Annotated in this window: 63 protein-coding genes and 2 riboswitches (2 of these 65 running past the window's edge); of the genes, 57 read left to right on the forward strand and 6 right to left on the reverse strand. The window is 68.7% G+C overall.

Annotated features, from left to right (window positions below):
* From L3i22_RS03135 to truA, 41 genes are all read left to right on the forward strand, one after another.
* Positions 1-3,291: the 3' portion of a DNA-directed RNA polymerase subunit beta gene (locus tag L3i22_RS03135; RefSeq protein ID WP_221325507.1), read on the forward strand. The gene continues 150 nt to the left of window position 1, outside the view; 3,291 of the gene's 3,441 nt are visible here — the last part of the coding sequence; the start codon falls outside the window, past its left edge; its stop codon occupies positions 3,289-3,291.
* 102 nt (positions 3,292-3,393) lie between these two features.
* Positions 3,394-7,284 carry a DNA-directed RNA polymerase subunit beta' gene (locus L3i22_RS03140; RefSeq protein WP_221325508.1) on the forward strand — a complete coding sequence of 1,297 codons (3,891 nt, stop codon included), beginning with the start codon at positions 3,394-3,396 and terminating at the stop codon, positions 7,282-7,284.
* 86 nt (positions 7,285-7,370) lie between these two features.
* Positions 7,371-7,718 (forward strand): hypothetical protein, encoded by a 348-nt coding sequence (locus L3i22_RS03145; protein WP_221325509.1) that lies wholly within the window; start codon positions 7,371-7,373, stop codon positions 7,716-7,718.
* A 165-nt stretch (positions 7,719-7,883) separates the two neighbouring features.
* Positions 7,884-8,255: a hypothetical protein gene (locus L3i22_RS03150; RefSeq protein WP_221329760.1), complete on the forward strand. Its 372-nt coding sequence runs from the start codon at positions 7,884-7,886 to the stop codon at positions 8,253-8,255.
* Positions 8,256-8,664: 409 nt separating this feature from the next.
* Positions 8,665-9,039, forward strand: a complete 375-nt coding sequence (gene rpsL, locus L3i22_RS03155) for a 30S ribosomal protein S12 (RefSeq protein WP_007465318.1) — start codon at positions 8,665-8,667, stop codon at positions 9,037-9,039.
* Between the two features lies 1 nt (position 9,040).
* Positions 9,041-9,511, forward strand: coding sequence for a 30S ribosomal protein S7 (gene rpsG / locus L3i22_RS03160; protein ID WP_221325510.1), 471 nt, complete (start codon positions 9,041-9,043; stop codon positions 9,509-9,511).
* An 85-nt stretch (positions 9,512-9,596) separates the two neighbouring features.
* The gene (gene fusA / locus L3i22_RS03165; protein ID WP_370644354.1) at positions 9,597-11,693 is read left to right on the forward strand and encodes an elongation factor G; all 2,097 of its coding nucleotides are present in this window, start codon (positions 9,597-9,599) and stop codon (positions 11,691-11,693) included.
* A 118-nt stretch (positions 11,694-11,811) separates the two neighbouring features.
* Positions 11,812-13,005, forward strand: coding sequence for an elongation factor Tu (tuf, locus tag L3i22_RS03170; RefSeq protein WP_221325512.1), 1,194 nt, complete (start codon positions 11,812-11,814; stop codon positions 13,003-13,005).
* A gap of 371 nt (positions 13,006-13,376) precedes the next feature.
* The gene (rpsJ, locus tag L3i22_RS03175; RefSeq protein ID WP_007073037.1) at positions 13,377-13,685 is read left to right on the forward strand and encodes a 30S ribosomal protein S10; all 309 of its coding nucleotides are present in this window, start codon (positions 13,377-13,379) and stop codon (positions 13,683-13,685) included.
* Between the two features lie 10 nt (positions 13,686-13,695).
* Entirely contained in the window at positions 13,696-14,346 is a 651-nt protein-coding gene (gene rplC, locus L3i22_RS03180) for a 50S ribosomal protein L3 (RefSeq protein WP_221325513.1), read from the forward strand.
* Entirely contained in the window at positions 14,343-14,990 is a 648-nt protein-coding gene (gene rplD, locus L3i22_RS03185) for a 50S ribosomal protein L4 (RefSeq protein WP_221325514.1), read from the forward strand. The genes rplC and rplD overlap by 4 nt, the downstream gene beginning before the upstream one ends.
* Positions 14,987-15,289: a 50S ribosomal protein L23 gene (gene rplW, locus L3i22_RS03190; protein WP_203739455.1), complete on the forward strand. Its 303-nt coding sequence runs from the start codon at positions 14,987-14,989 to the stop codon at positions 15,287-15,289. The genes rplD and rplW overlap by 4 nt, the downstream gene beginning before the upstream one ends.
* Before the next feature lie 14 nt (positions 15,290-15,303).
* Positions 15,304-16,143 carry a 50S ribosomal protein L2 gene (gene rplB, locus L3i22_RS03195; RefSeq protein ID WP_221325515.1) on the forward strand — a complete coding sequence of 280 codons (840 nt, stop codon included), beginning with the start codon at positions 15,304-15,306 and terminating at the stop codon, positions 16,141-16,143.
* 13 nt (positions 16,144-16,156) lie between these two features.
* Entirely contained in the window at positions 16,157-16,438 is a 282-nt protein-coding gene (gene rpsS, locus L3i22_RS03200; protein ID WP_014687760.1) for a 30S ribosomal protein S19, read from the forward strand.
* 31 nt (positions 16,439-16,469) lie between these two features.
* On the forward strand, positions 16,470-16,928 hold the full coding sequence (gene rplV, locus L3i22_RS03205; RefSeq protein WP_221325516.1) for a 50S ribosomal protein L22: 459 nt from the start codon (positions 16,470-16,472) through the stop codon (positions 16,926-16,928).
* Complete coding sequence (gene rpsC, locus L3i22_RS03210) at positions 16,928-17,776, forward strand: 30S ribosomal protein S3 (protein WP_221325517.1); 849 nt, start codon at positions 16,928-16,930, stop codon at positions 17,774-17,776. The genes rplV and rpsC overlap by 1 nt, the downstream gene beginning before the upstream one ends.
* Before the next feature lie 3 nt (positions 17,777-17,779).
* Entirely contained in the window at positions 17,780-18,205 is a 426-nt protein-coding gene (rplP, locus tag L3i22_RS03215) for a 50S ribosomal protein L16 (protein ID WP_014687763.1), read from the forward strand.
* Complete coding sequence (gene rpmC, locus L3i22_RS03220) at positions 18,205-18,438, forward strand: 50S ribosomal protein L29 (RefSeq protein ID WP_203739467.1); 234 nt, start codon at positions 18,205-18,207, stop codon at positions 18,436-18,438. Before rplP ends, rpmC begins: the two co-directional genes overlap by 1 nt.
* Positions 18,435-18,707: a 30S ribosomal protein S17 gene (gene rpsQ / locus L3i22_RS03225; RefSeq protein WP_203739476.1), complete on the forward strand. Its 273-nt coding sequence runs from the start codon at positions 18,435-18,437 to the stop codon at positions 18,705-18,707. Before rpmC ends, rpsQ begins: the two co-directional genes overlap by 4 nt.
* A 92-nt stretch (positions 18,708-18,799) precedes the next feature.
* Positions 18,800-19,168, forward strand: coding sequence for a 50S ribosomal protein L14 (rplN, locus tag L3i22_RS03230; protein WP_014687766.1), 369 nt, complete (start codon positions 18,800-18,802; stop codon positions 19,166-19,168).
* The gene (gene rplX, locus L3i22_RS03235; protein ID WP_221329761.1) at positions 19,165-19,485 is read left to right on the forward strand and encodes a 50S ribosomal protein L24; all 321 of its coding nucleotides are present in this window, start codon (positions 19,165-19,167) and stop codon (positions 19,483-19,485) included. Before rplN ends, rplX begins: the two co-directional genes overlap by 4 nt.
* A complete protein-coding gene (gene rplE, locus L3i22_RS03240; RefSeq protein WP_221325518.1) occupies positions 19,485-20,054 on the forward strand; it encodes a 50S ribosomal protein L5 in 570 nt (189 codons plus the stop codon). The genes rplX and rplE overlap by 1 nt, the downstream gene beginning before the upstream one ends.
* Positions 20,055-20,056: 2 nt before the next feature.
* Positions 20,057-20,242 carry a type Z 30S ribosomal protein S14 gene (locus L3i22_RS03245; protein ID WP_014440734.1) on the forward strand — a complete coding sequence of 62 codons (186 nt, stop codon included), beginning with the start codon at positions 20,057-20,059 and terminating at the stop codon, positions 20,240-20,242.
* A gap of 75 nt (positions 20,243-20,317) precedes the next feature.
* On the forward strand, positions 20,318-20,725 hold the full coding sequence (gene rpsH, locus L3i22_RS03250; protein ID WP_014440735.1) for a 30S ribosomal protein S8: 408 nt from the start codon (positions 20,318-20,320) through the stop codon (positions 20,723-20,725).
* Between the two features lie 14 nt (positions 20,726-20,739).
* Positions 20,740-21,279, forward strand: coding sequence for a 50S ribosomal protein L6 (gene rplF, locus L3i22_RS03255; protein ID WP_221325519.1), 540 nt, complete (start codon positions 20,740-20,742; stop codon positions 21,277-21,279).
* 8 nt (positions 21,280-21,287) lie between these two features.
* The gene (gene rplR, locus L3i22_RS03260) at positions 21,288-21,671 is read left to right on the forward strand and encodes a 50S ribosomal protein L18 (protein ID WP_255658645.1); all 384 of its coding nucleotides are present in this window, start codon (positions 21,288-21,290) and stop codon (positions 21,669-21,671) included.
* A gap of 13 nt (positions 21,672-21,684) precedes the next feature.
* Positions 21,685-22,308 carry a 30S ribosomal protein S5 gene (gene rpsE, locus L3i22_RS03265; protein WP_221325521.1) on the forward strand — a complete coding sequence of 208 codons (624 nt, stop codon included), beginning with the start codon at positions 21,685-21,687 and terminating at the stop codon, positions 22,306-22,308.
* Positions 22,308-22,490: a 50S ribosomal protein L30 gene (rpmD, locus tag L3i22_RS03270; RefSeq protein WP_221325522.1), complete on the forward strand. Its 183-nt coding sequence runs from the start codon at positions 22,308-22,310 to the stop codon at positions 22,488-22,490. The genes rpsE and rpmD overlap by 1 nt, the downstream gene beginning before the upstream one ends.
* Positions 22,490-22,939 carry a 50S ribosomal protein L15 gene (gene rplO, locus L3i22_RS03275; RefSeq protein ID WP_221325523.1) on the forward strand — a complete coding sequence of 150 codons (450 nt, stop codon included), beginning with the start codon at positions 22,490-22,492 and terminating at the stop codon, positions 22,937-22,939. The genes rpmD and rplO overlap by 1 nt, the downstream gene beginning before the upstream one ends.
* A 229-nt stretch (positions 22,940-23,168) precedes the next feature.
* Positions 23,169-24,509 (forward strand): preprotein translocase subunit SecY, encoded by a 1,341-nt coding sequence (gene secY, locus L3i22_RS03280; RefSeq protein WP_221325524.1) that lies wholly within the window; start codon positions 23,169-23,171, stop codon positions 24,507-24,509.
* 74 nt (positions 24,510-24,583) lie between these two features.
* Positions 24,584-25,237, forward strand: coding sequence for an adenylate kinase (locus L3i22_RS03285; RefSeq protein ID WP_221325525.1), 654 nt, complete (start codon positions 24,584-24,586; stop codon positions 25,235-25,237).
* Position 25,238: 1 nt separating this feature from the next.
* Positions 25,239-26,069 carry a type I methionyl aminopeptidase gene (gene map / locus L3i22_RS03290; RefSeq protein WP_221325526.1) on the forward strand — a complete coding sequence of 277 codons (831 nt, stop codon included), beginning with the start codon at positions 25,239-25,241 and terminating at the stop codon, positions 26,067-26,069.
* Between the two features lie 104 nt (positions 26,070-26,173).
* Positions 26,174-26,599 (forward strand): DUF1707 domain-containing protein, encoded by a 426-nt coding sequence (locus L3i22_RS03295; protein ID WP_221329762.1) that lies wholly within the window; start codon positions 26,174-26,176, stop codon positions 26,597-26,599.
* A 340-nt stretch (positions 26,600-26,939) separates the two neighbouring features.
* Positions 26,940-27,161, forward strand: a complete 222-nt coding sequence (gene infA, locus L3i22_RS03300) for a translation initiation factor IF-1 (RefSeq protein WP_007073013.1) — start codon at positions 26,940-26,942, stop codon at positions 27,159-27,161.
* 91 nt (positions 27,162-27,252) lie between these two features.
* Complete coding sequence (gene rpmJ / locus L3i22_RS03305) at positions 27,253-27,369, forward strand: 50S ribosomal protein L36 (protein WP_014687778.1); 117 nt, start codon at positions 27,253-27,255, stop codon at positions 27,367-27,369.
* A gap of 155 nt (positions 27,370-27,524) precedes the next feature.
* Positions 27,525-27,905, forward strand: coding sequence for a 30S ribosomal protein S13 (rpsM, locus tag L3i22_RS03310; protein WP_221325527.1), 381 nt, complete (start codon positions 27,525-27,527; stop codon positions 27,903-27,905).
* A 17-nt stretch (positions 27,906-27,922) separates the two neighbouring features.
* Complete coding sequence (gene rpsK / locus L3i22_RS03315; RefSeq protein ID WP_014440747.1) at positions 27,923-28,330, forward strand: 30S ribosomal protein S11; 408 nt, start codon at positions 27,923-27,925, stop codon at positions 28,328-28,330.
* A gap of 15 nt (positions 28,331-28,345) precedes the next feature.
* Positions 28,346-28,972 carry a 30S ribosomal protein S4 gene (rpsD, locus tag L3i22_RS03320; RefSeq protein ID WP_221325528.1) on the forward strand — a complete coding sequence of 209 codons (627 nt, stop codon included), beginning with the start codon at positions 28,346-28,348 and terminating at the stop codon, positions 28,970-28,972.
* Between the two features lie 93 nt (positions 28,973-29,065).
* Positions 29,066-30,088 (forward strand): DNA-directed RNA polymerase subunit alpha, encoded by a 1,023-nt coding sequence (locus L3i22_RS03325; protein ID WP_203739500.1) that lies wholly within the window; start codon positions 29,066-29,068, stop codon positions 30,086-30,088.
* A 35-nt stretch (positions 30,089-30,123) separates the two neighbouring features.
* A complete protein-coding gene (rplQ, locus tag L3i22_RS03330) occupies positions 30,124-30,666 on the forward strand; it encodes a 50S ribosomal protein L17 (RefSeq protein WP_221325529.1) in 543 nt (180 codons plus the stop codon).
* Positions 30,667-30,831: 165 nt separating this feature from the next.
* The gene (gene truA / locus L3i22_RS03335) at positions 30,832-31,656 is read left to right on the forward strand and encodes a tRNA pseudouridine(38-40) synthase TruA (protein ID WP_221325530.1); all 825 of its coding nucleotides are present in this window, start codon (positions 30,832-30,834) and stop codon (positions 31,654-31,656) included.
* Positions 31,657-31,664: 8 nt separating this feature from the next.
* Here truA and L3i22_RS03340 read toward each other — a convergent pair whose 3' ends face one another.
* Complete coding sequence (locus tag L3i22_RS03340; RefSeq protein WP_221325531.1) at positions 31,665-32,420, reverse strand: hypothetical protein; 756 nt, start codon at positions 32,418-32,420, stop codon at positions 31,665-31,667.
* Between the two features lie 94 nt (positions 32,421-32,514).
* On the opposite strand from L3i22_RS03340, the gene L3i22_RS03345 reads away from it, so the two are divergent.
* From L3i22_RS03345 to thiC, 9 genes are all read left to right on the forward strand, one after another.
* Positions 32,515-33,135, forward strand: a complete 621-nt coding sequence (locus tag L3i22_RS03345) for a class I SAM-dependent methyltransferase (RefSeq protein ID WP_221325532.1) — start codon at positions 32,515-32,517, stop codon at positions 33,133-33,135.
* 26 nt (positions 33,136-33,161) lie between these two features.
* The gene (locus L3i22_RS03350; protein WP_221325533.1) at positions 33,162-34,808 is read left to right on the forward strand and encodes an ABC-F family ATP-binding cassette domain-containing protein; all 1,647 of its coding nucleotides are present in this window, start codon (positions 33,162-33,164) and stop codon (positions 34,806-34,808) included.
* Between the two features lie 35 nt (positions 34,809-34,843).
* Positions 34,844-34,954, forward strand: a riboswitch (TPP riboswitch).
* Positions 34,948-35,562 carry a thiamine phosphate synthase gene (locus L3i22_RS03355; protein ID WP_221325534.1) on the forward strand — a complete coding sequence of 205 codons (615 nt, stop codon included), beginning with the start codon at positions 34,948-34,950 and terminating at the stop codon, positions 35,560-35,562. (Overlaps the previous riboswitch by 7 nt.)
* Positions 35,529-36,575 (forward strand): glycine oxidase ThiO, encoded by a 1,047-nt coding sequence (gene thiO, locus L3i22_RS03360; protein ID WP_370644521.1) that lies wholly within the window; start codon positions 35,529-35,531, stop codon positions 36,573-36,575. The genes L3i22_RS03355 and thiO overlap by 34 nt, the downstream gene beginning before the upstream one ends.
* On the forward strand, positions 36,566-36,766 hold the full coding sequence (thiS, locus tag L3i22_RS03365; RefSeq protein ID WP_221325536.1) for a sulfur carrier protein ThiS: 201 nt from the start codon (positions 36,566-36,568) through the stop codon (positions 36,764-36,766). Before thiO ends, thiS begins: the two co-directional genes overlap by 10 nt.
* 2 nt (positions 36,767-36,768) lie before the next feature.
* A complete protein-coding gene (locus L3i22_RS03370) occupies positions 36,769-37,581 on the forward strand; it encodes a thiazole synthase (protein ID WP_255657916.1) in 813 nt (270 codons plus the stop codon).
* Positions 37,575-38,153 carry a thiamine phosphate synthase gene (locus tag L3i22_RS03375; protein WP_221325537.1) on the forward strand — a complete coding sequence of 193 codons (579 nt, stop codon included), beginning with the start codon at positions 37,575-37,577 and terminating at the stop codon, positions 38,151-38,153. Before L3i22_RS03370 ends, L3i22_RS03375 begins: the two co-directional genes overlap by 7 nt.
* Positions 38,150-38,914 carry a bifunctional hydroxymethylpyrimidine kinase/phosphomethylpyrimidine kinase gene (gene thiD, locus L3i22_RS03380; protein ID WP_221325538.1) on the forward strand — a complete coding sequence of 255 codons (765 nt, stop codon included), beginning with the start codon at positions 38,150-38,152 and terminating at the stop codon, positions 38,912-38,914. Before L3i22_RS03375 ends, thiD begins: the two co-directional genes overlap by 4 nt.
* Positions 38,915-38,985: 71 nt before the next feature.
* Positions 38,986-40,503, forward strand: coding sequence for a phosphomethylpyrimidine synthase ThiC (gene thiC / locus L3i22_RS03385; RefSeq protein ID WP_221325539.1), 1,518 nt, complete (start codon positions 38,986-38,988; stop codon positions 40,501-40,503).
* A 15-nt stretch (positions 40,504-40,518) separates the two neighbouring features.
* On the opposite strand, the gene L3i22_RS03390 is transcribed toward thiC, so the two are convergent.
* The 4 genes from L3i22_RS03390 to L3i22_RS03405 form a co-directional block, all read right to left on the reverse strand.
* Positions 40,519-44,010 carry a DUF5305 family protein gene (locus L3i22_RS03390; RefSeq protein ID WP_221325540.1) on the reverse strand — a complete coding sequence of 1,164 codons (3,492 nt, stop codon included), beginning with the start codon at positions 44,008-44,010 and terminating at the stop codon, positions 40,519-40,521.
* A gap of 93 nt (positions 44,011-44,103) precedes the next feature.
* On the reverse strand, positions 44,104-44,511 hold the full coding sequence (locus L3i22_RS03395; protein ID WP_221325541.1) for a hypothetical protein: 408 nt from the start codon (positions 44,509-44,511) through the stop codon (positions 44,104-44,106).
* A gap of 29 nt (positions 44,512-44,540) precedes the next feature.
* Positions 44,541-44,615: riboswitch (cyclic di-GMP riboswitch) on the reverse strand.
* A 244-nt stretch (positions 44,616-44,859) separates the two neighbouring features.
* Positions 44,860-45,264 carry a ribonuclease domain-containing protein gene (locus tag L3i22_RS03400; protein ID WP_221325542.1) on the reverse strand — a complete coding sequence of 135 codons (405 nt, stop codon included), beginning with the start codon at positions 45,262-45,264 and terminating at the stop codon, positions 44,860-44,862.
* 113 nt (positions 45,265-45,377) lie between these two features.
* Positions 45,378-46,841, reverse strand: coding sequence for a hypothetical protein (locus tag L3i22_RS03405; protein WP_221325543.1), 1,464 nt, complete (start codon positions 46,839-46,841; stop codon positions 45,378-45,380).
* A 607-nt stretch (positions 46,842-47,448) separates the two neighbouring features.
* On the opposite strand from L3i22_RS03405, the gene L3i22_RS03410 reads away from it, so the two are divergent.
* The 4 genes from L3i22_RS03410 to L3i22_RS03425 are packed head-to-tail and all read left to right on the forward strand — an operon-like array spanning position 47,449 to position 51,787.
* Positions 47,449-50,379: a nitrate- and nitrite sensing domain-containing protein gene (locus tag L3i22_RS03410; protein WP_221325544.1), complete on the forward strand. Its 2,931-nt coding sequence runs from the start codon at positions 47,449-47,451 to the stop codon at positions 50,377-50,379.
* Positions 50,376-50,783: a roadblock/LC7 domain-containing protein gene (locus L3i22_RS03415; RefSeq protein ID WP_221325545.1), complete on the forward strand. Its 408-nt coding sequence runs from the start codon at positions 50,376-50,378 to the stop codon at positions 50,781-50,783. The genes L3i22_RS03410 and L3i22_RS03415 overlap by 4 nt, the downstream gene beginning before the upstream one ends.
* A 46-nt stretch (positions 50,784-50,829) precedes the next feature.
* Positions 50,830-51,192 (forward strand): DUF742 domain-containing protein, encoded by a 363-nt coding sequence (locus L3i22_RS03420; RefSeq protein ID WP_221325546.1) that lies wholly within the window; start codon positions 50,830-50,832, stop codon positions 51,190-51,192.
* Entirely contained in the window at positions 51,173-51,787 is a 615-nt protein-coding gene (locus L3i22_RS03425; RefSeq protein WP_221325547.1) for an ATP/GTP-binding protein, read from the forward strand. Before L3i22_RS03420 ends, L3i22_RS03425 begins: the two co-directional genes overlap by 20 nt.
* Positions 51,788-52,324: 537 nt before the next feature.
* Here L3i22_RS03425 and L3i22_RS03430 read toward each other — a convergent pair.
* Entirely contained in the window at positions 52,325-53,470 is a 1,146-nt protein-coding gene (locus L3i22_RS03430; RefSeq protein WP_221325548.1) for a uroporphyrinogen-III synthase, read from the reverse strand.
* Between the two features lie 680 nt (positions 53,471-54,150).
* Between L3i22_RS03430 and rplM the strand changes: the two genes are divergently transcribed.
* The 3 genes from rplM to glmM all read left to right on the forward strand — a co-directional run.
* Complete coding sequence (gene rplM / locus L3i22_RS03435; protein ID WP_221325549.1) at positions 54,151-54,594, forward strand: 50S ribosomal protein L13; 444 nt, start codon at positions 54,151-54,153, stop codon at positions 54,592-54,594.
* Between the two features lie 20 nt (positions 54,595-54,614).
* Positions 54,615-55,166 (forward strand): 30S ribosomal protein S9, encoded by a 552-nt coding sequence (gene rpsI, locus L3i22_RS03440; RefSeq protein ID WP_304523452.1) that lies wholly within the window; start codon positions 54,615-54,617, stop codon positions 55,164-55,166.
* A 180-nt stretch (positions 55,167-55,346) separates the two neighbouring features.
* A protein-coding gene (gene glmM / locus L3i22_RS03445) for a phosphoglucosamine mutase (protein ID WP_221325550.1) crosses the window boundary here: on the forward strand, positions 55,347-55,771 show its 5' portion. Its footprint extends 931 nt past the window's final position; the window shows 425 of its 1,356 coding nt (coding positions 1-425); its start codon is at positions 55,347-55,349; its stop codon lies beyond the right edge, outside the window.

A 55,771-nucleotide genomic window follows, 5' to 3' on the forward strand; every position in this document is an offset into this window, starting at 1 on the left:
GCTTGGCAGGCGCGTACGACGGACGACCCGCACGCCCACTCGGGCCTCGCAGAGATCCTCGAAGAGATCAGTCCCATTGAGGACTTCTCCGGCACCATGTCGCTGTCCTTCTCGGCTCCGCGCTTCGACGAGGTCAAGGCCTCGATCGAGGAGTGCAAGGAGAAGGACCTGACCTACTGTGCCCCGCTGTTCGTGACCGCGGAGTTCACCAACAACACCACTGGCGAGATCAAGAGCCAGACCGTGTTCATGGGTGACTTCCCGATGATGACCCCCAAGGGGACGTTCGTCATCAACGGCACCGAGCGGGTCGTGGTGAGCCAGCTCGTCCGCTCGCCGGGCGTGTACTTCACCAAGGAGCCGGACAAGACCTCCGACCGCGACCTCACCAGCGTCAAGGTCATCCCGAGCCGGGGTGCCTGGCTCGAGTTCGACATCGACAAGCGCGACACCGTCGGTGTCCGCATCGATCGCAAGCGCCGTCAGGCCGTCACTGTCCTCCTCAAGGCGATCGGTTGGTCCGCCGACCAGATCCGTGAGCGCTTCGGCTGGTCCGAGCTGCTCATGACGACGCTGGAGAAGGACCACATCGCCGGGCAGGACGAGGCCCTACTCGACATCTACCGGAAGCTGCGCCCTGGCGAGCCCCCGACCCGGGAGAACGCGCAGACCCTTCTCGACAACCTCTTCTTCAACCCGAAGCGGTACGACGTCGCGAAGGTCGGCCGGTACAAGTTCAACAAGAAGCTCGAGATCGACGTCCCGATCGTCCGGGGCACGTTGTCCGAGGAAGACATCGTCAAGACCGTGGACTACCTCTGCCGGCTGCACGCCGGTGAGGAGGGCTACGAGGCCGACGACATCGACCACTTCGGCAACCGTCGTCTGCGCACCGTCGGCGAGCTCATCCAGAACCAGGTCCGCGTCGGCCTGTCCCGGATGGAGCGCGTCGTCCGCGAGCGGATGACGACCCAGGACGTCGAGGCGATCACGCCGCAGACCCTGATCAACATCCGCCCCGTGGTGGCTGCGATCAAGGAGTTCTTCGGTACGTCGCAGCTGTCGCAGTTCATGGACCAGACCAACCCGCTCGCGGGTCTGACCCACCGTCGCCGTCTGTCGGCGCTCGGCCCGGGTGGTCTGTCCCGTGAGCGGGCCGGCTTCGAGGTCCGTGACGTGCACCCGTCGCACTACGGCCGGATGTGCCCGATCGAGACGCCCGAGGGTCCGAACATCGGCCTGATCGGCGCGCTCTCGACGTTCGCGCGGGTCAACCCGTTCGGGTTCATCGAGACGCCGTACCGCAAGGTCGAGGCCGGTGTCGTCACCGACGAGGTGCACTACCTCACGGCCGACGAGGAAGACCGGTACATCAAGGCCCAGGCGAACGCCGTGCTGTCCAGTGACAACACGTTCGCTCAGGACCGCGTCCTGGTCCGCCGTAAGGGCGGTGAGGTCGACTACGTGCCCGGCACCGAGGTCGACTACATGGACGTGTCGCCGCGGCAGATGACCTCGGTCGCGACCGCGATGATCCCGTTCCTCGAGCACGACGACGCGAACCGCGCGCTCATGGGCGCGAACATGCAGCGTCAGGCCGTGCCGCTGGTCAAGGCCGAGTCGCCGCTGGTCGGCACCGGCATGGAGTACCGCGCCGCGGTCGACGCCGGTGACGTGGTCGTCGCCGAGGTCGCCGGTGTGGTCGAGGACCTGTGCGCCGACTACGTGACGGTGCACCAGGACGACGGCCACCGCCGGACCTACCTGCTGCACAAGTTCCGCCGCTCGAACGCCGGCTCCTGCGTCAACCAGAAGCCGGTCGTCTTCGAGGGTGACCGCGTCGAGGCCGGCCAGGTCATCGCCGACGGCCCGTGCACCGACGAGGGGGAGATGGCCCTCGGCCGCAACCTCCTGGTCGCGTTCATGTGCTGGGAAGGCCACAACTACGAGGACGCGATCATCCTGTCGCAGCGCCTCGTGCAGCAGGACGTCCTCACCTCGATCCACATCGAGGAGCACGAGGTCGACGCCCGCGACACCAAGCTCGGCCCGGAAGAGATCACCCGCGACATCCCGAACGTCAGCGAGGAAATGCTGGCGGACCTGGACGAGCGCGGCATCATCCGGATCGGCGCCGAGGTCGTGCCCGGCGACATCCTGGTCGGCAAGGTCACGCCCAAGGGCGAGACCGAGCTGACCCCGGAGGAGCGCCTGCTCCGCGCGATCTTCGGGGAGAAGGCCCGGGAAGTCCGGGACACCTCGCTGAAGGTTCCGCACGGCGAGACCGGCACCGTCATCGGCGTCCGGACGTTCTCCCGCGAGGACGGCGACGAGCTGCCCCCGGGCGTGAACGAGCTGGTCCGGGTGTACGTCGCCCAGAAGCGCAAGATCCAGGACGGCGACAAGCTCGCCGGCCGGCACGGCAACAAGGGCGTCATCTCCAAGATCCTGCCGGTCGAGGACATGCCGTTCCTCGAGGACGGCACCCCGGTCGACATCGTGCTCAACCCGCTCGGTGTGCCCTCGCGTATGAACATCGGCCAGGTTCTGGAGACCCACCTCGGGTGGATCGCCAAGACCGGTTGGTCGGTGGAGGGCGAGGACGAGGAGTGGAAGCGTCAGCTCCGCTCGATCGAGGCGCACGAGTCCCCCGCCGACAGCAACGTCGCGACTCCGGTCTTCGACGGCGCTCAGGAGGAGGAGATCAAGGGCCTGCTCGAGTCGACCCTGCTGAACCGGGACGGCAAGCGCCTGGTCAACGGTGACGGCAAGGCGCAGCTGTTCGACGGCCGCTCCGGTGAGCCGCTGCCGGACCCGATCTCGGTCGGCTACGTCTACATCCTGAAGCTGAACCACCTGGTCGACGACAAGATCCACGCGCGGTCGACCGGCCCGTACTCGATGATCACGCAGCAGCCGCTCGGTGGTAAGGCCCAGTTCGGTGGCCAGCGGTTCGGCGAGATGGAGTGCTGGGCGATGCAGGCCTACGGTGCGGCTTACGCGCTGCAGGAACTGCTGACCATCAAGTCCGACGACGTTCTCGGCCGAGTGAAGGTCTACGAGGCCATCGTCAAGGGCGAGAACATCCCGGAGCCGGGAATCCCGGAGTCGTTCAAGGTGCTTCTCAAGGAGCTCCAGTCGCTGTGCCTGAACGTTGAGGTGCTCTCCAGCGACGGTGTGGCCCTGGAAATGCGCGAGACCGACGACGAGGTCTTCCGGGCCGCGGAGGAACTCGGCATCGACCTGTCCCGACGCCCGAACGAGGGCGTCAGCAGCGTCGAAGAGATCTGACGGAGAGCGGCCCCGACCGGTCCTGGAGGTTCAGGACCAGGTCGGGGCCGCCCCCGCCGGCCTTGAATTCACCCGAGCAACGAAACACGAGGGATAGTCCAAGTGCTCGACGTCAACTTCTTCGACGAGTTGCGCATCGGCCTGGCTACCGCTGACGACATCCGGCAGTGGTCGCACGGCGAGGTCAAGAAGCCCGAGACGATCAACTACCGCACCCTCAAGCCCGAGAAGGACGGACTCTTCTGCGAGAAGATCTTCGGTCCGCAGCGGGACTGGGAGTGCTACTGCGGTAAGTACAAGCGTGTCCGGTTCAAGGGCATCATCTGTGAGCGCTGCGGCGTCGAGGTGACCCGCTCCAAGGTCCGGCGCGAGCGCATGGGCCACATCGAGCTGGCTGCCTCGGTCACGCACATCTGGTACTTCAAGGGTGTGCCGAGCCGTCTGGGCTACCTGCTCGACCTGGCGCCCAAGGACCTCGAGAAGATCATCTACTTCGCTTCGTACGTGATCACGAGCGTTGACGCCGAGTCGCGTCACCGTGACATGTCGACGATCGAGAACGAGATCTTCGCCGAGAAGCGTCAGTCGGAGAACAGCCGCGACTCGGAGATCGAGAAGCGCGCTGCCAAGCTGGAGCAGGACCTGGCCGAGCTCGAGGCCGAGGGTGCGAAGGCCGACGTGCGCCGCAAGGTCAAGGAAGCCGGCGAGCGCGAGATGCGCCAGATCCGGGACAAGGCACAGCGCGAGATCGACCGGCTGGACGAGGTGCTCGACACCTTCCGGAAGCTCGACTCGAAGCAGCTGGTCACGGACGAGCTGCTCTACCGCGAGCTGCGGGACCGCTTCGGTGAGTACTTCACCGGTGGCATGGGCGCCGAGGCGATCAAGGCGCTGCTGCAGAACATGGACCTGGACGCGGAGGCGGAGAACCTTCGGGAGATCATCCGCACCGGTAAGGGCCAGCGGAAGATCCGGGCGCTCAAGCGGCTGAAGGTCGTCGCGGCGTTCCTGAACACCCGTAACTCGCCGCTCGGCATGGTGCTGGACTGCGTCCCGGTCATCCCGCCGGACCTGCGCCCGATGGTGCAGCTCGACGGTGGCCGGTTCGCGACCTCCGACCTGAATGACCTGTACCGCCGGGTCATCAACCGGAACAACCGGCTCAAGCGACTGATCGACCTCGGTGCTCCCGAGATCATCGTCAACAACGAGAAGCGGATGCTGCAGGAGGCCGTCGACGCGCTGTTCGACAACGGCCGCCGCGGCCGGCCGGTCACCGGTCCGGGTAACCGCCCGCTGAAGTCGCTCTCCGACATGCTCAAGGGCAAGCAGGGCCGGTTCCGTCAGAACCTGCTCGGCAAGCGCGTCGACTACTCCGGCCGTTCGGTCATCGTCGTCGGCCCGCGGCTCAAGCTGCACCAGTGCGGTCTGCCCAAGCAGATGGCGCTGGAGCTGTTCAAGCCGTTCGTGATGAAGCGCCTGGTCGACCTGAACCACGCGCAGAACATCAAGTCCGCCAAGCGGATGGTCGAGCGTCAGCGCCCGGTCGTGTGGGACGTGCTGGAGGAGGTCATCAGCGAGCACCCGGTGCTGCTGAACCGTGCTCCGACCCTGCACCGCCTGGGCATCCAGGCCTTCGAGCCGCAGCTGGTCGAGGGCAAGGCGATCCAGATCCACCCGCTCGTCTGTACCGCGTTCAACGCGGACTTCGACGGTGACCAGATGGCGGTCCACGTGCCGCTGTCCGCCGAGGCGCAGGCCGAGGCCCGGATCCTGATGCTGTCCTCGAACAACATCCTCAAGCCGGCCGACGGCAAGCCGGTGACCATGCCCACCCAGGACATGATCATCGGGCTGTACTACCTGACCCACCAGACGGTCGGCGCCAAGGGCGAGGGCCGGGTGTTCAGCTCGGACGCCGAGGCGCGGATGGCGTTCGACAACGGTGAGCTGCACCTCCAGGCGACCATCAAGGTCCGCCTGCGGGAGGTCATCGGTGTCGACAACGGCCCGAAGCACGACGCGTGGGTGGCTCCGGAGGAGTGGGTCGAGGGTGAGCAGCTGCTCGTCGAGACCACGCTCGGCCGGGTCATCTTCAACGAGACGCTGCCCCCGGGCTACCGCTTCGTGAACTACGAGATCCGCAAGGGTCAGCTGTCGGCGATCGTCAACGACCTCGCCGAGCGCTTCCCCAAGGTCGCGCTGGCCGCGACCCTGGACGCGCTCAAGGAGGCCGGCTTCCACTGGGCCACCTGGTCCGGTGTGACGATCGGTATGGGCGACGTCATCGCCCCGCCGCGCAAGCCGGAGATCCTCGCCAAGTACCAGGCCGAGGCCGACCGGATCGACAAGCAGTACCAGCGTGGTCTGATGACGGGTGAGGAGCGCCGCGGCGAGCTCATCGAGATCTGGACCAAGGCGACCAACGAGATCTCCAAGGAGATGGAGACCGCGCTGCCGCAGGAGAACCCGCTCTGGGTCATGATCAACTCCGGCGCCCGCGGTAACCTCCTCCAGCTCCGGCAGATCGCCGCGATCCGTGGTCTGGTGGCCAACCCCAAGGGCGAGATCATCCCGCGCCCGATCACCTCGTCGTACCGCGAGGGCCTGACCGTGCTGGAGTACTTCATCTCCACCCACGGTGCCCGTAAGGGTCTGGCCGACACCGCGCTGCGTACCGCCGACTCGGGTTACCTGACCCGTCGTCTGGTGGACGTGTCGCAGGACGTGATCATCCGCGAGGAGGACTGCGGCACCGAGCGGGCCATCCCGATGGCGGTCGGCGACCGGGAGCCGGACGGCACCCTGGTCGTGCACACGCACTCGGAGACCGGTGCGCACGCTCGTACCATCGCCGACGACATCTCCGACCCGAACGGCAACCTGGTCGTCGCCCGCGGCACGGACCTCAACTCGATCATCGTCGACCAGCTGGTCGCCGCGGGTGTCGAGAACGTCCGGGTCCGCAGCGTCCTGACCTGTGAGTCGAAGCTCGGCGTCTGCGCGGCCTGCTACGGCCGGTCGCTGCCGACGGGTAAGTCGGTCGACATCGGTGAGGCGGTCGGCATCATCGCCGCCCAGTCCATCGGTGAGCCCGGCACCCAGCTGACGATGCGTACCTTCCACACCGGTGGTGTCGCGGGTGAGGACATCACCCAGGGTCTGCCGCGTGTGCAGGAGATCTTCGAGGCCCGCGTGCCGAAGGGTAAGGCGCCCATCGCCGACACCCCCGGCCGCATCCGCATCGAGGACGGCGAGCGGTCCCGCAAGATCGTCGTGATCCCGGACGACGGCAGCGAGGAGATCGTGTACGACAAGATCTCCAAGCGCGTCAAGCTGCGGGCGCACGACGGCGACCACGTGCAGGTCGGCGAGAAGCTCACCGAGGGCACCATCGACCCGCACGAGCTGCTGCGCATCATGGGCCCGCGCGCGGTCCAGGTCCACCTGACCAGTGAGGTCCAGGAGGTCTACCGCTCGCAGGGTGTGCTCATCCACGACAAGCACATCGAGATCATCATCCGCCAGATGCTCAAGCGGGTGACGGTCATCGACTCCGGCGCGACCGAGTTCCTGCCCGGCCTGCTGGTCGACCGGGCGCTCTTCGAGTCGGAGAACCGCCGGCTCGTGGGCGAGGGCGGCGAGCCCGCCGCCGGTCGTCCGGTGCTGATGGGTATCACCAAGGCCTCGCTGGCGACCGACTCCTGGCTCTCGGCGGCCTCCTTCCAGGAGACCACCCGGGTGCTCACCGACGCTGCGATCAACTCGCGCAGCGACTCGCTGGTGGGCCTCAAGGAGAACGTCATCATCGGCAAGCTCATCCCGGCCGGTACCGGTATCTCCAAGTACCGGAACATCCGGGTCGAGCCGACCGAGGAGGCGAAGGCCAAGGTGTACTCGATGACCGGGTACCCGGAGACCGACTACGGTTTCGGGCCGGCCAGTGGCCAGGCTGTTCCGCTGGACGACTTCGATTTCGGGTCGTACCGCTGACGCCGTACCGCTGAAATTGGTCTGTCAGTTCGCTGGGGTGGTCGCGCATCGCGCGGCCGCCCCAGCGGCGTTTCTAAGATGGGTGGGTGACCGTGCAACTGGCACCCTCCCGTCATCCGCTCGATCCGGAGCCGGCCCCCTCGACGAAGGCCCGCGCGGTCTTCGTGCTGGGCCTGGTCGGGTTCCTGGCGGGGCCGTTGATCGGTGGGGTGATTCCCGCCACGGTCGCGCTCCTGCTGGCCCGTCAGACGTCGCGAGAGGCGTTCGCGGCCGGTGGCTACCTCACCGGGGGCAAATGGATCCGGCGGGGCCGCAGACTGGCCTGGACGGGGCTGGTGCTGGCGCTGACGGCGCTGGTGGTGGCCGTGATCGCCGGTCTGCTGCACCTGGCGGCGGCGCCCTCCGGGCCGGACTTCGCGCCGGGCACCGACTGACCGGCCGCGGCCGCCGGCGCGGTCGTGGCGGCCTGGCCGGGCTGCGCACCGGCGCGTTCGGGTGACATGCTTCTGAACATGATGCAGCCCCCTCCACCTCTGCCGTACGGTCAGCCGCCCTACGGCGTGCCCCCGCAGCAGGCGAGCGGCTGGGAGGCCGAGCGGGTGGACGTGGTGAGCGGGACCCCGTTCGGGCTGGTCCAGCTCCGGGTGGTGCCGATCACCTCGGGTCTGGCGATCGGCGCGCTGATCGCCGGCATCGGCTCGATCCTGGTGTCCATCCTGGTCATCTGCTTCGGCTTCAGCAGTGGCGGCCCCTGGGTGGCCGGTGCATTCACCGTGCTCAGCGTCCTGGCCGGCGGGGGAGCGGTGACCGCCGCGCTGCTCGCGATGCGGCAGATCCGGCGCTCCGGCGAGCCGGGCCGGGTCCGGTTCACCGGTCGGGGGCTGGCGATCTCGGCGATCGCGTGCGGCGGTTCCGGGGCGGGAATATCGTTGCTCGCGTTGTTGCTGGGATTGGTGTTACAGACTTCGTAACGGGGCCAGGAGCGTGGATCCGGCACCGCGGCATTGCCGCGCCAGGGCACCCGGTACACTGGTATACGGAGATGTCCATCGTGGGAACCTGGGGTCATTTTGACCTGGGTGCCTGTGGTGGGTACTCTTTCCCCTCGTGCCCGGGCTCGCCCGGGCAACTCGTGCGTGCACCCGAATCGGAACGTACGACGGGTATTGCCGCACGACGGGCAGGGTTCGTCGAGAACCCTTGTCCTGACAAAGACAAGATCCGGTACGCGTGAGCTCATCACGCGTGGCGGGACCGTGAGCCGGACGACACGCCCGACCGCGGGTGCGGGACACTCCTCCCTGGAGTGCCTCCGCACACAGGCAGAACACTCGGTGCGGCCGTATTACAGGAAACGGCCGAAGGGAGCGGAGAAACCCGGTGCCCACGATCCAGCAGCTGGTCCGCAAGGGCCGCCAGGCGAAGACGACCAAGACGAAGACGCCGGCACTGAAGGGAAGCCCTCAGCGGCGCGGCGTGTGTACCCGCGTGTACACCACCACCCCCAAGAAGCCGAACTCTGCGCTGCGCAAGGTCGCTCGCGTGAAGCTGAGCAGCCAGATCGAGGTCACGGCGTACATCCCGGGTGTCGGTCACAACCTCCAGGAGCACTCCATCGTGCTCGTGCGCGGCGGCCGTGTGAAGGACCTCCCCGGCGTCCGCTACAAGATCGTCCGCGGTTCGCTGGACACCCAGGGTGTCCGCAACCGCAAGCAGGCCCGCAGCCGTTACGGCGCGAAGAAGGAGAAGAGCTGACATGCCGCGTAAGGGCCCCGCTCCGCGCCACCCGGTGGTCGCTGACCCGGTGTACAACTCGCCGCTGGTGACCCAGCTGGTGAACAAGATCCTGATCGGCGGCAAGCGTTCGCTCGCCGAGCGCATCGTGTACGGCGCCCTCGAGGGTGCCCGCGAGAAGAGCGGCACCGACCCGGTGGTCATCCTCAAGCGCGCGATGGACAATGTGAAGCCGACCCTCGAGGTTCGCAGCCGCCGCGTCGGTGGTGCGACCTACCAGGTTCCGATCGAGGTGCGTACCCCGCGCCAGACGACCCTGGGTCTGCGCTGGCTCGTCCAGTACTCCAAGGTCCGTCGCGAGAAGACCATGATCGAGCGCCTGCAGAACGAGCTGCTCGACGCCAGCAATGGCCTCGGCGCCGCTGTCAAGCGCCGCGAGGACACTCACAAGATGGCGGAGTCCAACAAGGCCTTCGCGCACTACCGCTGGTAAGCACCTGCTGCGGGCCCGGCAATCCGCCGGGCCACGGCAGTCGTACCGGTTCACGAGACGACGACGAAGAAAAGTAGGGATGGACGTGGCCGCCGCAGACGCGCTCGCCAAGGTTCGCAACATCGGCATCATGGCGCACATCGACGCTGGTAAGACGACGACGACTGAGCGCATCCTGTTCTACACCGGTATCACGTACAAGATCGGTGAGGTCCACGAGGGCGCTGCCGTCATGGACTGGATGGAGCAGGAGCAAGAACGCGGTATCACCATCACCTCCGCCGCCACGAAGTGCGAGTGGAAGGGCTACACGATTCAGATCATCGACACGCCCGGCCACGTCGACTTCACGGTCGAGGTCGAGCGGTCGCTGCGTGTGCTCGACGGCGCGGTCGCGGTGTACGACGGTGTTGCCGGCGTGGAGCCCCAGACCGAGAACGTCTGGCGCCAGGCCGACAAGTACAACGTCCCCCGGATGTGCTTCGTCAACAAGCTCGACCGGACCGGAGCGGACTTCTTCCGCTGCGTGCAGATGATGATCGACCGGCTGCACGCCACGCCGCTCGTCCTGCAGATCCCGATCGGGCTCGAGGGCGACCACATCGGCGTCGTCGACCTGATCAACATGAAGGCGCTCACCTGGCGCGGGGAGACCCAGAAGGGTGACGACTACGCGATCGAGGAGATCCCGGCCGACCTGGTCGACTCCGCGACCGAGTGGCGCGAGAAGCTCATCGAGACCCTGGCCGACGTCGACGACGCGGTCATGGAGAAGTACCTCGAGGGCGAAGAGGTCTCGATCGACGAGATCCGGGCCGCCATCCGGCGGGCCACGATCGCCAGCAAGGCCAACCCGGTCCTGTGCGGCTCGGCGTTCAAGAACAAGGGCGTTCAGCCCATGCTCGACGCCGTCGTCGACTTCCTCCCGTCGCCGCTGGACATCCCGGCGATCGAGGGCACCGCGATCGACGGTGAGACCCCGATCCTGCGCAAGCCGTCGAACACCGAGCCGTTCTCCGGCCTGGCGTTCAAGATTCAGACGGACAAGCACCTCGGCAAGCTCACCTACGTCCGGGTCTACTCCGGCACGCTCGACTCCGGCTCCCAGGTGGTCAACTCCACCAAGGACCGGAAGGAGCGGATCGGCAAGATCTACCAGATGCACGCGAACAAGCGTGAGGAGCGCGCCACCGCGCAGGCCGGCGACATCATCGCCGTCCAGGGTCTGAAGCAGACCACCACCGGTGACACGCTCAGCGACCCGGCGAACCCGGTCATCCTCGAGTCGATGACCTTCCCGGAGCCGGTCATCCAGGTCGCCATCGAGCCGAAGACCAAGTCGGACCAGGAGAAGCTGGGCACCGCGATCCAGCGCCTGGCCGAGGAGGACCCGACCTTCCGCGTCTTCAACGACGAGGAGACCGGTCAGACGATCATCGCCGGCATGGGCGAGCTCCACCTGGACATCCTGGTGGACCGCATGCGCCGCGAGTTCAACGTCGAGGCCAACATCGGTAAGCCGCAGGTGGCGTACCGCGAGACGCTCCGCGGCACCGTGGAGAAGCTCTCGTACGTGCACAAGAAGCAGACCGGTGGTTCGGGCCAGTACGCGAAGGTCGTCGTGACCGTCGAGCCGCTGCCGCTCGACGCGGACGGCCCCACGTACGAGTTCGTCAACGCGGTCTCCGGTGGTCGCATCCCCAAGGAGTTCATCCCCTCGGTGGACGCGGGCGCGCAGGACTCCCTCCAGTACGGCGTCCTCGCCGGCTACCCGCTGGTCGGCGTGAAGTTCACGCTGATCGACGGTCAGTACCACGAGGTCGACTCGTCCGAGATGGCGTTCAAGATCGCCGGCTCCATGGCAATGAAGGAAGCGGCCCGCAAGGCCGATCCCGCGCTGCTTGAGCCGATGATGTCCGTTGAGGTCACCACCCCTGAGGACAACATGGGTGACGTCATCGGCGACCTCAACTCCCGCCGCGGCTTGATCCAGTCGATGGAGGAGCGCTCCGGCGCTCGCGTCGTCAAGGCTCTGGTGCCGCTTTCGGAGATGTTCGGCTACGTCGGCGACCTGCGGTCGAAGACTGCCGGCCGGGCCAGCTACAGCATGCAGTTCGACTCCTACGCCGAGGTTCCTGGGAACGTCGCGAAGGAGATCATCGCCAAGGCCACCGGCGCCTGACGCGTTGAGGCACGTGCGGCCCGTCGAGGGCCGCACGTGCACGAGCAGTCGACAGAGTCCTGAGCGCCTTATCGGCGTGCCGGGCGAAAAGTAATGATCAGTCCACAGGAGGACACCAGTGGCGAAGGCGAAGTTCGAGCGGACTAAGCCGCACGTCAACATCGGCACCATTGGTCACATCGACCACGGTAAGACGACGCTGACTGCGGCCATCACGAAGGTCCTGCACGACGAGTTCCCGGACCTGAACCCGTACACCCCGTTCGACGAGATCGACAAGGCGCCTGAAGAGAAGGCCCGTGGTATCACGATCTCGATCGCGCACGTCGAGTACCAGACCGCGGCGCGGCACTACGCGCACGTGGACTGCCCCGGCCACGCCGACTACATCAAGAACATGATCACCGGTGCCGCGCAGATGGACGGCGCGATCCTGGTCGTGGCCGCCACCGACGGCCCGATGCCGCAGACCAAGGAGCACGTCCTCCTGGCCCGCCAGGTCGGCGTTCCGTACATCGTCGTCGCCCTGAACAAGAGCGACATGGTCGAGGACGAGGAGCTCCTGGAGCTCGTCGAGCTCGAGGTCCGCGAGCTGCTCAGCACCTACGAGTTCCCGGGCGACGACCTGCCGGTCGTTCGCGTGTCGGCGCTCAAGGCGCTCGAGGGCGACCCGGAGTGGACCGCCAAGCTCCTCGAGCTGATGAGCGCGGTCGACACCGCGATCCCGCAGCCCGAGCGTGAGACCGAGAAGCCGTTCCTCATGCCGATCGAGGACGTCTTCACGATCACCGGTCGTGGCACCGTGGTGACCGGTCGGGCCGAGCGCGGCATCCTCAAGCCGAACGAGGAGGTCGAGATCGTCGGTATCCGCGAGAAGTCGACCAAGACCGTTTGCACCGGCATCGAGATGTTCCGCAAGCTGCTCGACGAGGCCCGCGCGGGTGAGAACGTCGGTCTGCTGCTGCGTGGCATCAAGCGCGAGGACGTCGAGCGCGGCATGGTCGTCGTGAAGCCGGGCACCTCGACTCCGCACACGGAGTTCGAGGGCCAGGTCTACATCCTCTCGAAGGAGGAGGGTGGCCGGCACACCCCGTTCTTCCAGAACTACCGGCCGCAGTTCTACTTCCGTACCACGGACGTCACCGGCGTCGTCACGCTGCCCGAGGGCACCGAGATGGTCATGCCGGGCGACTCCACCTCCATGGACGTCAAGCTGATCCAGCCGATCGCCATGGAGCAGGGCCTGAAGTTCGCGATCCGTGAGGGTGGCCGCACCGTCGGCGCCGGAACGGTCACGAAGATCACCAAGTAATTGGCTGGTTGAGCGTGGTGAGAGCCACTAACAACCACCAACGGTGACCCCGATTAGCAATGCCGCGTTCAATCCGGCATACTAGTCAGGTTGCGTCCGCGCGGGGTGGGTTCCTGACGTGCTCAGGGCCCACCCTCGCCGGGTGTCCGGGTGTGTTTCGTTCACCGCCCGGCGCCCCAGATCCCCGCGATCGCGTTCGTCCCCAAGCAAGATCGGGGGCGGAGGCCGGAACAGAGTGCCCAGCATTCTGTAACGAGGCGCGACACGCCCGACCGCGGGGGTCGGACAACGCAGGATCAACGGTCCTGCGGGCATGTGGGGGCCACCGCCTCCGCACGTAGCGGCATCGAGAGAAGGAAACAGAAGCCACCATGGCGGGACAGAAGATCCGCATCCGGCTCAAGGCCTATGACCACGAGGTCGTCGACTCCTCGGCGCGGAAGATCGTCGAGACGGTGACGCGTACGGGGGCGCAGGTCGCTGGCCCGGTGCCGCTGCCCACGGAGATCAACCGTTTCTGCGTGATCCGTTCGCCGCACAAGTACAAGGACTCGCGCGAGCACTTCGAGATGCGCACGCACAAGCGGCTGATCGACATCATCGACCCGACTCCGAAGACGGTCGACTCGCTCATGCGCCTCGACCTGCCGGCTGGCGTCGACATCGAGATCAAGCTGTAGGGACCGGACAATGGACAGGCAAGTAAAGGGGATCCTGGGCGCCAAGCTCGGCATGACCCAGGTCTGGGACAACAACAAGGTCGTCCCGGTAACCGTGGTGCAGGCCGGCCCTTGCGTCGTGACTCAGGTCCGCACGAATGAGAAGGACGGCTACTCCGCTGTCCAGCTGGCCTACGGTGCGGTCGACCCGCGCAAGGTCAACAAGCCCGAGAGCGGCCACTACGCCAAGGCGGGTGTGTCCCCGCGGCGCCACCTGGTGGAGCTCCGGACCAACGACGCCGACGCGTACGAGCTCGGTCAGGAGATCTCCCTCGAGGAGTTCTCGGCCGGTACCGCGATCGACGTGACCGCCAAGACCAAGGGCAAGGGCTACGCCGGCGTCATGAAGCGGCACGGCTTCCACGGTCTTCGCGCCAGCCACGGTGTCGAGCGCAAGCACCGCTCGCCCGGTTCGATCGGCGCCTGCGCGACCCCCGGTCGCGTCTTCAAGGGCGTCAAGATGGCCGGTCGCATGGGCGGCAAGCGCTTTACCGTGCAGAACCTCACGGTTCAGGCGGTCGACACCGAGCGCAACCTGATCCTGGTCCGCGGCGCGGTGCCCGGTCCCAAGGGCGCGCTGATCCTGGTCCGTACCGCGGCCAAGAAGGGCGGTGCCAAGTGAGTTCGGTCGACATCATCAACGCCGAGGGCACGAAGACCGGCACGGTCGATCTGCCCGCCAGCGTCTTCGACGCCCAGGCGAACATCCCGCTGATGCACCAGGTCGTCGTGGCGCAGCTGGCGGCGGCCCGGCAGGGTACCGCCAAGGCGAAGACCCGCGGCGAGGTGTCCGGTGGCGGCAAGAAGCCGTACAAGCAGAAGGGCACCGGTCGCGCCCGTCAGGGCTCGATCCGCGCGCCTCAGTTCACCGGTGGTGGCGTCGTGCACGGTCCCGTGCCGCGTGACTACAGCCAGCGGACGCCCAAGAAGATGAAGGCCGCCGCTCTGCGTGGCGCCCTCTCCGACCGGGCCCGCGACGGCCGCCTGTTCGTGATCGAGTCCTTCGTCAGCGGCGAGAAGCCGTCGACCAAGGCCGCGATCACCGCGCTGCGCAAGGTCGCGGAGACCAACAAGGTTCTCGTCGTGCTGGACAGCCAGGACGAACTGAACTGGATCTCGCTGCGCAACGAGCCGACCGTGCACCTGATCGAAGCCGGCCAGCTGAACACGTACGACGTGCTGGTGGCCGACGAGATCGTCTTCACCAAGGTCGCGCTGGACGAGTTCCTGGGCGGGTCCGAGAAGTCCGAGGAGGGCGACAAGTGAGCACGATCGCCGACCCGCGCGACATCATCGTCGCCCCGGTGGTCTCCGAGAAGAGCTACAGCGTTCTCGACCAGAACTGGTACACGTTCACGGTCCACCCGGACGCGAACAAGACCCAGATCAAGATCGCGATCCAGCAGATCTTCAACGTCCGCGTGCTGACGGTGAACACCGCCAACCGCGAGGGCAAGCGCAAGCGCACCAAGACCGGTTTCGGTCAGCGCAAGGCGACGAAGCGCGCGATGGTCAAGCTGGCTGACGGTGACCGCATCGAGGCCTTCGGCGGCCCGGTCAGCTAAGGGGTTTGTAAATCATGGCTATCCGTAAGTACAAGCCGACCACGCCGGGCCGTCGCGGCTCCAGCGTCGCCGACTTCGCTGAGATCACCCGGTCCACGCCGGAGAAGTCTCTGCTGGTTCCGCTGCCCAAGAAGGGTGGCCGCAACGTCCACGGTCGCATCACCACGCGGCACCAGGGCGGCGGTCACAAGCGGCAGTACCGGCTGATCGACTTCAAGCGGAACGACAAGGACGGCGTGCCGGCCAAGGTCGCTCACATCGAGTACGACCCCAACCGCACCTCGCGCATCGCACTGCTGCACTACGCCGACGGCGAGAAGCGCTACATCCTCGCGCCGAAGGACCTGAAGCAGGGCGACCGCATCGAGTCGGGTGTGGGCGCGGACATCAAGCCGGGGAACAACCTGCCCCTGCGCAACATCCCGGTCGGCACGACGGTCCACGGTGTGGAGCTTCGTCCCGGCGGTGGAGCCAAGCTGGCCCGTTCGGCCGGCGTGGGCATCCAGCTGCTCGGCCGTGAGGGCGCCTACGCCACGCTGCGTATGCCCTCCGGTGAGATCCGTCGGGTCGACGTGCGTTGCCGCGCGACGGTCGGCGAGATCGGCAACGCCGAGCAGTCGAACATCAACTGGGGTAAGGCCGGCCGTATGCGGTGGAAGGGCAAGCGCCCGACCGTCCGTGGTGTCGCCATGAACCCCGTCGACCACCCGCACGGTGGTGGTGAGGGTAAGACCTCTGGTGGTCGTCACCCGGTCAACCCGGCTGGTAAGCCGGAGGGCCGTACCCGCCGCAAGGGCCAGGAGAGCGACAAGCTGATCGTTCGCCGCCGCTACGCCACCCGCAAGCGCGGGTAACGGGAGTTAAAAGATGCCTCGCAGCCTGAAGAAGGGCCCGTTCGTCGACGACCACCTGCTCAAGAAGGTGGAAGTCCAGAACGAGAAGAACTCGAAGAACGTCATCAAGACCTGGTCGCGTCGCTCGACGATCATTCCCGACATGCTCGGGCACACGATCGCCGTGCACGACGGCCGCAAGCACGTTCCGGTCTTCGTCACTGAGGCGATGGTCGGACACAAGCTCGGCGAGTTCGCTCTGACCCGCACGTTCAAGGGTCACGAGAAGGACGACCGCAAGAGCCGTCGTCGCTAGTCAGTCCACGGATAAGAGAGGGGTTACAGCGATGTCAGTAAAGAACGACGCTCCGGCGCTTCCGGGCTCTCGCGCAGTCGCGAAGCACGTGCGTATTTCGCCGAGCAAGGCACGCCGCGTGGTCAACCTCGTCCGCGGTCTGCCCGCGAAGGAGGCTCTGACGGTCCTGCAGTTCGCGCCGCAGTCGGCGAGCGAGCAGGTCTACAAGGTGCTCGCGAGTGCGATCGCGAACGCGGAGAACAACGAGCGGCTCGACCCCGACGCACTCCTCGTGAGCGAGGCGTTCGTCGACGAGGGTCCGACGCTCAAGCGGTTCCGTCCGCGGGCGCAGGGCCGGGCTTACCGGATCCGCAAGCGCACGAGCCACATCACTATCGCGGTCGAGGCGGTCCAGGTGGCCCGCCCGGCGAAGAAGGCAGCGGCGAAGAAGGCCTCCACGGCCCCTGAGCCCGCTACCGCCGAGTCCCAGAGCACGGAGGGTGCCGAGTAATGGGTCAGAAGGTTCACCCCACCGGGTTCCGTCTCGGCATTTCCACCGACTGGAAGAGCCGCTGGTTTGCGGACAAGCTCTACAAGGACTACATCGGCGAGGACGTCAAGATCCGCCGCATGATGTCCAAGGGGCTTGAGCGCGCCGGCATCTCCAAGGTGGACATCGAGCGGACCCGCGACCGAGTTCGTGTCGACATCCACACCGCCCGGCCGGGCATTGTCATCGGCCGTAAGGGTGCGGAGGCCGACCGGATCCGCGGCGAGCTCGAGAAGCTCACCGGCAAGCAGGTCCAGCTGAACATCCTCGAGGTCAAGAGCCCCGAGTCGGATGCGCAGCTGGTTGCCCAGGGCGTCGCCGAGCAGCTGTCCTCCCGGGTCAGCTTCCGTCGGGCGATGCGCAAGGCGATGCAGTCCGCCATGAAGAACCCGATCTGCAAGGGCATCCGGGTGCAGGTCTCCGGTCGCCTCGGCGGCGCGGAGATGAGCCGCACGGAGTTCTACCGTGAGGGTCGCGTTCCGCTGCACACGCTGCGGGCGAACATCGAGTACGGCTTCTTCGAGGCCCGTACCACGTTCGGCCGGATCGGCGTGAAGGTCTGGATCTACAAGGGCGACGCCGTCCCCGGTCGTGAGGTCGTCACCGAGGCTCCCGCGCGTCCGCGCCGGGACCGCGCTGACCGTCCCGAGCGTCCGCGCCGTGGCCGTTCCGGTTCGTCCGGTACGACCGCCGGCGGCACCGAGGCCGGCCGCGCTGCGGCTCAGGCCCGGACCGGTGACAGCGACAACGTGAACGACGCCGCGGCCACCGCGGCTCCGGCTCCGGCCGAGACGCAGCAGGAGGGCTGACACATGCTGATGCCGCGTAAGCCCCCAAAGGGCTTCCGTAAGCCGCATCACCCGGACCGCCACGGCGCGTCCAAGGGCGGTAACCGGGTCGTCTTCGGCGAGTTCGGTATCCAGGCGCTCGAGCCGGCGTACGTGACCAACCGGCAGATCGAGTCGGCGCGTATCGCGATGACTCGTCACATCAAGCGTGGCGGTAAGGTCTGGATCTCGATCTTCCCGGACCAGGCGCTGACCAAGAAGCCTGCCGAGACCCGCATGGGTTCCGGTAAGGGTTCTCCTGAGTGGTGGGTGGCGAACGTCAAGCCGGGACGGATCCTCTTCGAGATGTCCTTCCCGAACGAGACGGTCGCGCGTGAGGCGATGCGCCGCGCGATCCACAAGCTCCCGATGAAGTGCCGCATCGTGACGCGCGAAGTGGGTGAAAGCTGATGGCAGCGGGCGTTAAGGCAGCCGAGCTGCGCGAGAGCTCCGACGAGGAGCTGGTCGCGAAGCTGCGGGAGGCCAAGGCGGAGCTGTTCAATCTTCGCGTGCAGCGCGCGACCGGGCAGCTCGACAATCACCGTCGACTGCAGGTCGTCCGCAAGGACATTGCGAAGATCTACACGATCATGCGTGAGCGCGAGCTGGGGCTCTCGGTCGCGCCGGATGAGGTGAGCGCATGAGTGAGAACACCGTCGCGCCGCGCGCCCAGCGCAAGACGCGTGAGGGTCTCGTGGTCAGCGACAAGATGGACAAGACCGTCGTCGTCGAGGTCGAGGACCGCGTCAAGCACGCGCTGTACGGCAAGGTCATCCGTCGTACCCGCAAGCTGAAGGTGCACGACGAGCAGAACGCCGCCGGCACCGGTGACCGGGTTTCGATCATGGAGACCCGCCCGCTCTCCGCCACCAAGCGGTGGCGGATCGTGGAGATCCTCGAAAAGGCCAAGTGAGTACGCTGGGCCGGCTACGGCCGGCCCAGCGGACCATCGTTCCGCCAAGCTTCGGTGGGTCACCGGAGAACTGGCAGACATAGGAGACAGACGTGATCCAGCAGGAGTCGCGACTGCGCGTCGCCGATAACACGGGTGCCCGGGAAATTCTGTGCATCCGCGTGCTCGGTGGCTCCGGTCGCCGTTACGCGAGCATCGGCGACGTCATCGTGGCCACGGTCAAGGACGCCATCCCCGGCGCCGGTGTGAAGAAGGGTGACGTCGTCAAGGCGGTCATCGTCCGCACCAGCAAGGAGCGGCGCCGTCCGGACGGCTCGTACATCCGCTTCGACGAGAACGCCGCCGTCATCATCAAGGACGGCGGGGATCCCCGCGGTACCCGCATCTTCGGCCCGGTCGGCCGTGAGCTGCGCGACAAGCGTTTCATGAAGATCATCAGCCTGGCGCCGGAGGTGCTCTGACCGTGAAGATCAAGAAGGGCGACACGGTCGTCGTCATCGCCGGCAAGGACAAGGGCGCCAAGGGTAAGGTCATCGCGGCCTACCCGACGCGGGACAAGGTCCTGGTCGAGGGCGTCAACCGAGTCAAGAAGCACGAACGCATCCGTACCACCCAGCGTGGTTCGAAGACCGGTGGCATCGTCACCCAGGAAGCCGCGATCCACATTTCCAACGTGCAGATCGTGGACGACCAGGGGAAGCCGACCCGGATCGGTTACCGGATCGACGAGAACGGCACCAAGGTCCGTATCGCGCGTACGACCGGTAAGGAACTCTGATGACTGCCAGCACTGAGACGAAGACGCTGCCGCGTCTGAAGAGCAAGTACCGGGCTGAGATCATCCCGGCGCTGCAGGAGCAGTACAAGTACGGCAACCCGATGCAGACGCCCGGCCTGGTCAAGGTCGTCGTCAACATGGGTGTCGGCGAGGCTGCCCGCGACGCCAAGCTGATCGACGGCGCGGTGCGTGATCTGACCACCATCACCGGTCAGAAGCCGCTGGTTCGCCGGGCGACCAAGTCGATCGCGCAGTTCAAGCTCCGTGAGGGCATGCCGATCGGCGCCAAGGTCACCCTTCGTGGCGACCGGATGTGGGAGTTCCTGGACCGGCTGCTGTCCATCTCCCTGCCGCGTATCCGTGACTTCCGCGGGCTCGACGGACGCAAGCTCGACGGCCACGGCAACTACACCTTCGGCCTGACCGAGCAGTCGGTGTTCCACGAGATCGACCAGGACCGGATCGATCGGCCGCGGGGCATGGACATCACGGTGGTCACCACCGCCACGACCGACGACGAGGGCCGGGCGCTGCTGAAGCTCCTGGGCTTCCCGTTCAAGGAGAACTGAACATGGCTAAGAAGGCGCTGATCATCAAGGCGGCCGCGAAGCCCAAGTTCGCCGTGCGCGCCTACACCCGCTGCCAGAAGTGCGGTCGCCCGCACTCGGTCTACCGCAAGTTCGGCCTGTGCCGGGTTTGCGTGCGGGACATGGCTCACCGTGGTGAGCTGCCCGGCGTGTCCAAGGCCTCCTGGTAACCCGACTTAGTAATACCGCTTCGCCGTAGGCCCGGAGCTTCCGGGAACCCCGGCGAGAAAGGTTGACGAATACCCATGACGATGACGGACCCGATCGCAGACATGCTGACGCGTCTGCGTAACGCCAACCAGGCGTACCACGACAAGGTGACGATGCCCTACTCGAAGATCAAGGCGAACATCGCCGAGGTCCTCAAGGCTGAGGGATACATCGCGTCGTGGACGTCTGAGGAGCCCGAGGAGGGCGCGGTCGGCAAGCGTCTGGTCGTTGAGCTCAAGTACGGCCAGAACCGCGAGCGTAGCCTCGCCGGCATCAAGCGCGTCTCGAAGCCGGGCCTGCGGGTTTACGCCAAGTCCGACGAGCTGCCCCGCGTGCTCGGTGGTCTCGGTGTCGCGATCATTTCGACGTCCCAGGGACTGCTGACCGACAAGCAGGCCCGCAAGCGGAGCGTGGGCGGGGAAGTCCTCGCCTTCGTCTGGTAACTGGAGACTTAGACATGTCGCGAATCGGACGTAAGTCGATCCCGGTCCCGGCCGGCGTCGATGTCACCATCACGGGCCAGACCGTCAAGGTCAAGGGCCCCAAGGGCGAGCTGTCGCACACCGTCGCCGAGCCGATCACGGTCTCGAAGGACGGCGGCGAGCTGGTCGTCAACCGGCCCAACGACGAGCGTAAGGCCAAGGAGCTGCACGGTCTCTCGCGCACCCTGGTCGCCAACATGATCGTCGGAGTGACCGAGGGCTACAAGAAGACCCTCGAGATCAACGGCACCGGTTACCGTGTCACCGCGAAGGGCAAGGACCTGGAGTTCGCTCTGGGCTTCTCGCACCCGGTGAACATCGTGCCTCCGGTCGGCATCACCTTCTCGGTGGAGAAGCCGACCCAGTTCACGGTGACGGGCATCGACAAGCAGCTGGTCGGCGAGGTCGCCGCCAACATCCGGAAGATCCGCCCGCCGGAGCCCTACAAGGGCAAGGGCGTCAAGTACCAGGGCGAGGTCATCCGCCGCAAGGCTGGAAAGGCAGGTAAGAAGTGACCGCCACGCTGCTCAAGCGCCGCAATGGCGGCGGTGTCGCCGCTCGGCGCGCCGTTGGCAAGGCGCGTCGGCACTTCCGGGTCCGCAAGAACGTGCATGGCACGGCCGAGCGTCCCCGCCTGGTCGTCACCCGGTCCACGCGGCACATCACCGCGCAGATCGTCGACGACCTCAAGGGCCACACGCTGGCTTCGGCCTCGACCCTCGACACCACGATCCGGGGCACCGAGGGCGACAAGAGCTCGCAGGCCGGCAAGGTCGGCACGCTCCTCGCCGAGCGGGCCAAGGCCGCGGGTATTTCCAAGGTCGTCTTCGATCGCGGTGGCAACAAGTACGCGGGGCGCATCGCCTCGCTTGCGGACGCCGCTCGCGAAGCCGGACTCGAGTTCTAGGAGGATTTGACCAATGCCTGGTCAGCAGCGCCGTGGCGGCGGGTCCGGCGGCAACAACGAAGGTGGCGGCCGCCGCGAGAACCGTCGTGAGGGCGGCCGCGGCAACGCGCCCGTCGAAAAGACCCCTCACCTCGAGCGGGTCGTCGCGATCAACCGCGTCGCCAAGGTCGTCAAGGGTGGTCGTCGCTTCAGCTTCACCGCCCTGGTGATCGTCGGCGACGGTGACGGCACCGTCGGTGTCGGTTACGGAAAGGCCAAGGAGGTGCCCGCGGCGATCGCCAAGGGCGTCGAGGAGGCCAAGAAGCACTTCTTCAAGGTTCCGCGGATCGGTGCGACCATCCCGCACCCGATCACGGGTGAGGCTGCCGCGGGTGTCGTCCTGCTCAAGCCGGCGTCCGCTGGTACCGGTGTTATCGCCGGTGGTCCGGTGCGCGCCGTGCTGGAGTGCGCGGGCATCCACGACATCCTGTCGAAGAGCCTCGGCTCCTCGAACCCGATCAACATCGTGCACGCCACGGTGGCCGCGCTGAAGGGCCTCGAGTCCCCGGAGCAGGTCGCGGCTCGCCGCAGCCTCCCGGTCGAGGACGTGGCGCCGGCGGCCATGCTGGCGGCCCGTGCGGAAGCGGCGGTGCACTGATGGCCCGCCTGAAGGTCACCCAGATCCGGTCCAAGATCGGCCGTAAGTCGAACCAGCGGGACTCGCTGCGTTCGCTCGGGCTGAAGCGGATCAACGATGTGGTGGTCAAAGAGGACCGTCCCGAGATCCGGGGCATGATCTTCGCCGTGAACCACCTCGTCACTGTCGAGGAGGTCGAGTAATGGCGATCAAGATTCATGACCTGAAGCCGGCGCCCGGTGCCAAGACCAAGAAGACCCGCGTGGGTCGTGGTGAGGGCTCCAAGGGCAAGACCGCCGGTCGCGGTACCAAGGGCACCGGCGCCCGGAAGAACACTCCGGCGTCGTTCGAGGGTGGGCAGATGCCTATCCACATGCGCCTGCCGAAGATCAAGGGGCTCCGCAACCGGCCGCGTAACAAGGTCGTGTTCCAGGTCGTGAACCTGGACCGGCTGGCCGAGCTGTTCCCGAACGGTGGCGAGGTCGGCCCGTCCGAGCTCGTCCAGGCCGGCGCGGTTCGCAAGAACCTGCCGGTCAAGGTGCTGGGCTCGGGCGAGCTGGACGGCGTTTCGCTGACCATCTCGGCGCACGCGTTCAGCGATTCGGCCAAGGAAAAGATCGCAGCCGCTGGTGGTTCCGCCACCGAGCTGTGAGGCTTGTGGGGATGCTCGTCCGGACGAATGTTCGGCGAGCATCCCCTTGTGGTGTTTGACCTGCGGTTTTGTGATCGATAGTGACGCATTGCCGTGTGGACGGCTACCGTGGCTGACCACGGCGAGCCAAGACTGTTAGAGTCCGTTCCCAGCTAGGGATATCGGTCATCCGGACCGATGCCTTCCCCCCATACCGCTATCGCGGTTACCTCGCGCAGGAGGAAGTACGTTGCTCTCCGCCTTTTCGAGTGCGTTGCGGACGCCCGACCTGCGCAAGAAGTTGTTGTTCACGGTGGCGATCATCGCGCTCTACCGTCTCGGCGCCACCTTGCCCAGCCCGGGTGTCTCGTACACCAATGTGCAGGCGTGTCTCAAGCTGACCGAGCAGTCGGGCAATCAGGTTCTGAACCTGTTGAACCTGTTCTCCGGCGGCGCGCTTCTCCAGCTCTCGATCTTCGCGCTCGGCATCATGCCGTACATCACGGCGTCGATCATCCTGCAGCTGCTCACCGTGGTCATCCCGCGGCTCGAGCAGCTCCGCAAGGAGGGTCAGTCCGGCCAGGCGAAGATCACTCAGTACACCCGGTACCTGACCCTGGGTCTGGCGATCCTGCAGTCCTCGGCGTTCGTCGCCCTGGCCCGCACCGGCCAGCTCTTCGGTGGTCTGTGTGACCAGGACAACCCGGCGTACCAGATCATCCCGGAGAACACCGGTATCCCGATCTGGCTGACGCTCACCGTCCTGGTGATGACGATGACCGCCGGCACCGGCGTGGTGATGTGGCTCGGCGAGCTGGTCACCGACCGTGGCGTCGGCAACGGCATGTCGGTCCTGATCTTCACCTCGATCGCCGCCCGCCTTCCCGGCGAGGGCTGGACGATCAAGCAGTCCGCGGGTGTCGCCAAGTTCCTCCTGGTGATCGCGCTGGTCCTGGTGATCATCGCGCTGGTGGTCTTCATCGAGCAGGCGCAGCGGCGCATCCCGGTGCAGTACGCGAAGCGCATGATCGGCCGGCGGATGTACGGCGGAACCTCGACCTACATCCCGCTGAAGGTGAACCAGGCGGGTGTCGTCCCGGTCATCTTCGCGTCGTCGCTGCTCTACCTCCCGCAGCTGTACTTGCAGTTCTTCGACAAGAACAACCTGAAGCCGTACCAGATCTGGATCCAGAACTGGCTGGCCGCACCGACCAGCTGGGTGTACATCAGCGTCTACTTCCTGCTGATCATCTTCTTCACGTACTTCTACGTGTCGATCACGTTCAACCCGACTGAGGTCGCGGAGAACATGAAGAAGTACGGTGGTTTCGTGCCGGGTATCCGCCCGGGCAAGCCGACCGCCGACTACCTGGACTTCATCCTCAGCCGGATCACGCTCCCGGGCGCGCTCTACCTGGGCCTGATCTCGGTCCTGCCGAACTTCTTCTTCATCTGGCTGGACCAGCAGCAGTACCAGAACTTCCCGTTCGGTGGCACCGCTGTACTGATCATGGTCGGCGTGGGCCTGGAGACGGTGAAGCAGATCGAGAGCCAGCTCATGCAGCGGAACTACGAAGGGTTCCTCCGGTAGTGGGTACGCGGGGCCCGGGGGCTCTGGCGTCGGCGGTTGGCGTGGCTTCTTGCGACCGAAGCGAGGCGATGTAGGTGCGGCTGGTACTGGTGGGCCCTCCGGGGGCCGGCAAGGGGACCCAGGCTGAGTTCATCGCCGCCCATCTCGCCGTACCGAAGATCTCGACCGGGGACATCTTCCGGGCGAACGTGTCGCAGGGCACCCCGCTCGGGGTCGAGGCCAAGCGCTACATGGACGCCGGGCAGCTGGTGCCGGACGAGGTGACCATCAACATGGTCCGGGACCGGCTCGCCGAGCCGGACGCCGGCGACGGGTTCCTGCTGGACGGGTTCCCGCGGACGGTGCCCCAGGCCAACGCGCTGGACAAGCTCCTCGCCGACCTGGGCACCGCCCTGGACCTGGTGATGGAGCTGGTGGTCGACGACGACGAGGTGGTTCGGCGGCTCTCGGGCCGCCGGACCTGCCGGGGCTGCGGCAAGATCTGGCACGTCGAGTTCGACCCGACCAGCAAGCCGGACGTCTGTGACCGCTGCGGCGCGGAGCTGTTCCAGCGGGACGACGACAAGGCCGAGACCATCGCCAACCGGCTGGTGGAGTACGCGGACAAGACCGCGCCGCTGGTCGACTACTACGGTGCCCAGGGCAAGCTGGTGGGCATCGACGCGACCGGCCCGGTCGAGGACGTCACGGTCCGCGCGATCGACGCCCTGCGGTCGTACGGGGGCTGAGATGCGTCGTCAGGAGCTGGACATCCAGCTGAAGACGCCGGAGCAGATCGGAAAGATGCGGGCGGCCGGTCTGGTCGTCCACGCGGCGCTGGAAGCGATGCGGGACGCGGTCGCTCCCGGCGTCTCGACCGCCGATCTGGACGCGATCGCCGAGAAGGTGATCCGGGACGCCGGCGCGGTCCCGTCGTTCAAGGGCTACCACGGCTTCCCGGCCTCGATCTGTGCCTCGGTCAACGAGCAGGTCGTGCACGGCATCCCGGGGGAGAAGCAGATCCTCGTCGAGGGCGACCTGATCTCGCTGGACTGCGGCGCGGTGCTGGACGGCTGGCACGGCGACTCGGCGATCACCGTCGGCGTCGGCGCCACCGACCCGGCGCTGCTGAAGATGGCCGAGGTCGCGGAGGACGCGATGTGGGCCGGGATCGCCGCGGCGGCCCGTGGCGTGGCCAACGGGCGTGGCCGGCTCACCGACATCTCGTTCAACATCGAGAAGGCGATCCGCAAGGCCGGGCGGTACGGCATCGTCGACGGTTACGGCGGCCACGGCATCGGCACCGAGATGCACCAGGAGCCGCACGTGCTCAACCACGGCAAGCCGGGCCGCGGCCCGCGCCTGTCGGTGGGCATGGCGCTGGCCATCGAGCCGATGATCACGCTGGGCTCGCCGCGGACCGTGGAGCTCGCCGACGGCTGGACCGTGGTGACCCGGGACGGCTCCCGCGCCGCGCACGTTGAGCACACCATGGCGCTCCTGGACGACGGGGTGTGGGTGACGACCGCCCTGGACGGCGGAAAGGCCCGCCTCGGCGATCTGGTGACCGCGCAGGCCTAGGCCCGGCGCCGCGCGGGCCCGGTACGGCGGCGCTCGGCCTCAGTGGACCGGCCTTCCGGCTCTCGCGTACGCCTGGCATGCTGTGACCCATGGGACGCGAGGGGATGCGGGCCGGCGACAGTGATCGTCAGCGCGTCGCGGATCAGCTGAAGTCCGCGCTCGACGAGGGCCGGCTGGATCTGAACGAATACGACGAGCGGGTCCAGCGGGCGTACAACGCCCGGACGTACGGCGATCTGGACGGTCTGCTCGACGACCTGCCCGGCACGGTTCCGGTGCAGCACGCGCAGGTTCAGCAGGCGCACACGCCGCCCGTGACGCCGCTGGCGTCCCCGGTGAAGAAGGACCAGCACACCGGCTGGCACACCTTCGGCTCGGCGCTGACGGCGTTCCTGGTGTGCACGGTGATCTGGGCGATTTCGTCGTTCAGCGCGGGGCAGGCGTATTACTTCTGGCCCGCCTGGGTGCTCATCCCGGTGATCATCACGGCCGTCGGCGCGCTCACCGAGCGCAACCGCCGCGACCGCTGAGCGGCCGCCGACACGTTCACCGAGCGCCACCGCCGCGACCGCTGAGCCGCCGGCGACCCGCTCGCCGAGCGCGACCGCAGCGCCACCGCCGGGACCGCTGAGCGGTCCCGAGAGCGGTCTTCACAAGGGCATGACACGCCCGACCCCGGGTAACGGCGACCTCGGTTTGGCGTCCTTCGAAACGTGCGCGTAGACTGGCTTGCTGGCGCGCAGCGTTCACTCTTTCATGTCCTCAGCGCTTCGAGGACCGAGGGAGCCGCGGCTGGTCCGAGCCCCCCAAGAGGCTCGGGAACGACGCTGCACAGCCTGCCCCAGAACCCGATGTCAGGTAGCGGAGGACATGCCAAAGAAAGACGGAGCCATCGAGATCGAAGGCCGAGTGATCGAGCCCCTGCCGAACGCAATGTTCCGCGTGGAGCTCGCTAATGGTCACAAGGTCCTGGCACACATCTCCGGGAAGATGCGCCAGCACTACATCCGCATCCTTCCCGAGGACAGGGTCGTCGTCGAACTCTCGCCGTACGACCTGACCCGTGGGCGCATCGTCTACCGCTACAAGTGAACTTTTCCGGCGAGGGTCGCAGCTCTGCCGGAGATGATTCATTCGGGTCGGGGTTTTCCACATCCCGTCTGACTGAGAGTTAAGGCAAACCGTGAAGGTCAAGCCGAGCGTCAAGCGGATCTGCAACAACTGCCGGATCATCCGGCGGCACGGCCGGGTCATGGTCATCTGCTCCACCGACCCGCGTCACAAGCAGCGCCAGGGCTGAGTAGACCCGCGCAAGATCCGCACCACTGAACAAGCTCGTCCCGGCCGCTCCTTGAAGAGCGGCCACACCCCCGGTCGGAGGCCGGGGCCCGCCAGGGCAGGCGGGATGGGAGGGGCACAGACCTCCGCGATTACCAACGAGGAGCACGCCCACTTATGGCACGTCTCGTCGGCGTCGATCTTCCCCGCGAGAAGCGGATGGAGATCGCGCTCACCTACATCTTCGGGATCGGACGTACCCGGTCCGTCGAAGCATTGACCGCTACGGCGATCGACCTGAACAAGCGCGCCAAGGACCTCACGGAAGAGGAGCTGCTGCAGCTCCGCGAATACATTGAGGCCAACTTCAAGGTTGAGGGCGACCTGCGCCGCGAGGTCGCCGCGGACATCCGCCGCAAGGTTGAGATCGGCTGCTACGCCGGCATCCGCCACCGCAAGGGCCTGCCCGTGCGAGGACAGCGGACCCGGACCAACGCCCGTACCCGCAAGGGTCCGAAGCGCACGGTCGCCGGTAAGAAGAAGCCCGGTCGGAAGTAATAGGAGCGCACTGACTTATGCCACCGAAGGCACGCGCAGGGGCCGCAGTCAAAAAGGTCCGGCGCAAGGAACGCAAGAACGTCGCCCACGGGCAGGCGCACATCAAGAGCACCTTCAACAACACCATCGTGTCGATCACCGACCCGACCGGTGCGGTCATCTCCTGGGCCTCGTCCGGCCAGGTGGGCTTCAAGGGCTCCCGCAAGTCGACTCCGTTCGCCGCGCAGCTGGCCGCCGAGGCCGCTGCTCGCCGGGCCATGGAGCACGGCATGCGCAAGGTCGACGTGTTCGTCAAGGGCCCCGGCTCCGGCCGGGAGACCGCTATCCGTTCGCTGCAGGCCGCTGGTCTCGAGGTCGGTCAGATCTCCGACGTGACCCCGCAGCCGCACAACGGATGCCGTCCGCCGAAGCGTCGTCGGGTCTAAGGGAGATCTAGAAGCATGGCTCGTTACGTAGGTGCGGACTGCAAGCGCTGCCGCCGCGAGAAGATGAAGCTGTTCCTCAAGGGCAGCAAGTGTGACGGGCCGAAGTGCCCGTTCGAGTCGCGTCCCTTCCCGCCCGGCCAGCACGGCCGTGGCCGGACCAAGGAGACCGAGTACCTGCTCCAGCACCGCGAGAAGCAGAAGGCCCGCCGCGTTTACGGCGTGCTGGAGAAGCAGTTCCGCGGGTACTACGAGGAGGCCGTCACCAAGCCCGGCAAGACCGGTGAGGTGCTGCTGCAGATCCTCGAGTCGCGTCTGGACAACGTCGTCTACCGGGCCGGTTACGCCGCGTCCCGCGACGCCGCCCGCCAGGTGGTCAAGCACGGCCACTTCCTGGTGAACGGCGTCAAGGTCGACATCCCGTCGTACCGGGTGAAGGAGCACGACATCGTCACGCTCCGCGAGAAGTCGAAGGAAATGACCCCCTTCGTCGTCGCGCAGGCCCAGGCCGGATCCCGGCCGGTGCCGGCCTGGCTCGAGCCGATCCCCAGCGAGATGAAGATCCTCGTGCACACGCTCCCGGTCCGCGCTGTCATCGACACGCAGGTCCAGGAGCAGCTGATCGTCGAGCTCTACTCCAAGTAGCAGCTCTTTGAAAGTGCCGGCCGCGAGGCCGGCACTTTTAAAAGTGAAAGACGGCCATCAAATAGCGGTTGGCCTGACAGAAAGAAGAACAGCGTGCTCATCAGCCAGCGGCCCTCCCTGTCGGAGGAGTCGATCAGCGAGACCCGTTCCCGGTTCACCATCGAACCGCTGGAGCCGGGTTTCGGCTACACCCTCGGTAACTCGCTCCGGCGCACCCTGCTCTCGTCGATCCCGGGCGCGGCGGTCACCAGCATCAAGGTCGACGGCGTGCTGCACGAGTTCACCACGATCCCCGGTGTCAAGGAGGACGTGGTCGAGCTGGTCATGAACGTCAAGGAACTGACCGTCAGCTCCGAGCACGACGAGCCGGTCAGCATGTACCTGCGCAAGCAGGGCCCGGGCGACGTGACCGCCGGCGACATCCAGCCGCCGGCCGGTGTCTCGGTGCACAACCCCGACCTCAAGCTGGCGACGCTGAACAGCAAGGGCCGGCTCGACATGGAGCTGACCGTGGAGCGTGGCCGTGGCTACGTCACCGCGGCGCAGAACAAGAGCGCGGGCGCGGAGATCGGCCGGATCCCGGTCGACTCGATCTACTCGCCGGTGCTCAAGGTCACGTACCGCGTCGAGGCGACCCGTGTCGAGCAGCGCACCGACTTCGACCGTCTGATCATCGACGTCGAGTCGAAGGCGTCCATCTCGCCGCGGACCGCGCTGGCCTCGGCCGGCTCGACGCTGGTCGAGCTCTTCGGCCTGTGCCGGGAGCTGGACGAGACCGCCGAGGGCATCGACATCGGCCCGTCGCCGCAGGACGCTCAGCTCGCCGCCGATCTGGCACTCCCGATTGAGGAGCTGGACCTCACGGTCCGGTCGTACAACTGCCTCAAGCGTGAGGGCATCAACTCGGTGGGCGAATTGATAGGGCGTACGGAGGCCGACCTTCTGGACATCCGGAACTTCGGCCAGAAGTCCATCGACGAGGTCAAGATGAAGCTCGCCGGTATGGGCCTGGGCCTGAAGGACAGCGCGCCGTCCTTCGACCCCGCGCACGTGGTCGACTCGTTCGGCGACGTGGACTACGACACCGACGACTACCGCGAGACCGAGCAGCTCTAGGCTCGGTAGCGCCACTTCTTCAAGGAGCATCTGAAATGCCCACGCCCACGAAGGGTGCCCGCCTCGGCGGCAGCCCGGCCCACGAGAAGCTCATCCTGGCCAACCTGGCCACCGAGCTCTTCCGGCACGGGAAGATCAAGACCACCGAGACGAAGGCCAAGCGGCTCCGTCCGCTGGCCGAGCAGCTCATCACGAAGGCCAAGCGTGGCGACCTGCACGCCCGTCGCCGGGTGCTGGGCACCGTGAAGGACAAGGACGTCGTGTACGCCCTGTTCGAGCAGATCGCTCCGCGGTACACCGGTCGTCCCGGTGGCTACACCCGGATCACCAAGACCGGTCCCCGCAAGGGCGACGCCGCTCCGATGGCGATCATCGAGCTGGTCGAGGAGGCTCCGGTCGTGGCCACCACCGCGCCCGCCGCCAAGGCTGCCGCTCGCAAGGCCGCCGCGCAGCAGGACAAGCTCGAGGCGCTGGCCCCGGAGGAGACGGTTCCGGCCGCCGCCGCCGACCAGGACGCCGAGGCTCCGGTCAGCGCTTCCGGTGACAAGGGCGCCGAGGGCGACGACACCAAGGCCTGATCTTCGCCTTATCGAAAGGCCCGGCATCCGCTTCAGGGTGCCGGGCCTTTCGCTTTCCCGGGACGAAACCATAAAAAACGACTATTCGGTACGGCCTGTGCACCGGTCCCGTGGCAACGGGCCCGCGAGGCGGGCGGTGGCCGAGGCCGAGGAGCGCGCTGCGGCATGACCGAGACCATCCGGCTACGACTCGACGTCTCCTACGACGGCGCCGACTTCTCCGGCTGGGCGGCCCAGCCGGGACGTCGTACCGTCGCGGGGGTTTTGACCGAAGCCCTTCATCGTCTTTTGGGCGCCGGCGGCGAGCAGTGGCCGCTCGGACTGACCGTGGCCGGGCGGACCGACGCCGGGGTGCACGCCTCGGGTCAGGTGTGTCACATCGAGCTGCCGGCCGAGCGCTACGCGGAGCTGGCCGGGTCGCTGGTGCGCCGGCTGGGCGGGCTGATGCCGCCGGACGCGCGGGTCAAGGGCGTGGTGCCGGTGCCGGACACGTTCGACGCGCGGTTCTCGGCGACGTTCCGCCGCTACGAGTACCGGGTCTGTGACGACGGCTGGGGGCCGGAGCCGCTGCGGCGTTACGACACCCTGGGCTGGCCGCGCCCGCTCGACCTGGACCGGCTGAACGCGGCCGCCGCCGGGCTGCTCGGCGAGCACGACTTCGCCGCGTTCTGCAAGCGCAAGGAGCACGCCACCACGATCCGCGCGATCAACCGGCTGGACTGGCGCCGCGAGGCGGACCGGACGCTGGTGGCGACCGTGCAGGCCGACGCGTTCTGCCAGGCGATGGTCCGCAGCCTGGTCGGCGCGATGCTCGCGGTCGGCGAGGGCCGCCGGGAGCCGGACTGGCCGGCGAAGCTGCTCACCCTGCGGGAACGGTCCAGCGAGGTGACCGTGGCCGCGGCGAACGGGCTGACCCTGGTCGAGGTCGGCTACCCGGACCAGGCCGAGTACGCCGCCCGCGCGGACGCCACCCGCCGCCTGCGCGCCTAGGACCGGCCCTAGGAACGCCGGTCCAGGACCTGCTCGGTCAGGTACGTGTCGAGCAGCCGCTCGGTCAGCGCCGGCAACCCGGGATCGCCGCTCGCGACCGGCTCCCCGCCCGGGCCGGTGATCAGGCAGTAGACCAGGTAGTGGCCGTGCGCGCGCCAGCCGATCGGGGTGCCCGGCGCGGTCGGCTCGCCGGTGATCCCGGTGAAGCTGCCGTCGTCCGCCTCGACCAGCCGGCCGACCTGCTCGCCGACCGCCGCGGCGCTCTGCGAGTCGGCCAGGTTGAGGACGCCGGCGGTCAGCTCGTAGCCGCTCTCCGGGGTGGTCATCGCGGCCCGGACGGCCTGCGAACATCCGTACCCGGAAATCGCCGAGCGCAAGGCGCCGGTCACCGCAAGCGTGCAATCGGCCTGGTCGGACGTGGTGGTGATCCGGAAGCCGGCGGCGCCGGCCGGGAAGACCTCGGCGACCGTGAGCGGCCGCGGATCGGCCGCGCGCGAACTGATCGCCTGCTCGGCCTCGGCGGCCGGGTCGCTCGGCTCGTCGCTGACCACCAGGAACCCGGACACCAGGAAGATGCCGAGGACGATCAGTGCGGCCAGGCCGCGGGTGAGAAGGGTCATGATCGGGTACGGATCACGCCGCACGTGCCGCTGTGGACGAACCCGGACCGGGTGCCGATGCTGGCCGGAGGATCGCGGAAGCTGCCGGACCAGGAATGCCGGGGCGGCGCGGTGCGCGGAGCGCGTCGGGAGGGCGAACCGCATGGGCACAAGTTAGGAGCGCACGTCGGTCAATGAACGCACAGCCTGTCCGGCACCCCGAGGTTCCCGCCGCGTTGTGACGCGGGAAACTGACAGGGTGACCGCCGAGCATTACTTCAGCACCGACCCGGACGCCCCGATGCGCCGCAACGAGATCGAGTTCAGCGTGGCCGGCCGGGACTACCGGCTCGCCGTCGCCGCCGGGGTGTTCTCCGCCGGGCGGCTGGACCCCGGGACCGCGGTGCTGCTGCGCAAAGCGGCGCTGCCCGGCCCGGCCACCACCGGCGCGCTGCTCGACATCGGCTGCGGGTACGGGCCGATCACCTGCGTGCTGGCCACCGAGGCGCCCGCGACGACCGTCTACGCGATCGACGTGAACTCCCGCGCCCGCGACCTGACCAGCGAGAACGCCGCCACACTGAAGCTCGCCGGGCGGGTCCGGGTGAGCGCGCCGGACGACGTCCCCACCGGGGTGGAGTTCGCGCAGATCTGGAGCAACCCGCCCACCCACGTCGGCAAGGCCGAGCTGCGCGCGCTGATGGCGCGCTGGCTGCCCCGGCTCGCCCCGGACGGGGTCGCCTGGCTGGTGATCAACCGGAACCTCGGGGGTGACTCGCTGCACACCTGGCTGGTCGAGAAGGGCTGGCGGGTGGAGCGAATCGCCAGCCAGAAGGGCTTCCGGGTGTTGCGGGTGACGGCAAAACCGGCTGCCATCTGACCTCGAAACCGGGCAGGATGCCGGGCATGGGTTATGTGGATGTCTCCGGCGTCGGTTTCGTGCTGCCGGACGGTCGTGAGCTGTTCACCGACGTGTCGTTCCGGGTCGGCGAGGGGGCCAAGGTCGCGCTGGTCGGTCCGAACGGGGCGGGCAAGACCACGCTGCTGCGGACCGTGGCCGGTGACCTCCCGACCCAGAGCGGGACAGTCGCGCGGTCCGGCGGGCTCGGCGTGATGCGCCAGTTCATCGGCATGATCGGCGACGACCGGACGCTGGAGGACATGGCGTTGTCCCTGGTCGCGCCGCCGCTGCGGGAGGCCGGTGCTCGACTTGCCAAGGCCACCGAGGGGCTGGACGAGACCGAGAAGAGTCAGATCGCGTACGCGAACGCCCTCGCCCACTGGGGTGAGGTCGGCGGGTACGACGCCGAGGTGCTCTTCGACACCGTCGCCGTCTCCATCCTGGGCAAGCCGTGGGACGAGGCGCGCAGCCGGATCGTGCGGACCCTCTCCGGCGGCGAGCAGAAGCGGTTCGCCCTCGACCTGCTGCTCCGTGGCGGTGACGAGGTGCTGCTGCTCGACGAGCCGGACAACTTCCTCGACGTGCCCGCCAAACGCTGGCTGGAGCAGCGGATCCGCGAGTCGAACAAGGCGATCCTCTACATCTCGCACGACCGGGAGCTGCTGGCCCAGACCGCCGACCGGGTGGTCGCGGTCGAGGGCGGCGGCGCGTGGACCCATCCCGGCGGGTTCGCCTCCTGGCACGAGGCCCGCTCCAACCGGCACGAGCGGATGGAGGAGCTGCGCCGGCGCTGGGACGAGGAGCACGAGAAGCTTCGCGAGCTGGTCTTCACGCTGAAGAATAAGGCGATGTTCAACGACGGCCTGGCCTCGCGTTACCAGGCCGCGCAGACCCGGCTGCGCAAGTTCGAGGAGGCCGGCAAGCCGCCGCTGCCGCCCAAGGAGCAGTCGGTCCGGATGAATCTGCGCGGCGGCCGCACCGGCAAGCGTTCGGTGATCTGCGAGCAGCTCGAGCTGGAGAACCTGACGTTCCCGTTCGACCTGGAGATCTGGTACGGCGACCGGGTCGCCGTGCTGGGCGCGAACGGCACCGGCAAGTCGCACTTCCTGCGCCTGCTCGCGGCCGGCGGCAGCGAACCCGACCTGGAGCACCAGCCGGTCGACGGGGCGCCGCTCGCGCACGTGAAGCACAACGGGGTCGCCCGGCTCGGTGCCCGGGTCCGGCCCGGCCACTTCTCGCAGACCCACGACCGGCCCGAGCTGGTGGAGAAGACCCTGGTCGAGATCCTCTGGCGGGGTGACGAACATCGCTCCGGGATGGACCGGGCCGGCTCGATGAAGCACCTGAGCCGCTACGAGCTGTCCACCCAGGGCGATCAGCGTTTCGGGACGCTCTCCGGTGGGCAGCAGGCGCGGTTCCTGGTGCTGTTGCTGGAGCTCTCCGGGGCGACGTTGCTGCTGCTCGACGAGCCGACCGACAACCTGGACCTGGCCTCGGCGGAGGCGTTGGAGGAGGGGCTGAAGGCGTTCGACGGCACCGTGATCGCGGTCACCCACGACCGCTGGTTCACCCGTTCCTTCGACCGTTTCGTCCTGTTCCGCAGCGACAACGAAGTTGTCGAGGTCCCCGAACCGGTCTGGGACGTCCGCTAGCTTTTATCGTCACGGACTGGTTAGAGTCCGGTTACAAGAAACCCCACGGGAGTCCGAGCATCGGGCTGAGAGGGGGGCTGACGCTGCCCCCGACCGTAGAACCTGATCCGGGTAATGCCGGCGCAGGGAGGAGTGCGTCATGGACGCTGTTTCGTTTCCCAGGTTGCACGTCATCACCGATGACCTCGACGTCGTCCGCGGCGTCGCGCGACCGGGCGTGGCGATTCAGATCAGGGTCAAGACCAACGACAATTCGGCGTACGCGTTGACCGTCGCGGCCGTGGCGATCTGCCGGGCAGCCGGAGCGATGTGCCTGGTCAACGACCGTCTCGGGGTCGCGCTCGCGGCCGGTGCGGACGGCGTGCACGTCGGCGCCGAGGACCTGCCGGTCGCGGCCGTGCGACGGGTGGCCGGGCCGGATCTGGTGGTCGGCGCGACCTGCCGGACTCCGGAGCAGGCCCGGGCCGCGGTCGCCGACGGCGCGACCTACCTCGGGGTCGGTCCGGCCTTCGAGACGTCCACGAAGGACGGCCTGCCACCACCACTCGGGGTCGACCGGATCGGGGTCGTCGCGGCCGCCGTCCCGGGGACCCCGGTGCTGGCCATCGGCGGGATCACGGTCGAGCGGGCGGCCCGGTTCGCCGGCCGGGTGCACGGGATCGCGGCGGTCTCCGCGTTCGCGACCGATCCGGCGGGCGCGGCCGCGGCGTTTCTGAAGATCTGGGGAGCGGCCTCCCCGGCGGTCGCGGCATGAGGGTCGCGGTCGTCGGCGGCGGGATCATCGGGCTGGCCGTCGGGGCCGACCTGCTGCGCCGCGGGGCGGACGTCACGGTCTACGACCCGGCGCCGGACGGGATCGACGGCGCCTGGCACGTGGCCGCCGGGATGCTCGCGCCGGGCGGCGAGTCGGTCTTCGAGTTTCCGCGGCTGGAACACCTGCTGGACGCGTCCAACGCGCGGTGGCCGGAGTTCGCGGCCGGCCTCGGCGACGTCGGGTACGACGACGCCGGCACCCTCGGGGTGGCGCTGACCGCGGACGACGTCACCGAGATGGCGCGCGAGTGGCGGCATCAGAAGCTGTCCCCGCTGACCGGCTCGCAGCTGCGGGAGCGGGAGCCGGGGTTGTCGCCGCGGGTCCGGGCCGGCGCCTACGCGCCGGACGAGCGCCAGGTGGACCCCCGTCGGGTGGTCGCCGCGCTGCGGAACGTCCTGCATGGACGGTTGGTGCCCCGGCTGGTCGACGACGTGTCGGCACTGGACGCCGACGCCGTGGTGGTCGCGGCCGGCTGCGGCACCGCGGCGCTCACCGGGCTCCCGATCCGGCCGGTCAAAGGCCAGGTCCTGCGGCTCCGCGGGGAGCCCGGACTGCTGACCCACGTGCTCGACGGGGCCGCCGACGGCCGGCACGTCTACCTGGTCCCGCGCGCCGACGGCGAGGTGGTCGTCGGCGCCACCCAGGAGGAGCGGACCGACCGTACGCCCACCGCCGGCGCCGTCCACGACCTGCTGCGCGCCGCCCTCGACCTGGTCCCGGGCCTCGCCGAGCACGAGCTCACCGAGGTCACCGTCGGGCACCGGCCCGGCACCCCGGACAACGCGCCGATCCTCGGCCGGCTCCGGGACGGCGTCTTCGTGGCCGCCGGGCACTACCGCAACGGGGTGCTGCTCGCCCCGATCACCGCGCGGCTGATCGCCGACCTGGTGCTCACCGGGACGGCCGACCCGATCATCGACGACTTCACCCCCGGGAGGTTCGGATGCGCCTGATCGTCAACGGCCGGCACCAGACGCGGCCGGAGTCCTGCTCGGTGGCCGTGCTGGTCGCCGAGATCACCGACGCGCACCGCGGGGTCGCGGTCGCCGTGAACGGCTCGGTCGTGCCGCGCTCCACCTGGGCGCAGGTCGACCTGACCGACGGCGACGCGGTCGAGGTGCTCACCGCGGCCCAGGGCGGTTGATCATGAGCGGGATCATCGTCGATGACGCGGGCGTGCGGGGTGCCGCGGACATTTCGGACGCGGGATCGGGCGGGCTGCTGCCGGCGAACGGGCTGATCCTCGGGACCGGCGGGGCGAACAGCCTGGCCGCGCTCGAGGAGGCGATCGTCGCCTCCGGGACCGACCTGGTCACCGTCGCGCTGCGCCGGGTCGAGGCGGCCGGGCCCGGGCTGCTGCCGATGCTGGACCGGCTCGGCGTGCGGATCCTGCCGAACACGGCCGGCTGCTTCACCGCCGGCGACGCGGTCAAGACGGCCCGGATGGCCCGCGAGGCGTTCGGGACGGACCTGATCAAGCTGGAGGTGATCGGCGACGAGCGGACCCTGCTGCCCGACGGCGTCGAGCTGCTCCGGGCCGCGGAGGTGCTGGTCGCGGACGGGTTCACGGTGCTGCCGTACACCACCGACGACCCGATCCTGGCCCGTCGGCTGGCCGACGCGGGCTGCGCCGCGGTGATGCCGGCCGGCTCGCCGATCGGCTCCGGCCTGGGCATCGCCAACCCGCACCACATCGAGCTGATCCGGCAGAACGTCGACGTCCCGGTGGTCCTGGACGCCGGCATCGGCACCGCCTCGGACGCCACGCTCGCGATGGAGCTGGGCTGCGACGCGGTGCTGGTGGCCAGCGCGATCACCCGGGCCGACGAGCCGGCGGTGATGGCCGCGGCGATGCGGCACGCGGTCGAGGCCGGGCGCCTGGCCCGCCGGGCCGGACGGATCCCGCGCCGCTTCCACGCACTCGCGTCCACTTCGGACGACGGGATCCCGGTGTGGTGACCCCCGGCGGGCTCGTCGTGCTCACCGATCGGCGGTCCGCTGCCGGGCCGCTGGTGGAGACGATCGCGGCCGCCGTACGCGGTGGCGCCGCCTGGATCGTGCTCCGCGAACGTGACCTCCCCCGGGACCAGCGCCTCCAGCTGGCCGAACAGCTCCGCTCGGTGGTGCCCGCCGGCCGGCTGATCGTTTCCGGACCCGACCCGCTCGGCGGGACCGCGGTGCACCTGGCCGCGGCGGATCCGGTGCCGGCCGGGGTGCCGCTGGTCGGGCGGTCGTGGCACGGCACCGAGCCCCGGTCCGATGTGGACTACGTGACGCTGTCGCCGATCTACCCGACCTCGACCAAGCCGGGGTACGGCCCCGCGCTCGGTGCCGCCCGGGCCGCCGAGCTGGCCGGGGACCTGCCGTGGCTGGCGCTCGGCGGGGTGGACTCGGCGGCCCGGGCGGCCGAGTGCGCGGGCGCGGGCGCGGCCGGGATCGCGGTGCTCGGAGCGATCATGCGGGCGGCGAATCCGGAGCGGGTGGCGCGCACGCTGGCCGGCTCGTTCGGCGCCGTGGCGGTGGGCGCGTGACGCCGCCGGTGGTGCTGACGATCGCCGGGTCGGACTCCGGCGGGGGCGCCGGGATCCAGGCGGATCTCAAGACGTTCGCGGCGCTGGGGGCGTACGGGACCTCGGTGCTCACCGCGATCACGGCGCAGAACACGCTCGGGGTGACCGGGATCCACCCGGTGCCGGCGGAGGTGGTGGCCGCGCAGCTCGACGCCGTGCTCAACGACTTCGAGGTGGCGGCGGTCAAGGTCGGGATGATCGCCGATCGGGCCGTGGCCCAGGTGATCGCGGATCGGGCCGCCGACCTGCCGCATCTGGTGGTGGATCCGGTGCTGGTGGCCACGTCGGGCAGCCGGCTCGGGGCGGCGTCGGTGGTGGCGGTGCTCATGCCGTACGCCCAAGTCGTGACGCCGAACCGGCAGGAGGCCGGCGCCCTCGCCGGACGCCGGGTCGAGACCACCTCGGAGATGGCCGCGGCAGCGGCGGAATTGGCCGCGACCGGGCCGCGCGCCGTGGTCGTGACCGGCAGTGAGCTCGCGGTCGACGTGCTCTGGCACGGCGGCGTCGTCACCGAACTGCACGGGGAATCCGTGCCGACACCGAACAACCACGGGTCGGGGTGCACGTTCTCCTCGGCGATCGCGGTGCGGCTGGCCATGGGTGATGCCGTTCCGGACGCGATCGCCGCGGCCAAGGAGTACGTGACCGGGGCGCTGCGCGGCGGCGCCGGGTGGCAACTGGGCGCCGGGCCCGGGCCGCTCGACCACTTCTTCGTCCGTTAAGAACCCCCGGAGATGTCCGGCGGATCCGTGCTGCCATTTTCCGCCGGTTTTATACCTATTTAGGAGGAAGCATGAGGCGCAAGGTCTACGTGGAGGGCTCCCGTCCGGAGATCCGCGTGCCGTTCACCGAGGTGGTGCTGACCGGCGACATCCCGCCGGTCCGGCTCTACGACACCGCCGGCCCGGGCAGCGACCCGTCACAAGGCTTGCCCGAGCTGCGCAAGCCGTGGTGGGACGGGCGAACCCAGCTCGCCGCCGCGCGGGCCGGGGACATCACGCCGGAGATGGAGTTCGTCGCGGTCCGCGAGGGCTGCACGCCGGAGCTCGTCCGCGACGAGATCGCCGCCGGGCACGCGGTGCTGCCGGTCAACCGCAAGCACCCGGAGTCCGAGCCGATGATCATCGGGACGAAGTTCCTGGTGAAGGTCAACGCGAACATCGGCACCTCGGCGGTCACCTCGTCGGTCGCCGAAGAGGTGGAGAAGCTCACCTGGGCCACCCGGTGGGGTGCGGACACCGTGATGGACCTGTCCACCGGCCCGCGGATCCACGAGACCCGCGAGTCGATCGTCCGGAACTCACCGGTGCCGATCGGGACCGTGCCGATCTACCAGGCCCTCGAGAAGGTCGGCGGGGATCCGCTCAAGTTGTCCTGGGAGCTGTTCCGGGAGACCGTGATCGAGCAGGCCGAACAGGGCGTCGACTACATGACGATCCACGCGGGCGTGCTCCTGGAGTACGTCCCACTGGCGGCCGAGCGGGTCACCGGCATCGTCTCGCGCGGCGGGTCGATCATGGCGGCCTGGTGTCTCGCCGGGCACCGGCAGAACTTCCTCTACACGCACTTCCGCGAACTGTGCGAGATCTTCCGGGAGTACGACATCACGTTCTCGCTCGGCGACGGGCTGCGCCCCGGCTCGATCGCGGACGCCAACGACGAGGCCCAGTTCGCCGAACTGCGCACGCTCGGCGAGCTGACCCACATCGCCTGGGAGTACGACGTCCAGGTGATGGTCGAAGGGCCCGGCCACGTCCCGATGCACAAGATCAAGGAGAACGTCGACCTGCAGGTGGAGCTGTGCGGCGGGGCGCCCTTCTACACCCTCGGGCCGCTGACCACCGACATCGCGCCCGCCTACGACCACATCACGTCCGCGATCGGGGCCGCGATGATCGGGATGTTCGGGACCGCGATGCTCTGCTACGTGACGCCCAAGGAACATCTCGGGTTGCCGAACAAGGAGGACGTCAAGGCCGGGATGATCGCTTACAAGATCGCGGCCCACGCGGCGGATCTCGCCAAGGGGCATCCCGGGGCGCAGGACTGGGACGACGCGTTGTCGCACGCGCGGTTCGAGTTCCGCTGGGAGGACCAGTTCGAGCTGGCCCTGGACCCGGGGACGGCGCGGGCCTATCACGACGAGACACTGCCGGCGGCGCCGGCGAAGACCGCGCATTTCTGCTCGATGTGCGGGCCCAAGTTCTGCTCGATGAAGATCAGTCATGAGTTGCGGGCGGCGGGGATGAAGGCCAAGTCTTCGGAGTTCGTGGATGGGGGTGGGCGGGTCTACCTGCCTGTTACGCCTTAGTTCTGGGTCTTGTGCCTAGTCTTTCGGGTCTTTCGTCGGGTCTTTCGTCGGGTCTTTTGTCGGCAGGAAATCGAAGACCGGGTCGCGTGAGGCGGTGCGCTTTGCCACGCGCTCCTTGCGGGCCCGGTCCGCTGCGGCCTGGTCCTCCTCGGCCTTGCGGGCGATCGCCTGCTCCAAGACCCGGTTGCGCTCGGCCAGCTCTTCGGCGGCGGTGCGTTGTGCGGTCACGTCTGCGGTTGCTTTCTGCTCGGCGAAGGTCATCGTGGCTTTTCGCTCGGCCAGTTTCTCGGCGGTCTGCACTTCGGTGGCCTGCTGTTCGGCGGCGAGCTCTTCGATGGCTTGCCGCCGGGCGGCCAGGTCGGCGGCGGTCAGCTCGGGGGTGGTCGGCTCGGGGACGGTCAGCTCGGGGGTGGTCGGCTCGGGGATGGTCGGCTCTTTGGCGGCCTCGCCATCAGCCGTGGCAGCCCTCCGGCCGGCGGCGATCTTGCCGGCCTCGGTGGCCGCGCGGGCCGCAGCCGTCTCCCGGCCCGGGATGACCTTGCCGGCCTGCGCGGTCTTGCCGGCCTGCGCGGTCTTGCCGGGCTGGGCGTTCTTGTTGGGCTGGGCGGTCTTGCTGGCGGTTGCTTTTTTGGCGGGCCTGCGTGCGGCGGGAGTGGCCTGCGGCTCCGCTTTCGTGTCCAACTTTGCGGCGGCCTTGGGCGCCGGGTTTGCTTCGGGCGCCGGGCTCGCCTTGGGCGCCGGGCTCGCCTTGGGGGCCGGGCCCGCCTTCGGCGTCGGGCTTGCCTGAGGCGTTGGGCCTGTTTGGGGCGTTGGGCTTGTTTGGGGCGCTGGGCTTGCCTCGGCCTTCGCTGACGCTTCGGCCTCGACGGCGGCGGGCGCGGGCTTGCGGACGCGGGGCTTGCGGCGGGCGGTCGGCTTCGGTGGTCCAGCGGGGCTTTCCGCCGCCGGCTCCTCCTTCGGTACGGCCATTGCCGCGCCGACCTCTGCCGGGGCCGGGGTCTCCGGCGCTTTCTCGGCGAGGGCTTCGGGCTGCGGGTCTGTCTTCCGGACACGTTTGCGCGAACGCCGGGCCGGCTCATCACGGGTCGTAGCAGCGGCTTCAACCACTGCGCTCTCCGCCTTTTCCGACTTCTCCGCTTTTTCAGCTTTTTCAGCTTTTTCTGCGGCGGGCCTGTCCTGCTCGTTCTTCGGCGTCGCTGTCGATCCCCCGGCTTCGGCGATGACCTCAGGAGCTGCCGCCTCGGTCGTTGCCGCCACGAACCGAACCACCGGTGCCGCTACCCGGCGCACGAGAGCCTTCGTCTGGATCACCTGGATCGCGGATGTCTCCGCCCGAGTTGTGGGCGTTTCCCCCGGGTCCGTCGGCGCTTCGGTCTGGGCCGTCTCGTTTGCGGGGATTTCTTCCCGGGGCGCAGGCGGATTGGACTCCGGCTCGTCGTCCGCCGCGAGTTCGCCTTCGACCTCGGGAGCCGACGCGGTGCCTGCCGGCTGCTCGTTTTCGCTCTCGGGCTTGTCGCGTCGATCAGTTTCGGCAGGTAGGTCAGCTACCGCTTCAGGCGTTCCAGCCTGCTCCGGCGTCGGTTCCCCTACCTGCTCGGGCTTGGCCTGCTCGTCGGGCTTATCCGGCTCGGCCTGCGCGGCGGGCTGCTCGGGCTCGGCCTGCGCGGCGGGCTGCTCGGGCTCGGCCTGCGCGGCGGGCTGCTCGGGCTCGGCCTGCGCGGCGGGCTGCTCGGGCTCGACATGCTCGGACTCGGTTTGTTTGGCGGGCCGCTCGGGCTCGACGTGCTCGGGCTCGGTTTGTTTGGCGGGCCGCGCGGACTCGGTCTGTGCGGTGGCCTGCTCGGGCTCGGTTTGTGTGGTGGGCGGCTTCGAGTCGGTTTGGCTGTGGGGTTCGGTTGAGTCGGCTTGTTCCGCGGGCTGTTTGGCGGCGGCTACCGAGGCGATGCCGAGGGCTGCCGACTTCTGGGCGCGGCGGGCGGCCGGGTGGGGCATACCGGCGAGCGGCGGCTTTGCGGTGGCGGGTCGGGCCGGGACGATCCGGTACCGGTAGAGGACCCCGTCATCCCGGACCACGAAATCATCGGCACCGTCGGGGCGGGTCCAGGTAAGGATCATCTGCCCGTACTTCTCGGCCAGCTTCACCAGCGCCGGCACCGACGCCACGGTGACCACCGCCTCGCCCTGCTTACTGGTCATCGGCTCGACCGGCACCAGCAGATGCCCATACCGCCGCTGAATCTGCGCCCGGCTCGCCAAAGGGACATGTCGAAGCGCCGCCAACCCGATCCCGATCGCCCCGGCCACGGCGATCAAAAGCAGCCAGACTGCATACCGTCGAGCTTCGCCGGCGGTCATCAGATCTCGTCCGAGCACGCTGATCTGCCGGGGATAGACCCCTCCGCCGGTTGTCGACCCCGACTGGTCGACAACCAGGCTTGCCGCATTGCTGGTGAGGTTCAACTGCAGTGAGTCGAGCGCGAGTCCCAGCTGGGGTTCGAAGGACGTGCCGTCACCATGCTGAACGTGTGCGGTGACCGAGATGGTGATCGCGCCGAGATCGGCGCCGATCGCCTTGCCCGCTTCAGTAGCCCGTTCTTGTAGCCCATCCAGGTCAAGCGTGACCGTGCCGGTGTATCGATCGGCGGTGAACTGCCGGGGCTGGGACAGCTGGATAGTGGAGTGCCAGCCTCCCTGTGCGACCAGCCGTGCGCCTACGTCGATTCGACCGGGTTTCCCCCGGTACTGCATCTGTAAGTCGACGAACTTGGCGAGCTGCCGATAGATGGGATCGGGGGAGTAGGCGACTGTGCCGTCATAGGCCGCGGAAGGCGTCACCTTCGCGGAGTAGGAGAAGGTCATCGACTCGGCGGCCTCGGAAGTGCTGACTGCGACCTGCGTGGCCGGTTTCAGCCAGCCGAGGACGCCCAGCAGGAGGCCGGCCAGCGCGAACAGTGCGGTGACAACGGCAACGATGCGGAAGACGGGGTGCAGTCGGCCGATGGCTTTGACGACGACTGCGGCAGCCGACCAGGTACCGCCTCCACCTGCCATGCCCGTCGTCCTCTTCTTGCGATGCCCGCGCGCAAGTTGCCTGCGGGTTTTGGCCGTGGCAGCGCCACCGACGAATAGGAATCCGAGCATGCCCAGCGCTGTCGGGCTGAGAAGCGGTCGTAACCAGATTCCGCCGTGGGGAACGTGGAGGACCGGGCGACCGATGAGTTCGTCCGCAGTGGGATGGGTGATGTCGATCGACTGATTGTTGTCGCCTTTGAAGGTATAACCGCCGACACCGTCGCCGCCGATGATCCGGTGCAGGACCTCCGCGCTCTCAGGGCCATGGTATGCGGCTATGTCGCCGACGGAATAGAAATCGGGTTTGGCAAGGATGACGAGGTCGCCCGCGTAGTAGACGGGGTTCATGCTGATGCCGTGCGTCACTACGTAAGAAATGCGATGGGTGCCGACCGCCCACACGCCAAAGGCCGCCATCGCGAGGATGGCGGCCAAGGCGATACGTCGGACTGACTTGGGGATGGTGCCTCCGTCTACGACCCTAGGGTCACTGTAGGGAGGCGGTATCCGCCATATGTCGGTTTCGTGCTACGCCACGGTGATGGTCAGGTCCTTGATGTTGGTCTTGTAACCGGTGGGTGCGGCGTAGGAAGTTCCAACCTTGCAGTTGGAGGTGAAGTTCGCCTGGGTGGCCTGGCAGTAGATGCCGGTGGGCGTGCCCGCCCCGCCGAGGGTTCCGTCAGAGACCAGAGTGACGGCCTTGCCGGTGGGGGTGTCGGAATCGAAGGTCAGCAGGATCTCGGTTACCTGAGAGTTCGACAGGTCGGCGGTGGTGGTGAGCGCGACGGTCATGAGCGTCGCACCCGAAACAGCCTGGTGGAAGGTGCCGCCGAGGTAAGGAGTTGTGGCCACGGTGCTGGCGCCGTAGCCGGTGAAGGCGCTGCTGCCGGCGGCGACGATACCTGCGACCGCGACGCCACCAAGAAGCTGCATCATGTTCCGCATATTGAATCCCCTGTTCGTTCGGTGGTAGCCCAGCCGACCTCGTGGGTCCTGTGGCTTTGCGTCCCCGGCTTGCACCGGGTTTGCCCTTCACGCCGAGCGGACTTCGTTATCCCCTGGCACCGGGTTGTTCGGCCGTGCTGGGGCTCTGGCTAAGGGTTAGCCGGGAGAATTGCTGGTCTGATCTATCGATTCGGGGTGCCTGAGCGCCCGTCGGGTGCTAATGGTTGCGGCTCGGTTGCGGTGGGCCGCGGGGAAAGCGGCACCGACGGCGGGCCGGGTAGGAAAACGGCGCGGCGGCCGTCTTGAGACGACCGCCGCGAGCACGTACCAAATAAGGGTTCAGAGCTTGTAGAAGGTCACGTAGTGATCCGGGGTGAAGTAGGCGACCTTCGTGCTGCGATTGACCACGATCCGGTACGCGTCGCGCGAGGCGCCCTTGGCGCGGGAGTAGACGTCGTACTCGTTGTAGGTGGCCGACGGCAGGTAGCCCTCACGGTTCTGGAAGGTGCCGCCGGTGTAGTTGTAGCTGCCGTACGGCCAGGAGTACCAGCCGGAGCTGAGCGGCCAGCCCAGCGTCTGCCAGCCGGTGAAGGCGGTGCGCGCGGCCGAGCAGCGGCTGATCGTGCACGTGGAGTAGACGGCGGCCTGCGCGGCCGACGGGACGGCGAGCGCGCTGCCGGCCAGCCCGAGGATCAGGGCGAGGCTGAGCAGGACCCGGCGGGCGAGGGGTTGGGGACGGTTCACGTTCGAACTCCGATGCGACTCGGGGATGGGGCCCGGACATCGAGCATCGTGCCTGCCCCGAGCGTCCCGCGGTACCTCCCAGATGCATCATTCCATCGGAGTTTACGAATCTTTTACTGGCCGCCGAGCCCGCTCACCCAATCGACATAATCATTTTCCCGGCCAGGCTTGCGCCCGGGCGCCGGCGGGTACGGCCCGCTGATCGAGGTGGGCTCGACGATCGGTCCGCGCGGTGCGGCGACCCGGGGCTGCTCGGCGGTCATCGCGCCGTTGCGGCCGGCGGCGAAACCGTCGAAGCCGTCGCCGCCTGGCCCCTGACCTGGGCCTGGGCTCGGCGCCGGGGCCTGCGGGGGTGCGGACCGGCGACTCCGCCAGCCGCCCGAGGACGGGTTCGGCTGCTGGCCGGAGAAACGCGGCGGGTTCTCCGGGGCCGGCGCCTGCGGCGGCGGCTGGGTCGGGGTGGGCTGCGGGGGGAACGGCACGCCGCCCCGGAACGGGCTGCCGCTGCCGCCGGAGAACGGGTTGTTCGGGGTGCCCGGTGCGACGCCGATGACCCCGGTGTCGGAGGGCCGGAGCTGGTCCTCGGGGCGCAGCGCGGCGGCCGCGGCGGCCCGCGCGATGGCCGACTGGTTCGGCGCGTCCCGCTTGGGCAGCGGGGCGGGCTCCGGCTCGGCGGGCGCGGCGGCCGGGGCGGTCGAGGCTGCGGCGGCGGGGGAGGAGGCGGCGGCGGGTGCGCCCCGGACGATCGCCGCGAGCACCGAGCCGAGCACGCCGGCGCCGCACGCGGTCATCGCCGACCAGTACGGGTCGTCCTGGAACCCGGCCGCGCCGAGCTCCGGCCCGGCGACCAGGTAGGCCACGGTCAGCAGTGCCGGACCGGCCAGCCCGGCGAGCCCGGCGGCGAGCATCGACAGCCGGCGGCCGCGGGCGACGAAGCCGACGGTCAGGCCGGCGAGCAGCGCCAGGGTCGGCATGGTGAGGAACGTGGTGTGCGCGGTCAGGGCGGACGGGATCAGGCTGCCGCCGAGCACGCCGAGGTGGATCTCCGCGGCGGCGTGGCCGGGGCGCAGCGACGGGCCGACCGAGACCAGCGCGACGACCCACATCAGCACGCTCAGGGCGGCCAGGTTCCAGCGGGCGGCCGGCTTGGCGGCGGCGGCCCAGCCCGCGAAGATGCCGGCCGCGGCGCCGAGGCCGGCGGCGATGCCGATCACCAGGACCGGCTGCACCCCGGCGACCTGCGCGTCCCGCGCGGGCTGCATGGTCAGCGGCAGGACGGCCAGCGAGCCGAGACCGCCGGCGAGGCCGATCGCCAGCGCGCCACCGGCGCCGAGCGGGCGGGAGCGCCAGCGCGGCAGCAGAGCGGTGGCGACGATCGCGCCGAGTGCGGCGGCGCTCATCGTGATCCACGCGACCCAGGCGAGTTGCGCGGTCCATTGATCACGCGCAGTGACGTCCAGGATGCGATCCAGCCGGATGATGCCGAGCCCGTAGGCGATGCCGAGTTGGCCGGCTCCGACCACGGCGGCTGCCGTGGCGGTGGTGGCCAGTAGCTTCACCCAGCTCCGAATTGCCATGCCGGGCACGTTACGGAATACCGCCGCGGAAACGCCAGTGGGGGCGCGGCTTCTTAAGGCAGCCTAAAGTATGGATCTTCATTGATCGACGGAGTTCGATCAATTATGGTTACGGTCGGTCACTTGAAGGCGACGTACGGGATAGGTTGCCAGACCGACTCTCCAGAGTGGACACTGTCCGGCACGGACAGCGTGTCCGTCGCGTCGTGCCAATCCTTGCGAACGTGAGACCCCTGCTCAGAAGCCGCGGTTTCGTCAGGCGCGGGACAGGACTCTCACATAGTGGTTGGAATCGTGAAGGTGTTCGGTTGCCGTGGCCGCGGAAGTGGTCTCGGATGAGGTATTCGCGCACGTCAACGCCACGATCCCGGCTGCCGGCCGGCCCCGCGCGCGGCTACCACCTGGACAGCCGGGTGGTTTCCGGGAGGATCCAGGCTTCCCAAAACAGTCGGGGGTCTGATGAAATCGCCGCCGTGCCAGTTTCGGCACGGACCTTGCTGCGCGCGCCGGACGGGGCCGGACCGCAGCTCCCGGACGAGGCCGCGCCGGCGGCGACGATCGCATTCCGGGGCGCCCATCGAGGCGGGACGACCACGAAGGAGATGTCGTGAGCACGGGATCCTCGGGCCTGGCTGTACGACGCGGTCCCTTCCCGTGGCTGCGCGACGCCCGGATTCGCGCGAAAGTCGCCGGCATTCTGGTCATCCCGCTGGTCGCGGTACTGGTGCTGGCGTCCGTCCGACTGATCGAAGTGCGCGGCCGGGCCACCGACTCCGGCCGGGTCGCCGACCTGACCCGGCTCGGTACCGACCTCTCCGGCCTGAGCCGGCTGCTGCACCAGGAGCGGATGGCCGCCGTCGCGTTCCTCGCCGATCCGGACGGGCCGGCCGAGACCTTCCAGGGCTCGGTCGCCGCGACCGACGCGCAGGTCCAGGTGTTCCGCCGGGACCGCGCCGCGCTGACCGAGGTGCCGGCCCGGGTACGGGACCGGCTCCAGCTGATCCAGGAGCGGCTCGGCGCGCTGACCGACACCCGCGGGGCGATCACCGCCCGCAAGGATGTGACGCTCACCACCGCGGCCGAGCAGTACGCCACGGTCCTCGACGGACTGTCCGATTATGACGAGTCGGTCAGCCAGATCGCCGAGCCCGGCATGGTCGCCGACGGACTGCGCGCGCTGGCCGCGTTCGCCCGGATCCAGGCCGCCGTCGCCGACCAGGAGGCGGCCGCCTACCTGGTCCGCGTCACCGGTCAGGTCAGCGCGACCTGGCAGCAGGAGCTGATCGCCACCCAGGCCGCCCGGCAGGAGGCGCTCGACGACTTCCGCCAGATCGCCACCGCCGATCAGGTCGGCCTGGTCGAGGCGACCCTGGCCGACGCGGCCGTGGCGAAGGCGGACGGGACGATCACCCGGCTCGCCGGGGCCGGGGCGGTGTCGCCGGGGGAGCTGACGAAGGCGTACGCCCAAGTTCTTGATCTTTTCCGGGGGGCCGGGGCGAGCCTGGAGACCGAGGTCGTCAAGGTCGCCGCGGACGACAGCGCGGCCACCAGCCGGCGCGCCACCCTCGAGTTCGTGGTGGTGCTGCTGGTCCTGATCGCGGCCATCGCGCTCGCCGTCTACCTGGGCCGCAACCTGCACCTGTCGCTGCGCCGGCTGCGGGAGGGCGCGCTCGCCGTGGCGCACCGCGACCTGCCCGACGCGGTCAGCCGGCTGCAGGACATCGAGAGCCTCGGCGAGGGCGGCGTCGACCGGATCGTCGCGCAGACCCGGGACCCGATCCGGCTCCAGGAGCGGGACGAGTTCGGCCAGGTCGCCGAGGCGTTCAACATGGTGCACCGGGAAGCCATCCGGGTCGCCGCCGAGCAGGCCGCGCTGCGTACCAGCGTCTCCGCGATGTTCCTCAGCCTGGCCCGGCGCAGTCAGGCGCTGGTCGACCGGATGATCGGCGAGCTCGACCAGATCGAGCGCACCGAGGAGGACCCGAAGCGGCTGGCCAAGCTCTTCGACCTGGACCACCTGGCCACCCGGATGCGCCGCAACGACGAGAACCTGCTGGTCCTGGCCGGTGCCGACGTGGGCGCGCCGCGCCGCGAGGACGCGCTGCTGGTCGACGTGCTCCGGGCCTCGCAGTCCGAAGTGGAGCAGTACCACCGGATCGAGTTCGGCTCGATCGACACCGACGTCTCGGTCGCCGCGGCCGCCGTCAACGACGTGGTCCGGCTGGTCGCCGAGCTGCTCGACAACGCCACCCGGTTCTCCCCGCCGAGCACCGTGGTGATGGCGCAGGGGCGGCGCGACGGCGACCACGCGGTGATCCAGGTCGAGGACCGGGGCCTGGGCATCACCCCGGAACAGCTCGAAGTGATCAACCGGCGGCTCGCGGAGCCGACCGAGGTCGACGTCGCCGCGTTCCGGCTGATGGGCTTCGCGGTCATCGCCCGGCTCGCGGCGCGGCACGGGATCGGGGTGCGGTTGTTGCCGTACCGCGAGGGCGGGACGATCGCCGAGATCACCCTGCCGACCGAGATCACCGTGCTGCCGGGCATGCCGTCCGCGGCGGCGGCGCGCGCGGCGAGCTGGACCCGGCCCGGTCCGGCCCCGCAGACGACCGGAACCTTCGACGGCCCGGCCGAGGTGCGGCCGCCGGTCCGGAGCGCGCCCGGCCCCGCACCGGCCATGCCCCGCTGGGCCGCGCTGGACGTCGGACCGGCCCCGGACCTGGACCTGCGGCCCACGCCGGACCGGCCGAAGCTGCCGACCCGGGTGCCGCAGCCGACCGCGCCGCTGGACCTGCCGTCGGCGCCGCTGTTCGAGCCGTCCGCACAGCCGGTGTCGAGCGTGCCGGTCTCTAGCGTGCCGGTCTCTAGCATGCCGGTGTCGAGCATGCCGGTGTCGAGCACGCCGGTATCCAGCGTGCCGGTCTCCGGGCAGTCGTTGTCCGCGCAGGCGCTGTTCACCCAGCCCTACCCGGGGCGGCCGGTCTCCGCGGTGCCGGTCTCGGCCCAGCCGGTCTCCGCGCGGCCGGCCAACGGCGCCCCGATCCACGTGGAGATGCAGCACAACTGGTTCGAGGCCGAGGCTTCAGGCAAATCGTCCACACCGGACCTGCGTGGGATGCCGACCGCGGGCTACGCGCCGGCCCCGGTCCGGCTCACCACCACGTCCGACCCGGCCGCGGGCAAAGGCCCGGCTGCGGGCAAAGGCAAGGGCACGACGGCCCCGGCCGTGCCGCGGCCCCGCGAGGCCGCCGAGGATCGCTGGCGGACCGCCGCCGACGAGGGCTGGCAGCGGGCCCAGGACGCCTCAGCTCCCAAGGACCACGGGATCACCCGTTCCGGCCTGCCGAAACGCATCCCGCAGGCTCAGCTCGTACCCGGTGGGGTGCAGGAGACGCCCCGCGCTCAGAATCGTCGCAGCCCCGATGACGTACGCGGGCTCCTCTCCGCGTACACCCGTGGGGTCCAGCGAGGGCGGACGGACGGCGTCGCCGAATCCGCCGCCGTGGCACCACAGGCTCCTAAGGAGAATGAACAGTGACCAGGCCTCCCACCATGCACGACATGGGCTGGCTGCTCAACAACTTCGCCGACAGCATCGCGGGCATCGCGCACGTGGTGGCGGTCTCCGCGGACGGCTTGTTGCTGGCATGCTCGCGGGATCTGCCGGCCGATCGGGCCGACCAGCTGGCCGCAATCACATCCGGCGTGGTCAGTCTGACCGACGGCGCGTCCCGGATGTTCACTGCCGGCAAGGTGCAGCAGACCATCATCGAAATGGACAGCGGCTATCTTTTCCTCATGTCCATCAGCGACGGTTCGTCGATGGCCGTGCTGGCGGCGCGCAGCTGCGACGTCGGCCAGGTCGGCTACGAGATGGCCCTGCTGGTGGAGCGGGTCGGCGCGGCGCTGTCGCCGGCCACCCGAGAGGCCGTCAGCCACTAGGCGCCGGGGTCGACTGGGATTCCGGTGGAGATGAGGTGACCGCGACATGACAGTGCCGCACGATCCCCGGGGCAACCTGGTGCGGCCGTACGCGGTGACCCGCGGCCGGACCGAGCCGATCCGGGACATCCCGATCGAGGCGGTCCTGGTCGCCAGCGCGGCGGCCGTACAGGAATCGCGTTTCGCCGGACATGACAAGTACCGCATCGCCGTGCTGTGCGAGCCGAAGGCCCAATCGCTCGCGGAGCTCGCGGCGCTCACCCGGTTACCCCTCGGGGTGGCCCGGGTTCTCGTCGCCGACATGGTCGACGACGGTTTGCTCACGCTGCACAGTGCCGCTCCTCGCAAGGGTTACTCGGAGCGGATGGATCTTCTGGGAAGGGTTTTGAGTGGACTTCGCAAGCTCTGAGCGGGCGGGCGCCCCTCCTTCGGAGATCACCTCCGCGAAGATCGTCATCGCTGGTGGCTTCGGCGTCGGCAAGACGACGATGGTCGGCGCGGTCTCCGAGATCGAGCCGCTGACGACCGAGGCCGTGATGACCGCGGCCGGCGCCGGCATCGACGACGCGTCCAAGGTGCCGGAGAAGGGCACCACCACGGTCGCCATGGACTTCGGCCGCATCACGATGGCCGAGGACCTGATCCTCTACCTGTTCGGCACGCCCGGCCAGACCCGGTTCTGGTTCATGTGGGACGAGCTGATCCGGGGCGCGGTCGGCGCCGCCGTCATGGTCGACACCCGCCGGCTGACCGACGCGTTCGCCCCGCTGGACTACTTCGAGAACCGGCATCTGCCCTATCTCGTCGCGGTCAACTGCTTCGACGGCGCGCCTCGCTACGAGGCGGAGGAGGTCCGGGAGGCGCTCGCCATCCCGGCCCGGGTCCCGCTGGTGATGTGCGACGCCCGCCACCGCGAATCGGTCAAGACCGTCCTGATCGGCGTCGTCGAACACGCCATGGCCACCCTGGTCGCCGAACACGAGCAGGGCGTCGGCGTCAGCTGACGCCCTTTCGCCCGGTTTTCCCCGGCCCGCGCCCGCCTGATCATTTCCGGCCGGGCGCGGGCCGCTTTTTCCAGAAGATCTTTTTTGCCTCGGCTGCGGCCAATAACTGATCGTCGCTCCCGCGGGGACCCTTCCGACCTGAGCAGGGCGCTGGCGCGCCCAGAACGCTCAGGCCGCAAGGGCGACGTCCGTGGGTGGTCGCGGTCTACCCCACAAACCCGGAACGGCCACCGACGCTGCCTCAGTTCCGTGGGTGGTTGCGGTCTACCCCACAAACCCGGAACGGCCACCGACGCTGCCTCAGTTCCGTGGGTGGTTGCGGTCCACCCCGAAAATCCAAACCCGCAGGCCGCGGCTGGGCCTTGACCCGGTGGCCGGCTCGCGGGGTCCTTTGAAACCGTGCCCACCCACGGACGTCGCCCTGGAGGGTCTCGCGTTCTGGGCGCCCCGCGCCCTGCGAGGCCCGGAAGGGTCCCCGCGGGAGCGACGATCTGGACCCCGGCGGACCGAGGCAATGAAGAATTTGACCGTTAATGATCAGGTGGGGATGCGATAACCGCGCTTGACCACGGTCTGGATCAGGCCCGGGACGGACAGGCCGGCGCGCAGCCGGGCGACCGCCATCTCCACCGCGTGCTCGTCCGCGTTGCGGGGGAGGGCCTGCAACAGCGCGGCCCGGGAGAGGACGCGGCCGGGCGGCGTCGCGAGCGCGCGGAGGACCGCCATCGGGCCGGGAGCGAGCGGTCGGAGCACCCCGTCGACGACCGCGGCATGGCCGCGCAGCGTGATCGCGTGCTCGTTGACCTGCAGCGAGATCGCGCGCTTGGGGAGTTCGTCGACGAGCGTGCGGACGAGCGCGCTGAGCCGGGCCCGGCCCGGCGTGGAGACCGGGATGTCCAGCCGGCGCAGCGGCGCGGCGGTGACCGGCCCCACCCCCGCGGCCAGCACGTCCGTGCGGAGCGCGTCCAGCAGCGCATCGGAGGCCGGCCCGGCCGCCCGGAGCAGAGCCTGGACGGCCGCGGCCGAGGTGAACGTCACGGCATCGACGAGCTTGCCGACGATCAGGTCGACCAGCCGGTGCAGCGGGGCCGGGTCGGTGGGTGGCGCCCAGCGGTAGACCGGCACCTCGATCACCCGGGCGCCGGCCGCCTGCAGGGCCTCGGTGTACTCCGGCTGGCTCTCGCCGTGCAGCTGCATCGCGACGGTGAGGCCGGCGACGCCGCGGTTGGTCAGGTGGTCGACGACCTCTTCGTAGCTCTCGCCGTCCGGGGTCCACTGCTCCTGCAGGCCGGCGGTCCGGACCGCGGCGCGGGCCTTCGGGCCGCGGGCGACCAGGTAGGCGCGGCTCAGCGTGTCGCGCAGCGCGTCGGCCAGGCCCCAGCCCTCGGCGGCCTCCAGCCAGCCGCGCATGCCGATCCCGGTGTTGACCAGCACGATGTCGGGTGGGGTGTCCAGGCAGGCCCGGGTCGCGGCGCGCAGCTCGGCGTCGTCGGCGATCGGGACGATCCGCAGTGCGGGGGCCAGCACCACCCGGGCGCCACGGCTCTCCAGCAGGCCGGCCAGCTCGTCGCGGCGGCGGTCGGAGGTGACGCCGATGGTGTAGCCGGAGAGGGCAGCGGTCGGTTCGGCCAGCGCGGCCGCGGTCAGCACCGGCCGGCGGCCCCCCGGGGTCCGGTCCGTCATCCGGGAAGGCTCCCGGTGCGGCCCGCGGAGAGGTCCTCGGTCAGGTCTTCGGTGCGGTCTTCGGTGCGGTTTTCGGTGAGGTCGAGAAGTCGCGGCGTGGCCGGGCGGTCCACCGAAGGGCACGCTCGAGAACCGTCGTCCTCAGCGTCGACCCGCTCCCATGTCACGCTTACGGTTCTCGCCATGCCTCCGTCCGGGGCACGCCGCGACTTCTCCTCGCCACTCCGGCTAACCGGGGTGACGAACACCGCCAGGTCCGTCCTCAACCCTGACGGTGGTCTCTCCATGGTGCGCCCGAACCCGCCGCGCCGGCCAATACCGGGCCGCGTTGTCCGGAGTTCCGCACCGTTGGGCATGCGGGGAAGCCTGCCGCCGGTGAATTTCGGCAGAGCGTCCCATTTGTTTCGAGCCTGCTAAGAGCCATCGAGGTTGGCTTCCGGAACCCGCGGTCGGGCGAGTCCCGACACCGAGTATGCTGGATACCGTTTGAGGTCCCGCCTCGGGCCATTCACCCAGGGGCAGCCTGTTTTGACCACGCGCCGCGCGGCCGGGTATTGTTGCCTGCTGTTGTGCGATAGCTGCGAGCGCTCCCCCTGGGGTGGTGCTTGATCGTCGTGTCGACGTCGAGTTCGACACAACCAGCGCGCGCCCCCAGACCGACGACGAGACAAGGTAATTCTGTGCGTACGTACAGCCCGAAGCCGGGTGAAATCGAGCGTCAGTGGCACATTATCGACGCTTCTGACGTCGTTCTGGGCCGCCTGGCTACCCACACCGCGACCCTCCTGCGGGGGAAGCACAAGCCGACGTTCGCCCCGCACATCGACACCGGCGACTTCGTGGTGATCATCAACGCCGGCAAGGTTGCCCTGACCGGCAACAAGCGGCAGACCAAGATCGCCTACCGGCACTCCGGTTACCCGGGCGGCCTGAAGCAGGTCCGCTACGAGGAGCTGCTGAGCACCCGCCCCGAGAAGGCGATCGAGCTGGCCGTCAAGGGCATGCTCCCGCACAACAAGCTGGCTGCCCAGGTCCTCAAGAAGCTGAAGGTCTACGCGGGCGCCGAGCACCCGCACGCCGCTCAGCAGCCGCAGCCGTTCGAAATCAAGCAGATCGCGCAGTGAGCGCGGGAGAAGGCAGCAGCATGACCGACATCGTCGAGCCCGAGGCCGTCGAGACCGAGACCGCCGAAACCGCTGAGACCGTCGAGACTGTCGAAGCCGTCGAGACCGTCGAAGCCGTCGAGGAGCCCGCTGAGACGGTCGTCGAGACGCCCGCGCCGGCCCCGGTCCGCGCGCCCCGTCCCGGTGACCGCCCGATCCAGACCGTCGGCCGCCGCAAGGAGGCCATCGTCCGGGTGCGCCTCGTCCCCGGCACCGGCAAGATCACCTGCAACGGCCGTGACCTCGAGGACTACTTCCCGAGCAAGGTCCACCAGCAGCTGATCCGCGAGCCGTTCAGCACCACCGAGCGGGCCGACCAGTTCGACGTCTTCGCGAACCTGCGTGGCGGCGGCATCACCGGTCAGGCCGGTGCCCTGCGCCTGGGCATCGCCCGCGCGCTGATCACCAACGAGCCCGACGACCGCCCGGCCCTCAAGAAGGCCGGCTTCCTGACCCGTGACGCCCGGGTCAAGGAGAGCAAGAAGTACGGTCTCAAGAAGGCCCGTAAGGCCCCGCAGTACTCGAAGCGCTGATTTTCCTTCGACGGCCGAGTGTGCTTCCCGATTAAGTCGGGGAGTGTGCTCGGCCGTCGTGGTTTCTGCACCTTGGTTTTGTGACACCCCCCTCCCCCCAACTAGCCGTTCCGGTACTCCTGCCCTGGCCAGAGTTGTTGCACGCTAGAGGGCACGTGTCACCGGCGAAAGGAAGCCGCCATGGGGCGACTCTTCGGCACCGACGGCGTTCGCGGTCTCGCGAACGGCGATCTCCTCACCCCGGAACTGGCCCTCGCGGTCGCCGTCGCGGCGGCCCGGGTCCTGGTCGAGACCGACAGCAGCCACCAGCCGCTCGCGATCGTGGGCCGGGACCCGCGGGCCAGCGGCGAGATGCTGGAAGCGGCGGTCGTCGCGGGTCTGACCAGTGCGGGAGCCAACGTGGTCCGGGTCGGCGTGCTGCCGACCCCCGCGGTCGCGTACCTGGTGGGGCAGACCGGCGCCGATCTGGGTGTGATGCTGTCGGCGTCGCACAACCCCATGCCGGACAACGGCATCAAGCTCTTCGCCGCCGGTGGCCAGAAGCTGCCGGACGAGCTGGAGGAGCGGATCGAGAAGGCGATCGAGGACGGGCACGGCCAGGTCGG

Source organism: Actinoplanes sp. L3-i22, assembly GCF_019704555.1.
In the GTDB taxonomy this organism is placed as follows: domain Bacteria; phylum Actinomycetota; class Actinomycetes; order Mycobacteriales; family Micromonosporaceae; genus Actinoplanes.

Excerpts from the sequence above, each read along its gene's own strand:
- rplO (WP_221325523.1), top strand. The coding sequence starts at position 22,490 with ATGGCGATCAAGATTCATGACCTGAAGCCGGCGCCCGGTGCCAAGACC.
- rpmD (WP_221325522.1), top strand. The coding sequence starts at position 22,308 with ATGGCCCGCCTGAAGGTCACCCAGATCCGGTCCAAGATCGGCCGTAAG.
- truA (WP_221325530.1), top strand. The coding sequence starts at position 30,832 with ATGACCGAGACCATCCGGCTACGACTCGACGTCTCCTACGACGGCGCC.
- L3i22_RS03370 (WP_255657916.1), top strand. The coding sequence starts at position 36,769 with ATGAGCGGGATCATCGTCGATGACGCGGGCGTGCGGGGTGCCGCGGAC.
- thiC (WP_221325539.1), top strand. The coding sequence starts at position 38,986 with ATGAGGCGCAAGGTCTACGTGGAGGGCTCCCGTCCGGAGATCCGCGTG.
- rplC (WP_221325513.1), top strand. The coding sequence starts at position 13,696 with ATGGACAGGCAAGTAAAGGGGATCCTGGGCGCCAAGCTCGGCATGACC.
- rpsD (WP_221325528.1), top strand. The coding sequence starts at position 28,346 with ATGGCTCGTTACGTAGGTGCGGACTGCAAGCGCTGCCGCCGCGAGAAG.
- rpmC (WP_203739467.1), top strand. The coding sequence starts at position 18,205 with ATGGCAGCGGGCGTTAAGGCAGCCGAGCTGCGCGAGAGCTCCGACGAG.
- rplB (WP_221325515.1), top strand. The coding sequence starts at position 15,304 with ATGGCTATCCGTAAGTACAAGCCGACCACGCCGGGCCGTCGCGGCTCC.
- rpsE (WP_221325521.1), top strand. The coding sequence starts at position 21,685 with ATGCCTGGTCAGCAGCGCCGTGGCGGCGGGTCCGGCGGCAACAACGAA.
- L3i22_RS03350 (WP_221325533.1), top strand. The coding sequence starts at position 33,162 with ATGGGTTATGTGGATGTCTCCGGCGTCGGTTTCGTGCTGCCGGACGGT.
- L3i22_RS03395 (WP_221325541.1), bottom strand. The coding sequence starts at position 44,511 with ATGATGCAGCTTCTTGGTGGCGTCGCGGTCGCAGGTATCGTCGCCGCC.
- rpsK (WP_014440747.1), top strand. The coding sequence starts at position 27,923 with ATGCCACCGAAGGCACGCGCAGGGGCCGCAGTCAAAAAGGTCCGGCGC.
- rpsG (WP_221325510.1), top strand. The coding sequence starts at position 9,041 with ATGCCGCGTAAGGGCCCCGCTCCGCGCCACCCGGTGGTCGCTGACCCG.
- rpsC (WP_221325517.1), top strand. The coding sequence starts at position 16,928 with ATGGGTCAGAAGGTTCACCCCACCGGGTTCCGTCTCGGCATTTCCACC.
- L3i22_RS03430 (WP_221325548.1), bottom strand. The coding sequence starts at position 53,470 with ATGACGGACCGGACCCCGGGGGGCCGCCGGCCGGTGCTGACCGCGGCC.
- L3i22_RS03420 (WP_221325546.1), top strand. The coding sequence starts at position 50,830 with ATGACAGTGCCGCACGATCCCCGGGGCAACCTGGTGCGGCCGTACGCG.
- rplQ (WP_221325529.1), top strand. The coding sequence starts at position 30,124 with ATGCCCACGCCCACGAAGGGTGCCCGCCTCGGCGGCAGCCCGGCCCAC.
- rpsS (WP_014687760.1), top strand. The coding sequence starts at position 16,157 with ATGCCTCGCAGCCTGAAGAAGGGCCCGTTCGTCGACGACCACCTGCTC.
- rpsQ (WP_203739476.1), top strand. The coding sequence starts at position 18,435 with ATGAGTGAGAACACCGTCGCGCCGCGCGCCCAGCGCAAGACGCGTGAG.
- rpsI (WP_304523452.1), top strand. The coding sequence starts at position 54,615 with ATGACCGACATCGTCGAGCCCGAGGCCGTCGAGACCGAGACCGCCGAA.
- L3i22_RS03340 (WP_221325531.1), bottom strand. The coding sequence starts at position 32,420 with ATGCGGTTCGCCCTCCCGACGCGCTCCGCGCACCGCGCCGCCCCGGCA.
- rplF (WP_221325519.1), top strand. The coding sequence starts at position 20,740 with ATGTCGCGAATCGGACGTAAGTCGATCCCGGTCCCGGCCGGCGTCGAT.
- infA (WP_007073013.1), top strand. The coding sequence starts at position 26,940 with ATGCCAAAGAAAGACGGAGCCATCGAGATCGAAGGCCGAGTGATCGAG.
- L3i22_RS03295 (WP_221329762.1), top strand. The coding sequence starts at position 26,174 with ATGCGGGCCGGCGACAGTGATCGTCAGCGCGTCGCGGATCAGCTGAAG.
- rplV (WP_221325516.1), top strand. The coding sequence starts at position 16,470 with ATGTCAGTAAAGAACGACGCTCCGGCGCTTCCGGGCTCTCGCGCAGTC.
- rpsM (WP_221325527.1), top strand. The coding sequence starts at position 27,525 with ATGGCACGTCTCGTCGGCGTCGATCTTCCCCGCGAGAAGCGGATGGAG.
- rpsJ (WP_007073037.1), top strand. The coding sequence starts at position 13,377 with ATGGCGGGACAGAAGATCCGCATCCGGCTCAAGGCCTATGACCACGAG.
- L3i22_RS03405 (WP_221325543.1), bottom strand. The coding sequence starts at position 46,841 with ATGGCAATTCGGAGCTGGGTGAAGCTACTGGCCACCACCGCCACGGCA.
- L3i22_RS03245 (WP_014440734.1), top strand. The coding sequence starts at position 20,057 with ATGGCTAAGAAGGCGCTGATCATCAAGGCGGCCGCGAAGCCCAAGTTC.
- rplP (WP_014687763.1), top strand. The coding sequence starts at position 17,780 with ATGCTGATGCCGCGTAAGCCCCCAAAGGGCTTCCGTAAGCCGCATCAC.
- rpsH (WP_014440735.1), top strand. The coding sequence starts at position 20,318 with ATGACGATGACGGACCCGATCGCAGACATGCTGACGCGTCTGCGTAAC.
- map (WP_221325526.1), top strand. The coding sequence starts at position 25,239 with ATGCGTCGTCAGGAGCTGGACATCCAGCTGAAGACGCCGGAGCAGATC.
- thiS (WP_221325536.1), top strand. The coding sequence starts at position 36,566 with ATGCGCCTGATCGTCAACGGCCGGCACCAGACGCGGCCGGAGTCCTGC.
- rplE (WP_221325518.1), top strand. The coding sequence starts at position 19,485 with ATGACTGCCAGCACTGAGACGAAGACGCTGCCGCGTCTGAAGAGCAAG.
- L3i22_RS03355 (WP_221325534.1), top strand. The coding sequence starts at position 34,948 with ATGGACGCTGTTTCGTTTCCCAGGTTGCACGTCATCACCGATGACCTC.